Annotated in this window: 48 protein-coding genes and 2 pseudogenes (1 of these 50 only partly in view); 22 read left to right on the plus strand and 28 right to left on the minus strand. The window is 69.5% G+C overall.

Features of this window, described 5'->3' with window-relative positions:
• Positions 1-27 precede the first annotated feature (27 nt).
• A pseudogene (locus AB0915_RS00505) lies at positions 28-567 on the plus strand (DUF1152 domain-containing protein); the annotation flags it as partial.
• Between the two features lie 123 nt (positions 568-690).
• Positions 691-1,227 carry a TerD family protein gene (locus AB0915_RS00510; RefSeq protein WP_366688958.1) on the plus strand — a complete coding sequence of 179 codons (537 nt, stop codon included), beginning with the start codon at positions 691-693 and terminating at the stop codon, positions 1,225-1,227.
• A 99-nt stretch (positions 1,228-1,326) separates the two neighbouring features.
• Here AB0915_RS00510 and AB0915_RS00515 read toward each other — a convergent pair whose 3' ends face one another.
• Both AB0915_RS00515 and nrdR read right to left on the minus strand, forming a co-directional pair.
• Positions 1,327-4,230, minus strand: coding sequence for a vitamin B12-dependent ribonucleotide reductase (locus AB0915_RS00515; protein WP_366688959.1), 2,904 nt, complete (start codon positions 4,228-4,230; stop codon positions 1,327-1,329).
• Between the two features lie 161 nt (positions 4,231-4,391).
• Positions 4,392-4,904, minus strand: a complete 513-nt coding sequence (nrdR, locus tag AB0915_RS00520; protein ID WP_366688960.1) for a transcriptional regulator NrdR — start codon at positions 4,902-4,904, stop codon at positions 4,392-4,394.
• A gap of 553 nt (positions 4,905-5,457) precedes the next feature.
• Here nrdR and lexA point away from each other — a divergent pair.
• A complete protein-coding gene (gene lexA, locus AB0915_RS00525; RefSeq protein WP_266980763.1) occupies positions 5,458-6,252 on the plus strand; it encodes a transcriptional repressor LexA in 795 nt (264 codons plus the stop codon).
• 115 nt (positions 6,253-6,367) lie between these two features.
• On the opposite strand, the gene AB0915_RS00530 is transcribed toward lexA, so the two are convergent.
• From AB0915_RS00530 to AB0915_RS00550, 5 genes are read right to left on the minus strand one after another with little or no spacing between them, the layout of a single operon-like run.
• Positions 6,368-8,338, minus strand: a complete 1,971-nt coding sequence (locus AB0915_RS00530; RefSeq protein ID WP_366688961.1) for an ATP-dependent DNA helicase — start codon at positions 8,336-8,338, stop codon at positions 6,368-6,370.
• 50 nt (positions 8,339-8,388) lie between these two features.
• Positions 8,389-10,248 carry an IucA/IucC family siderophore biosynthesis protein gene (locus AB0915_RS00535; protein WP_366688962.1) on the minus strand — a complete coding sequence of 620 codons (1,860 nt, stop codon included), beginning with the start codon at positions 10,246-10,248 and terminating at the stop codon, positions 8,389-8,391.
• Between the two features lie 60 nt (positions 10,249-10,308).
• Complete coding sequence (locus tag AB0915_RS00540) at positions 10,309-11,043, minus strand: GNAT family N-acetyltransferase (RefSeq protein ID WP_366688963.1); 735 nt, start codon at positions 11,041-11,043, stop codon at positions 10,309-10,311.
• Between the two features lie 52 nt (positions 11,044-11,095).
• Positions 11,096-12,991, minus strand: coding sequence for an IucA/IucC family protein (locus tag AB0915_RS00545; protein WP_366688964.1), 1,896 nt, complete (start codon positions 12,989-12,991; stop codon positions 11,096-11,098).
• A 29-nt stretch (positions 12,992-13,020) separates the two neighbouring features.
• Entirely contained in the window at positions 13,021-14,412 is a 1,392-nt protein-coding gene (locus AB0915_RS00550) for a diaminobutyrate--2-oxoglutarate transaminase family protein (RefSeq protein ID WP_366688965.1), read from the minus strand.
• A 314-nt stretch (positions 14,413-14,726) separates the two neighbouring features.
• Here AB0915_RS00550 and AB0915_RS00555 point away from each other — a divergent pair, with 314 nt between their 5' ends.
• Together AB0915_RS00555 and AB0915_RS00560 are read left to right on the plus strand one after the other, a co-directional pair.
• Entirely contained in the window at positions 14,727-15,950 is a 1,224-nt protein-coding gene (locus AB0915_RS00555; protein WP_366688966.1) for a hypothetical protein, read from the plus strand.
• Positions 15,951-16,171: 221 nt separating this feature from the next.
• The gene (locus tag AB0915_RS00560; protein WP_366688967.1) at positions 16,172-17,341 is read left to right on the plus strand and encodes a hypothetical protein; all 1,170 of its coding nucleotides are present in this window, start codon (positions 16,172-16,174) and stop codon (positions 17,339-17,341) included.
• A 75-nt stretch (positions 17,342-17,416) separates the two neighbouring features.
• Here the strand turns inward: AB0915_RS00560 and hflX are convergent, their stop codons facing one another.
• From hflX to miaA, 6 genes are all read right to left on the minus strand, one after another.
• On the minus strand, positions 17,417-18,937 hold the full coding sequence (gene hflX, locus AB0915_RS00565; protein WP_366688968.1) for a GTPase HflX: 1,521 nt from the start codon (positions 18,935-18,937) through the stop codon (positions 17,417-17,419).
• 144 nt (positions 18,938-19,081) lie between these two features.
• Positions 19,082-20,536, minus strand: a complete 1,455-nt coding sequence (locus AB0915_RS00570) for a M1 family metallopeptidase (protein WP_366688969.1) — start codon at positions 20,534-20,536, stop codon at positions 19,082-19,084.
• A 99-nt stretch (positions 20,537-20,635) separates the two neighbouring features.
• Positions 20,636-22,789, minus strand: a complete 2,154-nt coding sequence (locus AB0915_RS00575) for an HD domain-containing protein (protein WP_366688970.1) — start codon at positions 22,787-22,789, stop codon at positions 20,636-20,638.
• 142 nt (positions 22,790-22,931) lie between these two features.
• Positions 22,932-23,804 (minus strand): diaminopimelate epimerase, encoded by an 873-nt coding sequence (dapF, locus tag AB0915_RS00580; protein ID WP_366688971.1) that lies wholly within the window; start codon positions 23,802-23,804, stop codon positions 22,932-22,934.
• A 98-nt stretch (positions 23,805-23,902) separates the two neighbouring features.
• Positions 23,903-24,340, minus strand: a complete 438-nt coding sequence (locus AB0915_RS00585) for a hypothetical protein (protein WP_366689017.1) — start codon at positions 24,338-24,340, stop codon at positions 23,903-23,905.
• 107 nt (positions 24,341-24,447) lie between these two features.
• On the minus strand, positions 24,448-25,386 hold the full coding sequence (miaA, locus tag AB0915_RS00590) for a tRNA (adenosine(37)-N6)-dimethylallyltransferase MiaA (protein WP_366688972.1): 939 nt from the start codon (positions 25,384-25,386) through the stop codon (positions 24,448-24,450).
• A 234-nt stretch (positions 25,387-25,620) separates the two neighbouring features.
• Here miaA and AB0915_RS00595 point away from each other — a divergent pair, with 234 nt between their 5' ends.
• Positions 25,621-25,857: a hypothetical protein gene (locus AB0915_RS00595; protein WP_366688973.1), complete on the plus strand. Its 237-nt coding sequence runs from the start codon at positions 25,621-25,623 to the stop codon at positions 25,855-25,857.
• Positions 25,858-25,880: 23 nt separating this feature from the next.
• Entirely contained in the window at positions 25,881-26,120 is a 240-nt protein-coding gene (locus tag AB0915_RS00600; RefSeq protein ID WP_366688974.1) for an antitoxin, read from the plus strand.
• 118 nt (positions 26,121-26,238) lie between these two features.
• Here the strand turns inward: AB0915_RS00600 and AB0915_RS00605 are convergent, their stop codons facing one another.
• Positions 26,239-26,958 (minus strand): class III extradiol dioxygenase subunit B-like domain-containing protein, encoded by a 720-nt coding sequence (locus tag AB0915_RS00605; RefSeq protein WP_366688975.1) that lies wholly within the window; start codon positions 26,956-26,958, stop codon positions 26,239-26,241.
• Positions 26,959-27,041: 83 nt separating this feature from the next.
• The gene (gene miaB, locus AB0915_RS00610) at positions 27,042-28,544 is read right to left on the minus strand and encodes a tRNA (N6-isopentenyl adenosine(37)-C2)-methylthiotransferase MiaB (RefSeq protein ID WP_366688976.1); all 1,503 of its coding nucleotides are present in this window, start codon (positions 28,542-28,544) and stop codon (positions 27,042-27,044) included.
• A gap of 98 nt (positions 28,545-28,642) precedes the next feature.
• Between miaB and AB0915_RS00615 the strand changes: the two genes are divergently transcribed.
• On the plus strand, positions 28,643-29,641 hold the full coding sequence (locus AB0915_RS00615) for a TAXI family TRAP transporter solute-binding subunit (RefSeq protein ID WP_366688977.1): 999 nt from the start codon (positions 28,643-28,645) through the stop codon (positions 29,639-29,641).
• A gap of 43 nt (positions 29,642-29,684) precedes the next feature.
• Here the strand turns inward: AB0915_RS00615 and AB0915_RS00620 are convergent, their stop codons facing one another.
• Together AB0915_RS00620 and AB0915_RS00625 are read right to left on the minus strand one after the other, a co-directional pair.
• The gene (locus tag AB0915_RS00620; protein ID WP_366688978.1) at positions 29,685-31,079 is read right to left on the minus strand and encodes a HAMP domain-containing sensor histidine kinase; all 1,395 of its coding nucleotides are present in this window, start codon (positions 31,077-31,079) and stop codon (positions 29,685-29,687) included.
• Positions 31,080-31,094: 15 nt separating this feature from the next.
• On the minus strand, positions 31,095-31,787 hold the full coding sequence (locus tag AB0915_RS00625) for a response regulator transcription factor (RefSeq protein WP_366688979.1): 693 nt from the start codon (positions 31,785-31,787) through the stop codon (positions 31,095-31,097).
• A gap of 340 nt (positions 31,788-32,127) precedes the next feature.
• On the opposite strand from AB0915_RS00625, the gene AB0915_RS00630 reads away from it, so the two are divergent.
• The 8 genes from AB0915_RS00630 (at position 32,128) to AB0915_RS00665 (ending at position 38,406) form a co-directional block, all read left to right on the plus strand.
• Entirely contained in the window at positions 32,128-32,913 is a 786-nt protein-coding gene (locus tag AB0915_RS00630; protein WP_366688980.1) for an amino acid ABC transporter ATP-binding protein, read from the plus strand.
• Positions 32,914-32,972: 59 nt separating this feature from the next.
• Positions 32,973-33,815, plus strand: a complete 843-nt coding sequence (locus AB0915_RS00635) for a glutamate ABC transporter substrate-binding protein (protein WP_366688981.1) — start codon at positions 32,973-32,975, stop codon at positions 33,813-33,815.
• 75 nt (positions 33,816-33,890) lie between these two features.
• On the plus strand, positions 33,891-34,556 hold the full coding sequence (locus tag AB0915_RS00640) for an amino acid ABC transporter permease (protein ID WP_366688982.1): 666 nt from the start codon (positions 33,891-33,893) through the stop codon (positions 34,554-34,556).
• Positions 34,553-35,464, plus strand: coding sequence for an amino acid ABC transporter permease (locus AB0915_RS00645; protein WP_366688983.1), 912 nt, complete (start codon positions 34,553-34,555; stop codon positions 35,462-35,464). Before AB0915_RS00640 ends, AB0915_RS00645 begins: the two co-directional genes overlap by 4 nt.
• Before the next feature lie 176 nt (positions 35,465-35,640).
• On the plus strand, positions 35,641-37,257 hold the full coding sequence (locus tag AB0915_RS00650; RefSeq protein ID WP_366688984.1) for an FAD-dependent monooxygenase: 1,617 nt from the start codon (positions 35,641-35,643) through the stop codon (positions 37,255-37,257).
• 72 nt (positions 37,258-37,329) lie between these two features.
• Positions 37,330-37,377, plus strand: coding sequence for a hypothetical protein (locus tag AB0915_RS00655; protein ID WP_317987190.1), 48 nt, complete (start codon positions 37,330-37,332; stop codon positions 37,375-37,377).
• Positions 37,378-37,450: 73 nt separating this feature from the next.
• Positions 37,451-38,002: a cysteine dioxygenase gene (locus AB0915_RS00660; RefSeq protein ID WP_366688985.1), complete on the plus strand. Its 552-nt coding sequence runs from the start codon at positions 37,451-37,453 to the stop codon at positions 38,000-38,002.
• Positions 37,999-38,406, plus strand: coding sequence for a rhodanese-like domain-containing protein (locus tag AB0915_RS00665; RefSeq protein WP_366688986.1), 408 nt, complete (start codon positions 37,999-38,001; stop codon positions 38,404-38,406). Before AB0915_RS00660 ends, AB0915_RS00665 begins: the two co-directional genes overlap by 4 nt.
• A 61-nt stretch (positions 38,407-38,467) precedes the next feature.
• Here the strand turns inward: AB0915_RS00665 and AB0915_RS00670 are convergent, their stop codons facing one another.
• Positions 38,468-41,041 (minus strand): FtsX-like permease family protein, encoded by a 2,574-nt coding sequence (locus tag AB0915_RS00670; RefSeq protein ID WP_366688987.1) that lies wholly within the window; start codon positions 41,039-41,041, stop codon positions 38,468-38,470.
• On the minus strand, positions 41,038-41,649 hold the full coding sequence (locus tag AB0915_RS00675; RefSeq protein WP_366688988.1) for a helix-turn-helix domain-containing protein: 612 nt from the start codon (positions 41,647-41,649) through the stop codon (positions 41,038-41,040). Before AB0915_RS00675 ends, AB0915_RS00670 begins: the two co-directional genes overlap by 4 nt.
• 252 nt (positions 41,650-41,901) lie before the next feature.
• Here AB0915_RS00675 and AB0915_RS00680 point away from each other — a divergent pair, with 252 nt between their 5' ends.
• Entirely contained in the window at positions 41,902-42,540 is a 639-nt protein-coding gene (locus AB0915_RS00680) for a hypothetical protein (RefSeq protein WP_366688989.1), read from the plus strand.
• A 146-nt stretch (positions 42,541-42,686) separates the two neighbouring features.
• On the opposite strand, the gene recX is transcribed toward AB0915_RS00680, so the two are convergent.
• Together recX and recA are read right to left on the minus strand one after the other, a co-directional pair.
• Positions 42,687-43,415: a recombination regulator RecX gene (recX, locus tag AB0915_RS00685; protein ID WP_366688990.1), complete on the minus strand. Its 729-nt coding sequence runs from the start codon at positions 43,413-43,415 to the stop codon at positions 42,687-42,689.
• 3 nt (positions 43,416-43,418) lie between these two features.
• On the minus strand, positions 43,419-44,549 hold the full coding sequence (recA, locus tag AB0915_RS00690; protein ID WP_366688991.1) for a recombinase RecA: 1,131 nt from the start codon (positions 44,547-44,549) through the stop codon (positions 43,419-43,421).
• A gap of 439 nt (positions 44,550-44,988) precedes the next feature.
• On the opposite strand from recA, the pseudogene AB0915_RS00695 reads away from it, so the two are divergent.
• Positions 44,989-45,273: pseudogene (locus AB0915_RS00695) on the plus strand (short-chain dehydrogenase); the annotation flags it as partial.
• A 95-nt stretch (positions 45,274-45,368) separates the two neighbouring features.
• Here AB0915_RS00695 and AB0915_RS00700 read toward each other — a convergent pair.
• Entirely contained in the window at positions 45,369-46,538 is a 1,170-nt protein-coding gene (locus AB0915_RS00700; RefSeq protein WP_366688992.1) for an AI-2E family transporter, read from the minus strand.
• Positions 46,539-46,721: 183 nt separating this feature from the next.
• On the minus strand, positions 46,722-46,916 hold the full coding sequence (locus tag AB0915_RS00705; RefSeq protein ID WP_366688993.1) for a DUF3046 domain-containing protein: 195 nt from the start codon (positions 46,914-46,916) through the stop codon (positions 46,722-46,724).
• Between the two features lie 79 nt (positions 46,917-46,995).
• Between AB0915_RS00705 and AB0915_RS00710 the strand changes: the two genes are divergently transcribed.
• Positions 46,996-47,910, plus strand: a complete 915-nt coding sequence (locus AB0915_RS00710) for a hypothetical protein (RefSeq protein ID WP_366688994.1) — start codon at positions 46,996-46,998, stop codon at positions 47,908-47,910.
• A gap of 154 nt (positions 47,911-48,064) precedes the next feature.
• On the opposite strand, the gene AB0915_RS00715 is transcribed toward AB0915_RS00710, so the two are convergent.
• Genes AB0915_RS00715 through AB0915_RS00725 form a run of 3 tightly spaced genes read right to left on the minus strand, consistent with a single transcriptional unit; the run spans position 48,065 to position 50,047 of the window.
• Positions 48,065-48,370 (minus strand): AzlD domain-containing protein, encoded by a 306-nt coding sequence (locus AB0915_RS00715; RefSeq protein ID WP_358858896.1) that lies wholly within the window; start codon positions 48,368-48,370, stop codon positions 48,065-48,067.
• Entirely contained in the window at positions 48,367-49,149 is a 783-nt protein-coding gene (locus tag AB0915_RS00720) for an AzlC family ABC transporter permease (RefSeq protein WP_366688995.1), read from the minus strand. Before AB0915_RS00720 ends, AB0915_RS00715 begins: the two co-directional genes overlap by 4 nt.
• Before the next feature lie 10 nt (positions 49,150-49,159).
• Positions 49,160-50,047: an AraC family transcriptional regulator gene (locus tag AB0915_RS00725; protein WP_366688996.1), complete on the minus strand. Its 888-nt coding sequence runs from the start codon at positions 50,045-50,047 to the stop codon at positions 49,160-49,162.
• A 150-nt stretch (positions 50,048-50,197) separates the two neighbouring features.
• Here AB0915_RS00725 and AB0915_RS00730 point away from each other — a divergent pair, with 150 nt between their 5' ends.
• The 3 genes from AB0915_RS00730 to AB0915_RS00740 all read left to right on the plus strand — a co-directional run bounded on the left by AB0915_RS00730 (position 50,198) and on the right by AB0915_RS00740 (position 56,555).
• Entirely contained in the window at positions 50,198-54,865 is a 4,668-nt protein-coding gene (locus tag AB0915_RS00730) for a DEAD/DEAH box helicase (protein ID WP_366688997.1), read from the plus strand.
• 88 nt (positions 54,866-54,953) lie between these two features.
• A complete protein-coding gene (locus tag AB0915_RS00735) occupies positions 54,954-55,754 on the plus strand; it encodes a DNA-formamidopyrimidine glycosylase family protein (RefSeq protein ID WP_366688998.1) in 801 nt (266 codons plus the stop codon).
• Between the two features lie 36 nt (positions 55,755-55,790).
• Entirely contained in the window at positions 55,791-56,555 is a 765-nt protein-coding gene (locus AB0915_RS00740) for an SDR family NAD(P)-dependent oxidoreductase (RefSeq protein ID WP_366688999.1), read from the plus strand.
• Here the strand turns inward: AB0915_RS00740 and AB0915_RS00745 are convergent.
• Together AB0915_RS00745 and AB0915_RS00750 are read right to left on the minus strand one after the other, a co-directional pair.
• On the minus strand, positions 56,503-56,817 hold the full coding sequence (locus AB0915_RS00745) for a hypothetical protein (protein ID WP_366689000.1): 315 nt from the start codon (positions 56,815-56,817) through the stop codon (positions 56,503-56,505). The genes AB0915_RS00740 and AB0915_RS00745 overlap by 53 nt on opposite strands.
• A gap of 480 nt (positions 56,818-57,297) precedes the next feature.
• Positions 57,298-57,671 carry the 3' portion of a helix-turn-helix transcriptional regulator gene (locus tag AB0915_RS00750; protein WP_018105285.1) on the minus strand. 10 nt of this gene lie beyond the right edge of the window, so 374 of the gene's 384 nt are visible here — the last part of the coding sequence; its start codon lies beyond the right edge, outside the window — the gene reads right to left on this strand; it ends in the stop codon at positions 57,298-57,300.

Raw genomic sequence — 57,671 nt, forward strand, 5'->3', positions numbered from 1 at the left:
GTTAACCCGGACCGGAGAATGATCTCCATGACGGCCTTCCACACCGACCCTCTGTTCGCGCGTCTCGAAACGGCCGAGCGCATCCTCGTGGCCGGGGCGGGTGGCGGCTTCGACATCTACGCGGGCCTGCCGGTGGCGCTCCCCCTGCTCCATCAGGGCAAGGACGTCCGGCTCGCCAATCTGTCGTTCAGCGCGCTCGAAGGGCTGCCTCCCGATGCCTGACCGGCACCGGACGTCGCCGTCATCACTCCCGAAACGGCCCTCCACCAGGCGTACTTCCCGGAACGCACCCTCGCCCAGTGGCTCGAGCTGCACCACTACCCGAGCACCGTGCACGCCTTCGCCCGGGTGGGAATGCAGCCGCTGCGCGCGGCCTACCGGGCGCTGATCGAGCGGTACGACATCGATGCGGTCGTCCTTGTCGACGGCGGTACGGACATCCTGATGCGTGGCGACGAAACCGGGCTCGGCACCCCGGAGGAGGACCTGACCAGCGTCGCCGCCCTCGCCGGAATCGACGTACCGGAGCGCCTGGTCGCCTCCGTCGGCTTCGGAATCGACGCGCACTGAATGGCGCCGGGAACAACAATGGCCCGATTCCGCCGCCCGTGCCCAAGCCGGTTGGCTCCGGGGAGAGTTACGGACATGATCGGATGGTACGACCGGCCCAGCGACAAGGAGGGAAGCCCGATGAGCAATCCCAACAAGGACTTCGAAAAGGTCGAGGTCAGGCTCAAGTGGGACCCGAGTCCGCCGGGTGCGCCCGCTCACGACCTCGACATCATCGCGGCGACCTACCCGGCGGACGAACCGTCCGGCAGCCCCTCGTATCTCGTGCACTTCGACAGCCGCTCGCCGGACGGCACCATCACGCTGAACCGCGACAGCAGGACCGGCCAGGGTCTCGGTTTCGACGAGGTGATGACTCTGGAACTGGAGCGGCTGTCGACCGCGTACACCCGGGTCGTGGTCGGAGTGGTCATTCAGCAGCGCGACGGCCGGAAGACGTTCGGCGACATAGCCAATACCGGCATACAGATTCGCGAGGGCTACACGAACCTGGCGGAGGACGACTTCTCCGGGGTCGCCACCGCTACCGCGGCGACCGTGGCCGAGTTCGTCCGGAATGGATCGGGCGTCTGGACGTTCCACGGAACGGTCCGGGGCTTCGACGGCGACCCCGGTTCGTATGCCGCGATCATGGGAAACCACAAGCCGGGCGCCTGACACCTTGAGCCCCGGCAGGACAGACGCCGAGGGCGGTGGAGTCGAGAGACCGACTCCACCGCCCTGACTGGTGCTTCATGCCCCTAACGGGGCTCTGGATCAGCTGCAGCCGCTGGTCGAGCCGCAGCCCTCACAGATGTAGCAGGACCCGGCACGCTGCATCTTCGTACCGCAGGAGAAGCACAGCGGCGCGTCCGCGCTGATGCCCAGCTGCATCTCGACGAGCTCCGCCGAGGTGTGTGCCGTCCTCGGAGCGGGCATCTCCGCCTCCTGCGGAGCGGCCACCGCCTTCAGCGGCTCCGTCCGGAGCGGGGCGGACTGGGCCAGGCCCTCGACATCCAGCTCGTCGTCCTCGAGAGACGGCTCGTACGAACCGGTGTCGAGGTGACGCTGACGCTCCTCGGCCGAGTGGATGCCGAGTGCCGAGCGGGTCTCGAAGGGCAGAAAGTCCAGCGCCAGGCGGCGGAAGATGTAGTCGACGATCGACTGCGCCATCCGCACATCCGGGTCGTCGGTCATGCCGGCCGGCTCGAAGCGCATGTTGGTGAACTTCGAGACGTACGTCTCCAGCGGGACGCCGTACTGCAGACCGACCGAGACGGCGATGGAGAAGGCGTCCATCATGCCGGCGAGGGTGGAACCCTGCTTGGACATCTTCAGGAAGACCTCACCGAGACCGTCGTCCGGGTAGGAATTGGCGGTCATGTAGCCCTCGGCGCCGCCCACCGTGAAGGAGGTGGTGATGCCGGGACGCCCCTTGGGCAGACGCTTGCGGACCGGGCGGTACTCGACGACCTTCTCGACCGCGCTACGGATGGTCTCCTCTGCCTTGGCCGTGACCTCGACCTTCTCCTTCTCCTTGGTCTTCGCGGAGAGGGGCTGGCCGACCTTGCAGTTGTCGCGATAGATGGCGAGCGCCTTGACGCCCATCTTCCACGCCTCGAAGTAGACCTCCTCGACGTCCTCGACGGTGGCCGTCTCCGGCAGGTTCACCGTCTTGGAGAGCGCGCCGGAGATCCACGGCTGGATGGCCGCCATCATGCGCACGTGGCCCATCGCGGAGATGGAACGCTCGCCCATCGCGCAGTCGAAGACCTCGTAGTGCTCGGCCTTCAGGCCGGGGGCGTCGATCACATTGCCGTGCTCGGCGATGTGGGCGACGATCGCCTCGATCTGCTCCTCCTGGTAGCCCAGGCGGCGCAGAGCCTGCGGAACGGTGCCGTTGACGATCTGCATCGAGCCGCCGCCGACCAGCTTCTTGAACTTGACCAGGGCGAGGTCGGGCTCGAGGCCGGTGGTGTCGCAGGACATCGCGAGACCGATGGTGCCGGTGGGCGCGATGACCGAGGCCTGTGCGTTGCGGAAACCGTTCTTCGCACCGAGGCGGATGACGTCCTGCCAGGCCTCCGTGGCGGCGGCCCAGATCGGGCTGTCCAGGTCGTCCATGTGGACGGCCGTGGCGTTGGCGTCGGAGTGCTGCTTCATGACCCGCTGGTGCGGCTCGGCGTTGCGGGCGTAGCCGTCGTACGGGCCGACGACCGCGGCGAGTTCGGCGGAGCGCTTGTACGAGGTGCCGGTCATCAGCGAGGTGATGGCCCCGGCGAGGGCGCGGCCGCCGTCGCTGTCGTACGCGTGGCCGGTCGCCATCAGCAGGGCGCCGAGGTTCGCGTAGCCGATACCCAGCTGACGGAAGGCGCGGGTGTTCTCGCCGATCTTCTGGGTCGGGAAGTCGGCGAAGCAGATGGAGATGTCCATCGCGGTGATGACGAGCTCGACGACCTTGGCGAAGCGCTCGGACTCGAAGGACTGGTTGCCCTTGCCGTCGTCCTTGAGGAACTTCATCAGGTTCAGCGAGGCCAGGTTGCACGACGTGTTGTCCAGGTGCATGTACTCGCTGCACGGGTTCGAGCCGTTGATCCGGCCGGACTCGGGGCAGGTGTGCCACTGGTTGATCGTGTCGTCGTACTGGATACCCGGGTCGGCGCAGGCCCATGCGGCCTCGGCCATCTTGCGGAAGAGCGACTTGGCCTCGACCTCTTCGATGACGTCACCGGTCATCCGGGCGCGCAGCCCGAACTTCCCGCCGGACTCGACGGCCTTCATGAACTCGTCGTTCACGCGGACCGAGTTGTTGGCGTTCTGGTACTGGACGGACGTGATGTCGTCGCCGCCCAGGTCCATGTCGAAGCCCGCGTCACGCAGGGCGCGGATCTTCTCCTCCTCCTTGACCTTGGTCTCGATGAAGTTCTCGATGTCGGGGTGGTCGACATCGAGAATGACCATCTTGGCCGCACGGCGGGTGGCGCCACCGGACTTGATCGTTCCGGCGGACGCGTCGGCGCCACGCATGAAGGAGACAGGACCGGAGGCGTTGCCACCGGAGGACAGCAGCTCCTTGGAGGAGCGGATACGGGAGAGGTTCAGGCCGGCGCCGGAGCCGCCCTTGAAGATCATGCCCTCTTCCTTGTACCAGTCGAGGATCGACTCCATGGAGTCGTCGACGGCCAGGATGAAGCAGGCGGAGACCTGCTGCGGCTGGGGCGTGCCGACGTTGAACCAGACCGGCGAGTTGAAGCTGAAGATCTGGTGCAGGAGGGCGTACGCCAGCTCGTGCTCGAAGATCTCGGCGTCGGCCGGGGAGGCGAAGTAATTGTAGTCCTCGCCCGCCTTCCGGTACGTCTTCACGATCCGGTCGATGAGCTGTCGCAGACCGGTCTCGCGCTGCGGCGTGCCCACAGCACCGCGGAAGTACTTGCTGGTGACGATGTTGACCGCATTCACCGACCAGAAGTCGGGGAACTCGACGCCACGCTGCTCGAAGTTGATCGAGCCGTCGCGCCAGTTGGTCATGACGACGTCACGGCGCTCCCACGCCACCTCGTCGTACGGATGCACGCCGGGGGTGGTGTGGATGCGCTCGATACGCAGGCCCTGCTTCGTCGCAGTCGACTTGGATCCCTTGGCTCGGGAACCTCGTGCCGGGCCGCTCGCCGTCTCTGTCATGCCGCCTCCCATATGTGGGCAAAAACGCCCTGAAGTGCCCAGAACTTCCCGGGGCACAATGTGTGTCTGATGCTTCGGATGCCGCGCACAGCGCCCGGAGCAGGTTCCTGCAGCCGCCCTGCCGCTGATCTCACAGCCCTGTGCCGATCAGCCGATGTCACTCAGTCGGCGGCGACGGCGGGAACGGGAACCTCGAGAGTTCCGCCGGTCCCGCATCCCTCCATGAGAGACCGTCGCTCGCGGAGTTCCACGATCGCGGCCTCGAAGTCTTCAAGTGTGTCGAACGCCCGGTACACGGACGCGAAGCGCAGGTACGCGACGAGGTCGAGTTCCTGCAAGGGGCCAAGAATGGCCAGACCCACGTCGTGAGTGGTCAGCTCGGCGCTTCCGGTGGCGCGCACCGCCTCCTCGACCCGCTGCCCGAGCTTGGCGAGGGCGTCCTCGGTGACCGGCCGCCCCTGGCACGCCTTGCGCACGCCGGAAATGACCTTGGTGCGACTGAAGGGTTCGGTCACCCCGCTGCGCTTCACCACCATCAGCGAGCAGGTCTCCACCGTGGTGAAACGGCGGGAGCAGTCGGGGCACTGACGGCGCCGACGGATCGACGTGCCGTCGTCGGTGGTGCGACTGTCGACGACCCGGCTGTCGGGGTGCCTGCAGAAGGGGCAGTGCATGGCTCCGAACCCTCCTTCACGGCACGACTGAATAGCCTCTCCAGGCCCTGTTGGGGACCTTCGAAGCAGCCACAAGCATAGGCGATGGCCACGGCCGGATCGACCGGCGACCACAACTTCTGGGCTGCTAGAACAATCCAACCACTAGATCTTGGGTTTGGTTGCGCATTTGGCCCTAGTGCGTGTCACGCATCCCGGGCGGCCCGCAGGCAACGTGCGGCCGCCCACGAGGTTACGGGACACTCCCGGGCGCACGGATCGCGGGGCACTCGACGCCTGACCCGAACGGCCGCCGGAAGACCACCCCGCGTGGCAGCGGCACGGCCGCGAAGGCTACCGTAATGCTCCGAATTGCCGGTCGCGCCGGAACGCCGCAAAGCGACCCGGGCCTGGGCCGGAACACCGTCGGAAACCCACCCAAACCTCGCTCATACACCCAGCAGCGAACAGGGCACAGACTTTTATTCCTTTTTCACTCGAACGTGTGTTTGGCGCAACCTTTCGAAAGCTACTACCGTTGTCCAGCTAGGGAGACCATTCGAGAGGGGCCGACGTGACCACCACCGCAGACAGTGCCACCATCACTGCCCAGGACCGCTCCCAGAGCCGACTCCAGCCGGTGCATGCCATGAATGACTCAGTCACGAACACGGAGGGGCCAGAACCGGCACGACCGGCACGCTCGCTCCCCGGCCGACCTCCAGGTATCCGAGCGGACAGCTCGGGGCTCACGGACCGCCAACGGCGCGTGATCGAGGTCATCCGGGATTCCGTGCAACGCCGGGGATACCCGCCATCGATGCGGGAGATCGGTCAGGCGGTGGGCCTGTCCAGCACGTCCTCCGTCGCCCATCAGCTGATGGCCCTGGAGCGCAAGGGCTTCCTGCGCCGCGACCCGCACCGTCCCCGGGCATACGAGGTCCGTGGTTCGGATCAACCCAGTACGCAGCCGACCGATACGACCGGCAAGCCCGCCGCATCGTACGTACCGCTCGTCGGGCGGATCGCAGCCGGCGGCCCGATCCTCGCCGAGGAATCGGTCGAGGACGTCTTTCCGCTCCCCCGCCAGCTGGTCGGGGACGGCGAGCTGTTCGTTCTGAAGGTCGTCGGCGACTCGATGATCGAGGCGGCGATCTGTGACGGCGACTGGGTCACCGTCCGACGTCAGCCCGTAGCGGAGAACGGCGACATCGTGGCCGCGATGCTGGACGGCGAGGCCACCGTCAAGCGCTTCAAGCGCGAGGACGGCCATGTATGGCTGCTCCCGCACAACTCCGCGTACCAGCCGATCCCCGGCGACGAGGCAACCATTCTCGGCAAGGTCGTGGCGGTGCTGCGGCGGGTGTGAAGAGACACCTGTTCCGACAGGGCCCGGGATCCGCTGCACCGGTCCCGGGCCCTGTCGGTGCGGCTGACGCCGCCGACCGCTCACAGATGAGCAGAAGCCCGGACGGGCTTCCGGATCACCGCCCGTCGGCCTTCGCCGCAGCGTCGATCGCCGCGAGTGAGCGGCGGGCCTGGTTGCGGTCCGTCGTGTACCAGAAGTCGGGAAGCGAGGCCCGGAGATAGCTGCCGTACCGGGCATTGGCCAGCCTCGGATCGAGCACCGCGACCACACCCTTGTCGCCCGTGGCTCTGACCAGACGACCGGCCCCCTGGGCCATCAGTAGTGCGGCATGAGTCGCCGCGACAGCCATGAACCCGTTGCCCCCTGCCTCCTCGACAGCCTTCTGGCGCGCGCTCATCAGCGGGTCGTCGGGACGCGGGAACGGGATCCTGTCCATGATCACCAACTGGCAGCTCGCTCCCGGGACATCGACGCCCTGCCAGAGCGAGAGGGTGCCGAAGAGGCAGGTCTCGGGGTCGGCCGCGAAGTTCTTGATCAGCTCACCCAGCGTCTCCTCGCCCTGCAGCAGGATCGGCTTGTCAAGCCGGCCACGCAGTTCCTCTGCGGCGGCCTGGGCCGCCCTCATGGAGGAGAAAAGCCCGAGGGTGCGCCCGCCGGCGGCCTCCACCAGTTCGGCAAGCTCGTCCAGCATGTCGGTGCGCGAACCCTCCCGGCCGGGCGTGGCCAGGTGCTTGGCGACGTACAGGATGCCCTGCTTCGGGTAATCGAAGGGCGAGCCGACGTCGAGCCCCTTCCACTGCGGGCTGTCGTCGCCCTCGGTGCCCTCGGGAGCCAGGCCCAGGGACGCGCCCACACCGTTGAAGTCTCCGCCGAGCTTGAGCGTGGCGGAGGTCAGGACGACGGAACGGTCCGCAAAGAGCTTCTCGCGCAGGAGGCCGGAGACGGAGAGCGGGGCGACGCGCACGGACGCGCCGAAGCGGTCATGGCGCTCGTACCAGACGACGTCGTACTCGGACCCCTGGGTGATGCGCTCGGCGACGCCGTGGACCGTCTCCACGGAGGCCATCGCCTGCTTGCGGACGGCATCCTCGTCCTGGACGGACTTGTCCCGGGTGGAACCCAGAGCCGTGATCACCGTGCGTGCAGCGTCGCGGAGCGCCATCAGCGCGTAGCCGAGGTCCTCCGGGACCTCTTCCAGGCGGCCGGGGAGCGCCAGCTCCATCACCCGCTCGAAGCCCTCCGCCGCGGTCTGCAGGGCATCGGCGGCCTTCTCGTTGACCAGCTTCGCCGCGCGGCGCACGGCCCGGTTCACCTGCCCGGGGGTGAGTTCTCCGGTGGCCACTCCGGTGACCCTGGACACCAGCTCGTGGGCCTCGTCCACGATCAGCACTTCATGCTGCGGGAGCACCGGGGCCCCCTCGATCGCGTCGATGGCGAGGAGGGCGTGGTTGGTGACGACGACATCGGCGAGCTTGGCGCGCTCACGGGCCATCTCCGCGAAGCATTCCGCGCCGTACGCGCACTTGCTGGCACCCAGGCACTCCCGGGAGGAGACGGAGACCTGCGCCCAGGCCCGGTCGGAGACGCCGGGGGTGAGGTCGTCGCGGTCTCCGGTCTCGGTCTCGTCCGACCAGTCCCGCAGCCGCAGCAGATCCTGGCCGAGCTTGCTCGACGGCGCCGCGGCCTCGAACTGGTCGAAGAGTCCCTCTTCCTCTTCCTGCGGGACACCTTCGTGGAGCCGGTGCAGACAGAGATAGTTCGAGCGCCCCTTGAGCATCGCGAACTGGGGTCTACGGCGCAGCAGCGGATGCAGGGCGTCGACCGTACGCGGAAGGTCGCGCTCCACAAGCTGGCGCTGCAGCGCCAGGGTGGCCGTGGCGACCACGACGCGCTCCCCGTGCGCCAGCGCGGGCACCAGGTAACCGAGAGACTTGCCCGTGCCGGTACCGGCCTGGACCAGCAGATGGGAATTGTCGTCGACAGCCTCGGCAACGGCCTCGGCCATGGAAGCCTGACCAGGCCGTTCCGTACCGCCGACGGCGGTCACGGCGGCGTGCAGGAGCTCGGGGAGGGATGGCTTTGTCATAGCGTGACCAGCCTACGGTGCACCACTGACAACGGGGATCACTCCAGGACTCATGCGGAGGGGTGGAGCGGGTTGGGAACTGTGCCGTGGACGGCGGCGTGGGGGCGCTCGGGCCGGTCGCGGTAGCCGTCGCGATACAGGCGGTTGCGGTTGAGACAGAGGCGTTCGATGCGTGGCGTCAGCATGTCGAACATCTCGAAGCGGTTCTTGAGCTCGGGAAAGCGGGCGTGGTGGCGCAGGATCTCGGCTCGGACGAGTGACCAGAATTCGTCCTCCGGGACAGCCAGCTGCTCCTCGCACAGCCTGGACAGGAATCGGAAGACACCGATGAAGAGCCCTGAGTGGATGAACTGGGTGAGGAAGCCTGGCTCCTCGGTGAGGAGGATGCTGCGTACGTCGTCCGGCATGGTCGCGTGTTCCGGCAGCGGCCGGGCGCTGATGTTCACATCGTCGACGAAGTCCTTGATCGCCAGCCGTACTGGCACATCCTGGCCGTCGAAGACCACGATGGCGTTCTCACCGTGTGGGGAGAAGACCGTGCCGTACTGATAGAGGAAGTGCAGCAACGGCGGGAGCAGTGCGGCGAAGAGCCTGGTCAGCCAGGCGGAGGGGGTCAGACCCGAGCGGGCGACGAGCTCGGCCGTGAAGGCGCGGCCGTGCAGATCCGTGTGGAGCAGCGACGCAAGGGTGCGGGCGCGCTCGCCGGGCGCGAGCCGGGGGTGGAGCGGTTCTCGCCAGATCGCGCCGAGGATTTCCTTGAACTGGTACGGGGTCTCGGGGAGATGGTCATAGAGCGGATGCTCGACGGTTACGGAGGCCACCTCTCCGAGCAGGATGACTCCACAGGTGTCACGCAGAAAGGGATCGCGGTCGCGCAGGCCCTGGACCCAGGTGGTGACGGCGGGTGCCGCGAGGGTGCGCTCGGTCGGGAGACCCCGCCAGACCAGCGTGTTGAGGATCGACAGCGGCAGTTTGACGGTGTGCCGGTCGGGGTGTCCGAGGTTGGCGAAGGTACGGATGGACTGCTGCGGCAACCGTAGGTCTTCGTCGGTGTGCAGCGGAACGATGTCACCGTCGGCGATGGCCGGGGCGAACACCGGAACGATCCATTCGTCCCACTGCCAGGGGTGCACAGGAAGAAAGAGGTAGGAGTCCGGGTCGAGGCCGCGGGCGCGGAGCTCGGCGGTGAATGATGCGCGGACCGAGGCGTCGAGTTCCTGCGCATACAGCTGCTCGGGAGTGGCAAGGCGGGTCACACCTCGGTAGCCGGCGATCCGGGTGCTCACGGCGATCCACGGCAGTCTGACCGGTCTGCGGGCCTCGGGCGTGAAGCGGGAGGCGTCGGCGGCGGAGAATCCGAGACGCCCCTTGTTGGCGACGAGCCACGGATGGCCGGTCTGGTGTCCCTCGAGCTCGGCGTAATCGAGCTCGGCCAGCCGGGCGGCGGTGAACGCGGTGTGGTCCAGCCGGGCGTCGGCGGCGAGTGTGGTGGTGATCTCGCGGATCAGGTGGCCGAGAGTGGCGCCGTCGAGTTCGAGGAGACGGTGGGCGCGGGCAAGGAACTGCAGCGGATCGCGGAACGGGATGGTCCCGGTGCTCTCGTCCTGACCGGTACCCGCGGGCGCGTTCCGGTCGCTGACCCGCATCGAGTCGGTGGCGACGTGCCAGCCGCCGTAGACGCCCCGTCCGGCGCGGAAGTTCAGGGTTTCGCCGTCGTCCAGCGCAAGGGTGTAGGTGTCGCTCCCGGCGGCCCTGGGAACCGGGTCGATGACTTCCTCGTAGGCGAACTCTCCGAGCATTTTTGCGAGCAGGCGGGCGGCAGCCCGTTCCCAGACCGTCCGGTTCAGTTCTGGAGTGCTGAGCAGCGCGGGAGACTCCGCTGATTCATGGCTCGCAGGATTGTTCGGCACGGGGACTCCTCGGGACGGAACCGATGGGCTTCGAGCGGTGTAAGTAATGCAACAGGTCGTTCACAGCTGGGCACGGTGGGCTCGGTCGCGGACCATCAGGGCGGCTCGCTTGTCGGGGAGTTCGACTTCCGCGGAGAACCGGAAGCCGGCGCTCAGGAAGGCGGAGACGGAGGGAGTGTTGCGCAAGTCGGGTTCCGCCACGACGCGTGCGCAGAGAGGACGGTTGTCGAGTACGAGGTCGGAGACGGCCCGGAGCAGGGTGGCACCGACGCCGCGCCCGCGGTTGTTCACACCGCCGATGAGGAGGTGGATTCCGGTGTCATGCGGTCGGGCAGGGTAGTGGCGCGCGAGTGGGTCGAGGTCCGCACGATAGATCTCCCAGTAGCTCATGGGAATGCCGGAGAGCACGCCCAGGCAGGGGACGCTGCGTCCGTCACCGTCGAGTTGCGGACGTAGATGGGTGACGGTGACGGCTTCGTCCCCTGCGAGTCCCCAGAAGGTGGCGACCGCGGGGTCGTTCATCCAACGACTGATCACGGCCAGGTCGCGGTCCAGTCGCACCGGGACGAGTTGGAACACGCCGGCGGTCGTGGTGACCGGTCGCCATGCAGCCGGGTTGTCGAGCAGGTCGGAGGTGCCGGACAGGGCGGTGGCCGGTGTTGATGCCGGTGTGTCTTCCCCGAACAGCGCGAGGAACTCGTCGGAGAGCTTCAGGTCCAGGGTGTCCTCGATGCCCGAACCAGCCTGTGAGGCGGGGCCGGTTCCTGCATCAGCGTGCGCATCGTCGGGAGGCACGGTGACGCTCTCCTCTCAGCGGTTCAGTGGTTCAGGCGGTGGTCATGTTCCTTCAGGCGTACAGGGGGTTGCCGATGGTGACATAGACGGACTGAGTGTCGACGGGGCCGACGAGTTCGTCGAGACCGTGGAGCCGGGTCAGCATGTTGGCCTTGCACCGCAGGTGCGGCTTCTGCAGCAGTTGCGCGGGAAGCGGGGAACCGAGGTCGATGACACCGCCGAGGAACCGACGGAGGCCGGCGATGAGCACTCGTTCATCGGCGAGATGCTCGGCGCCGAAGGCCCCGATCAGACCGAAGATGTTGTTGATGCCCAAGTAGTAGGCGAAGCGCTCGTCGGTGACCGCATCGGAGACGAAGGTGTCGCTGAGGGTTCCGATGCCGGGGAGCCTCTGCTCAAGTGCCTGGCGATGCGACTCACGGAAATAATATCCCTGATTGTCCCGATATCGACCCCCGACGGGCCAGCCAGCGGCGTCGAGCAGCACCAGCGTGTTCTGCTGGTGGGCTTCGAGGGCAACGCCTGCTGTGGCATCGAGCCACAACACGGGGCGCACGACCCGGTCGAGGTAGCGCAGGAACCACTCGGCGGCAACCGCTCCCTTGGATCTGCCGGTGGTGGCAGCGAGGCGGAAGACGATGTCGGCGAGGCGCGATTGCATGCCTGGCCGGTCGGACCGGGGGCGCGGGGAAGTCAGCCCGGCGATGCACACCGCATCGTCGCACGGACCGAAGGGGTTGTGGCGCAGCATGACATCGAGGCCGGGGACGGGTTCGCCACCCGGTGCGTCGACGGCGAGCCAGGCCGGGTCGCGAACGATGTCGAAGCCGGGGTGGACAGCGTGCCACTGCGCAGCGAGTCCACTGCGGAGCAGCCGGTGGACCTCCACGCCCCGGTGGAGTTCCTTGCGGAGATTCTCACGACGGGAGTTGGTGATGCGTACGCCGAGGGAGAGCTTGAGCATGACATCGGCACCGGACTGATGGACGGTACGGACGGAGGATGTGGGGTGCCAGGGCTCGCCGTGCGGTCCCAGGTCATGGAGAAGACCGGCTTCGAGCAGGGCCGCGACGTCCGGACGGCTGCCCAGTTCCCGGGCCTGCCAGGGGTGGAGCGGAAGCGGTGCCGCGTTAGCGGGGAGGTGCAGTCCGTCGGCGTGGGAGGCGACGAGGTCTTCGGCGGGGACGGGGCGGCCTCCGTCCGTCCAGGAGGACTCGGTGGCCAGCAGGGAGCGGTCCACAGCCATCCAGTGCAGCGGGAAAGAGCCGTGCAACTCAGGTGAGTAGAGACGGGATTCGGTCTCGGAGATACCTTCGCGGCTCTTGGGGCTGGGGTGCAGGGGGTGACCCAGCAAAAGGGACTGCTCGGCGGTGAGGAAGAGGTCCGCGTCGGCGGGAGGTGCGGGTGTGCGGCGTCGCTCGGCGATGAAACCTGCTGTACGGCGTACGGAGTCGGCGACCCTGGCCACCATGTCGGCACCTTCGTTGCGGTCTGCCTCTCGGCCCAGGAGGGCGGCGACGGTGACGGCATCGGTGGTCGGCGCCTCGTCGGGTGCGTGCTCCAGGTTGGGCGGGCCGAAGCGGTGCCATCCCGTGGCGGACCAATAGAGGACAGGGACGAGCAGGGCGGTGCCGCTGGCGGGAAGCGGGATGCGGAGAGCGTTCCCGTCGGGTCGGGGCAGATCGTTCTCGCGGACCCAGCAGCGCAGCAGGTTCTCGACGCCTGATGCGTCTGCGGCCCGGAGCGGGTCCGGGTGGTCGAGAGGATCGGCCGTTCCTGCGCCGGCAGGGGGTGCCTGCGGACTGCACCGCTCGCCATGGAGGGATGCCATCTGGCGCGGCACCGTCGTCTGCTCGGCTGCCGCTCGGCCGACGAGGACGGACTGGCCTCGTTGCTGGCCGACGGGAGCACCGTCGGCCTCGGGCGCGGGCGCGGGGGTGGGGTTCACGGCGGTCTTCCTTGTGAGGGTGTCCGGGGTCAGTGGGGCGACCCGGTCGTGATTCGGCGATGCGGCGAGCGTTCAGCGGCTGCCAGGGCGTCGGCGAGGCGGTCGACGACCGCCGTTGCCTGTTCGTCGGTGAGTGTGAGGGGAGGGAGCAGGCGTACGACGGTGGAGTGGCGTCCGCCGAGTTCGACGATGAGGCCGCGTCGGAGGCATTCCTGCTGGACAGCGGCGGCGAGGACCGGATCGGGCGATGCCTCGGTGGCGCCTCCGGTGCCGCCGGTGAGCGGGGCGGACTCAGGGTCGACGAGTTCGACCCCGATCATCAGCCCCCGCCCGCGGACGTCTCCGACGCACGGGTGGTCGGTGGCCAGCGTGCGGAGGCGGGCGAGCATACGGGCGCCGAGCGACGCGGCGTGCTCGGCAAGCCGGTTCTCACGCACGTAGGCAAGGGTGGCCGTGCCGGCGGCCATCGCGAGTTGGTTGCCGCGGAATGTGCCGGCGTGGGCGCCCGGTTGCCAGGTGTCCAGCTCGGAGCGGTAAATGATCACTGCAAGCGGGAGGGAACCACCGATGGCCTTCGAGAGCACCATCACATCAGGGGTGATCCCGCTGTGCTCGACTGCCCAGAAAGCACCGGTCCGGCCGACGCCGGTCTGGACCTCGTCGGCGATCAGGGGAATGGATCGGGACGCGGTGATCTCACGCATCCGGCGCATCCAGCCGTCGGGGGCGGGGTTCACACCGCCCTCCCCCTGCACCGGTTCGAGGATCATTCCGGCCGGCGCGGGTGCTCCGCTCTTGGGATCGTCCAGCAAGCTCTCGGTCCACCGGGCGGCGATGTCGGCGCCGCGTTCGCCACCGATGCCGAACGGGCACCGGTACTGCAGCGGGAAGGGAAGTCGGGTCACGCGGACGTCTTCGGCTCCACCCGAGGCCGCAAGGGCTCCCGCCGTCATCCCGTGGTAGGCGCCGGTGAAGGCCAGGAGTCCGCTGCGTCCGGTCGCGGCACGGACCAGCTTGAAGGCCGCCTCGACGGCGTCCGTGCCGGCCGGTCCGCAGAACTGGATGCGGGCGTTGTCGGCGAACTGCCCTGGCAGCGTGGCGAACAGTTCCGTGGTGAACGCGTCCTTGACCGGGGTCGCGAGGTCGAGAACGTGGAGGGGCGCACCCGAGTCGATGACCTTCTTGATCGCCTCCAGAACCACCGGATGGTTGTGTCCGAGCGCCAGCGTGCCGGCTCCGGAGAGACAGTCGAGATAGCGCCGTCCGTCCGCACCTTCGATGGTCAGCCCGCGCGCCCGCACCGGCACGATCGGCAGTGACCGCGCATAGGTGCGAGCGGCCGATTCGCGCAGCGACTGGCGGCGCAGGATTCCCTCGTGCACCGCGGGCGGTGCCAGCGGAGCTGGTTCGGTCACGGCCACGGCTTCTGGTCCTCCCGCTGTAACAGTTGCGTTGCACGTCAGTACGTTTCCGCAAGGACGGACCGCGGCGATGAATGCCGCCCGTAAGTCCCTCGTACGTACCAACGACGCCGGGCGCAGGGGATCACGGGTCATCGGAAGATCCTTGCGGACACGGAACCGTGGACCTGCTGCGTACCGTCACCACCGGCACCGGCATAGTGGGGGCCGTGCCGACACTCCGGGCACCATCACCGGAGCGTGCGGCACGTTCGGAAAAATGCCCAAATGCACTACAGAAGCGTTGAGTTACGAAGTCTCAGGGGGATCACCGCATGCGACCGATTCGACCAGTTCTCACCGCACGTCCGGGGAGGAGCCCACGCCGCACGCCGTCGTCCGTGCTCGCGGTGGCCGCGGTCACCGCCGTTCTCGCGCTCACGGCCACCGCCTGCGGGCCGAGCGAGGACGGTGCGAATGCCGAGCCGAGCAAATCCGCCGGGCTGACCTCGGACAACAAGATCACTATTCCGGATGATCTGCGGGACCGGCTCAAGGAACACGGAGTCGACCTCGACAAGTGGAAGAACGGCGAGTGGAAGAACTGGGACAAGGACAAGTGGCTGCGTGAGGCCAAGGACTTCATCAACCCGATCATCGAGGGCCTCTGGGACCCGGACCGTATGCGGGATGCCGACAAGGCGCCCGAGCAGCCGGTCGACAACGACATCTCGGGTGACAAGGGTGTGACGGACCCGACGCCCGCGCCGGTCCGGGCCGCGAATGTGCAGTCGCCGTACCACGGCAATGCCGCAGAGTCGGGGAAGCTCTTCTTCGACGGCCCCGAGGGGTCCATGGTCTGCTCCGCAACCGTAGTGAAGGACCCGGCCAATCCCGGAAAGTCCAACATGGTGTGGACCGCCGGGCATTGTGTGCACGCGGGCAAGAAGGGCGGCTGGTACCGCAACATCGCCTTCGTGCCGTCGTACAACAACAGCGGCCTTTCGCTCGCCGAGCTGAAGAACGCGCCCAAGGAGAAGATCGCTCCCTATGGCCTGTGGTGGGGGCAGTGGGCACAGACGTCCGACCAGTGGATCGCCGACGGCGGCCCCACCGGTGGCCAGGGAGCCCCGTACGACTTCGCGGTCCTGCATGTGGCCCCGGAGAAGGGATCGACCGGGAAGTCCCTTGAGGAGACGGTCGGTTCGGCCCTGCCTGTCGAGTTCAACGCCCCGGCGGTGCCGAAGATCGACAGCATGACGGCAACCGGCTTCCCGGCAGCTCCGCCGTACGACGGCCAGAAGATGCTGCAGTGCGAGGACAAGCCGGGCCGCCTCTCGCTCACCGAGGCAGACCCGACGATGTACCGCATCGGGTGCTCCATGACCGGCGGCTCCTCCGGCGGCGGCTGGGTCACGGCGGGCCAGGACGGCAAGCCCGCACTGGTGTCGAACACGTCCATCGGCCCGGTGACGGCCGGCTGGCTGGCAGGTCCGCGCCTCGGCAAGGAGGCCAAGGGCGTCTACAACGCGGTCAGCAAGAAGTACGCGGGACAGTAACGCAAACGAACTATGGTCGGCAGCCTTGCCGGTGACGGGTGCTCAGGGGGCCATCGGCGCGACAGTAGTCCGTCGGGGCCCCCTTATGCGCCGGCGCCTCGATGGCGGAGCGCATGCGCCGGACCGTCATAGGGTGGGCCCGCATCTCGGGATGGCCACTGATCCCGGCACCTGCATGACGCGTTCATGGCATTTTCTGAGTATTCAGGGGGAAGTTTTCCATGCGATCCATACGACCACTGCTCGTCGCGACCGGCCTCGTCGCCGCTCTCTCGCTGACGGCCACAGCATGTGGTCCGAGCGAGGACAAGGCGGACGGTAAGCCCGCCGCCGAATCCGCCGGTGGCAACGACACCGGCGGCGGCATATCCGCCGATCTGGCCGAGACGCTCAAGAAGCACGGCGTCGACCCGGAGAAGTGGAGGAACGGCGAGTGGAAGAACTGGGACAAGGACAAGTGGCTGCGTGAGGCCAAGGACTTCGTCAACCCGGTGATCGACGGGCTGTGGAAGCCCGAGCGGATGAAGTCCGCCAAGGACCCGGCGAAGACAACGGCGGCCAGTGACTTCTCCGGCGACCAGGGCGTCACGGACCCGGAGCCCGCGCCGGTCAAGGCAGAGCCCGAGGAACTGCCGTACCACGAGCACGCCGCCCCGGTCGGCAAGGTGTTCTTCGACTCCCCCGAGGGGTCCATGGTCTGCTCGGGCACGGTCGTCAAGGACCCGAAGAACCCGGGCAGGTCCAACCTGGTGTGGACGGCCGGACACTGTGTCCACGCCGGTTCGAAGGGCGGCTGGTACCGCAACATCGTCTTCGTGCCCGCCTACAACGACAAGGGCAAGTCCGCCGCCGCGCTGGAGAACGCCCGGCCCGAGGAGATCGCCCCGTACGGCGCGTTCTGGGCCGACTGGGTCACGACCTCCGGTGAGTGGATCACCCATGGCGGCCCCACCGGTGGCGAGGGCGCTCCGTACGACTACTCCGTGCTGCACGTGAAACCGCAGAACGGCACCAAGTCGCTTGAGGAGACCGTGGGCAACGCCCTGCCCGTCAACTTCGACGCCCCCGAGATCTCGCAGATCAGCGCCATGGGCGCCTGGGGCTACCCCGCCGCCGCCCCGTACGACGGTCTGATCATGCACAAGTGCATCGACCGTCCCGGCCGGCTCTCCATCAGCCCCGGCACCCCGACGATGTACCGCATCGGCTGCACCATGACCGGCGGTTCCTCCGGTGGCGGCTGGTTCAGTGAGGGCTCCGACGGCAAGCTGGCGCTGGTCTCCAACACCTCCATCGGCCCGGTGACTTCGGGCTGGCTCGCAGGACCCCATCTGGGCCAGGGCGCGCAGGAGATCTTCACCATGATGAGCGACAAGTTCGTCGGCCAGTAGTCACGGTCCGGTTCACGCCCGAAGGCCCGCTCCCTCACAAGGGAGCGGGCCTTCGGTCTGTACTGTGTCCTGCTGTCAGTGCGCCACAGGCACGAACGGCGCGAGTTCCGCGGCCAGTTCCTCGTGCACCCGCGCCTTGAGGAGAGTGCCCTCCGAGGTGTGTTCCTCGGAGATCACTTCGCCGTCGGCGTGCGCCCGGGAGATGAGCCCGCCGTGCGTGTACGGGACGAGTGCCTCGATCTCGACCGAAGGCCGGGGCAGTTCGGCATCGATGAGCGCGAGCAGCTCGTCGATTCCGGCCCCGGTCCGCGCCGAGACGGCAATGGCGTACTTCTCGTTCCGCAGCAGACGCTGGAGGACCAGCGGGTCGGTCGCATCCGCCTTGTTGATCACCACGACCTCGGGCACGTCCAGCGCACCCACTTCGCGGATCACTTCGCGCACCGCGGCGAGCTGCTCCTCGGGAACCGGATGCGAGCCGTCCACGACGTGCAGGATCAGGTCGGACTCGCCGACCTCCTCCATGGTGGAGCGGAACGCCTCGACGAGGTGGTGCGGCAGATGCCGAACGAACCCGACGGTGTCGGCCAGGGTGTAGATCCGGCCGCTCGGCGTCTCGGCCCGGCGCACGGTCGGGTCGAGCGTGGCGAAGAGTGCGTTCTCCACCAGGACGCCCGCCCCGGTCAGCCGGTTGAGCAGCGACGACTTGCCTGCGTTGGTGTAACCGGCGATGGCGACCGAGGGCACCTTGTTGCGCTTGCGCTCCTGCCGCTTGATCTCGCGGCCGGTCTTCATCTCCGCGATCTCCCGGCGCATCTTCGCCATCTTCTCGCGGATCCGGCGCCGGTCCGTTTCGATCTTGGTCTCACCGGGACCACGGGTGGCCATGCCGCCACCGCCGCTGGAACCGCCGCCGCCCATCTGACGGGAGAGCGACTGTCCCCAACCGCGCAGGCGCGGCAGCATGTACTGCATCTGTGCCAGCGAGACCTGTGCCTTGCCCTCTCGGGACTTGGCGTGCTGGGCGAAGATGTCGAGGATCAGGGCGGTCCTGTCGACCACCTTGACCTTGACGACGTCTTCCAGATGGATCAGCTGGCCGGGGCTGAGCTCACCGTCGCAGACGACGGTGTCGGCTCCTGATTCGAGGACGATGTCACGCAGCTCCAGCGCCTTGCCCGAGCCGATGTAGGTGGCCGGGTCGGGCTTGTCGCGCCGCTGGAAGACGGCATCCAGCACCTGAGCACCCGCCGTCTCGGCCAGCGCCGCCAGCTCCGCGAGGGAGTTCTCGGCGTCCTGCACGGTCCCCGAGGTCCAGACGCCGACCAGCACCACACGCTCCAGGCGCAGCTGTCGGTACTCGACCTCGGTGACGTCCTCAAGCTCTGTGGAGAGGCCCGCCACACGCCGCAGTGCCGCGCGCTCGGAGCGGTCGAACTGCTCGCCGTCCCGCTCGCCGTCGATCTCGTGGCTCCAGGCGACGTCCTCTTCCATCAGGGCGTTGGCCCGAAGGCTTTCGGTGAGGCTCTCGGTGACGTTCTCCGTGGCACTCTGCGCATTCTGCGCGTCCTGTGGAAGGGAAGAAGAGGAGGTCATTGGATCCTTACGTCGATGGAAGTCCGTTACGTCAGTCACAACGCGTGACCTGTCCGGATGATTCCCGCTCGGGAGAATCTCCGGTCCGGCTGCCGCGGCGACCCGTCGATAGTGGCACGGCCCGGATGGCCCCGTCACCCGGATTTACCGGTGTCCGGCGGGCTGCGTGCTGTGCCAGTCCGGGTGCCCGGGCATCGGCGGGGTCTTCTCGCCGTACAGCCAGCCGTCGAAGAATGCGGTCAGGTCGCGTCCCGCAATCTCTGACGCCAACCGGACGAAGTCCGCCGTGGTCGCGGCGGAGTCACGGTACGTACTCACCCAGCGGCGTTCCAGCCGGTCGAAGGCGCTCTTTCCGATCTCCTGTCGCAGCGCGTAAAGGATCAGCGCGCTGCCGTCGTACACCACGGGCCGGAAAAGGCTGATCTTCTGTCCCGGCGAGGGCGCGGCGGGACGGGCGGGCGGGCCTCCGACTGCGCGCCAGCTGTCGGACCGGGTGTAGGCGTCGCGCATCCGGTTCTCCAGCGACTTCTTGGCGTGCTCCTCCGCGTAGCGGGCCTCGTACCAGCTGGCATGTCCTTCGCTGAGCCAGAGATCGGACCAGGTCTGCGGGGAGACGCTGTCGCCGAACCAGTGGTGGGCCAACTCATGGACCATGATCGAGTCGACGTACCACTGGGGATATGCCGTGTTGGTGAACAGGGTCCGTTCGAAAAGTGTGAGTGTCTGGGTCTCCAGCTCGAAACCGGTCTCCGTGTCGGCGACCAGCAGTCCGTACGTCTCGAAGGGGTACCGGCCGACCTGGCGCTCCATCCATTCCAGCTGTCCGGGCGTCTTCTTGAGCCAGGGCTCCAGGCGGGCGGCGTCCGCGGCCGGCACCACATCACGAACCGGCAGTCCGTGCGGCCCGGTCCGCTTCCGGACGGTCGAGTGCCCGATGGAGACCTGGGCCAGTTCGGTGGCCATGGGGTGCTCGGTCCGGTACGTCCAGGTGGTCGAGGCGCCGTGCCGCACCGTGCCGGCGGGCAGGCCGTTGGCCACCACCGTCAGGTCCTTGGGGGCGGTCACCCGGAAGGTGAAGTAGGCCTTGTCGGCGGGGTGGTCATTGCTGGGGAAGACCCGGTGCGCGGCGTCGGCCTGGTTGGCCATGGCCAGGCCGTCAGAGGTGCGCAGCCAGCCGCCGCTGTCCTGGTCGCCGCTGGGGTCGCTGGTGTGCCGGACGGTGATCCGGAGTGGTGCTCCGGCGGGCAGCGTGCCGGGGGGTTCGACGACAAGGTCCTCGCCCGTGACGGCGAAGTCGGCGTGCAGGCCGTTGACCACGACAGAACGGACAGTGCCGCGGGTGAAGTCGAGGTTGATCCGGTCCAGCGGCTCGGTGGTCCGCGCGTCGATCGTGGTGACGGCGTCCAGGGGTTCGCTGTTGCTGCCGTGGTAGGTGAATCCGATGTCGTACGAGAGGACGTCGTACCCCGGGTTGCCGAGGGTGGGGAAGAGTGAATCTCCGATACCGAGCGGCACGGGTGAGGGCAGGGTGGCGGCAACGAGGGTGGCCGATGCAGTGGCCAGCAGGGCGGCCCGCAGGCGGCGGGGGATGAACGGCATGGACTACGGCTATCAGCGACCCGTACGGGGACGGGCGCGGCACGCGCCACGCCACTCGAACGAGGTCGCCGGGACAGCTGGGCGCCGCGAAGGACTGGTTCAGACGGCGGCGGCCGGGTGCTGGGCCCGGTTCACGTCGTACACCCCCGGTACGTCCCGCATCGAGCGCATCAGTGCGGGCAGTCCGGCGGCGTCCGGGAGCTGCAGGGTGTAGGTGTGCCGAACACGTTGTTCGCTGGGCGGTTCCACGGTGGCGGAGATGATCGCCGCGTCCGCCGACGCGATGGCCTCGGTGAGATCGGCGAGCAGCCCTGGCCGGCCGAAGGACTCGGCAACCAGGGTGACCCGGCACTCCGCCGCGTCGCCCCAGCCCACCGTGACGGGCGTCCGGCCCGCTGCCTGCATCCGGGCCACCCCGGGACACTCTCGCCGGTGCACGGTGACGACGCCGCCGCGCACGGTGAATCCGGTGACGTCGTCGGGCGGTACGGGGGTGCAGCAGCCTGCGAGCCGTACGGTGGCGTCCGACATGCCCACGACGGCGGTCGCCGCGCGGCGTGCGGCCCGGTTGGCTCCGGCGTCCGACAGGTACGCCGGCTGCAGCTCGGGCCTGCGGCCCGCGGGCTGGCTGCCGTACGTCCCCGGGGCACCCTCCGGGTGGACGTCGAGCCACCCGGTGATGGCGATGCGCGCGGCGGGCGTACGGGCGTGGTCGAGCCAGTCCGGTGAGGGGCCGGAGGCGGTGTCCTCGGCGAGCAGCAGCTGCACGGTGTCCCCGTCGCTGAGCACGGTGGAGAGCGTGGCGAGCCGGCCGTTGACCCGGGCCCCGATACAGCTGTGGGCCTCGTCGCCGTACTGCGCGTAGGCGGCGTCGACGCAACTGGCGCCGGCGGGGAGTCCGAGCGTGCCGCCATCGGTGCGGAAGACCGTGATCTCCCGGTCCTCGGCGAGGTCGGCTCGGAGGGTGGTCCAGAAGGTGTCCGGGTCGGGCGCGGACTGCTGCCAGGCGAGGAGCCGGGAGAGCCAGCCGGGCCGGGTCGGGTCGGCGCGCTCGCCGTCCGCGGGTTCGGCCTGCGGCAGCGTGGAGGTGCCGTCCGCGGTGTAGGGGTTGCCGAGGGCGATCACGCCCGCCTCGGCGACCTTGTGCATCCGATGGGTCCGGATGAGGACTTCCGCGACCGCGCCCTCAGCGCCCACGACAGCGGTGTGCAGCGACTGGTACAGGTTGAACTTGGGAGCCGCGATGAAGTCCTTGAACTCGGAGATCACGGGGGTGAAGCAGGTGTGGAGCTCGCCGAGGACGGCATAGCAGTCGGCGTCCTCGCCGACGAGCACGAGCAGCCGCCCGAAGTCGGTGCCGCGCAGCTCTCCGCGTTTGATCCTGACACGGTGCACGGAGACGTAATGGCGGGGCCTGATGAGGACTTCTGCGGGGATGTCGGCGTCCCGCAGCACGGTTCTGACGTTCTCCGCGATGGCGGAGAGGGGGTCGTCGGTGGCGCCCGGGGAGCCGGATTCCGGTGCCGAGGACGCGGCGATCAGTGCCCGGGTGTGCGCGTACTCCTCGGGATGGAGGATCGCGAAGACAAGATCCTCCAGCTCGGTCTTGAGTGCCTGCACCCCGAGCCGTTCGGCGAGCGGGATCAGCACGTCACGGGTGACCCTGGCGATCCTCGCCTGTTTCTCCGGGCGCATCACGCCGAGGGTGCGCATGTTGTGCAGCCGGTCGGCGAGCTTGATCGACATGACCCGGACGTCGTCCCCGGTGGCGACCAGCATCTTGCGGAACGTTTCGGGTTCGGCGGCCGCCCCGTAGTCGACCTTCTCCAGTTTGGTGACGCCGTCGACGAGATAGCAGACCTCGTCGCCGAATTGTTCCCGCACCTGATCGAGGGTCACCTCGGTGTCCTCGACCGTGTCGTGGAGCAGCGAAGCAGTCAGTGTCGTGGTCTCGGCCCCGAGCTCGGCGAGGATCAGCGTGACCGCGAGCGGATGCGTGATGTAGGGCTCGCCGCTCTTGCGCATCTGCCCCCGGTGGGAGGACTCTGCCAGGACGTAGGCCTTGCGGAGGACGCTGAGGTCGGCGTCCGGGTAGTGGGCCCGGTGGGCCTCGGCGACGTGGCCGATCGCGTCGGGCAGCCGGTCACGGGAGACCGGTCCGAGCACGGCGACGCGGCCGAGCCGACGGAGATCGATCCGGGGACGGCCTCGTCTGCGGATGGGAGCACCTGGGTTGGTGGCCTCTGCGCTCATGGGGGCACCTCCGGCAAACGTCGACCGGCGGTGGGGAAGTGCGGACGCGCCTCCGGGCCGGTGCTTGATGCTACCGACCCCACCACGTGGCGGAGTGCCGCTCTCGCTCAGCGTGAAACGGATCACCCATTCGAGCGAAGCTCTAGCCGGTCACCGTTTCGAGCCAGGCCGGATCGATCTTGCCCTCGGCGACGATGACAGCGGCTCCGGTCATCTCGATCTCGCCGTCCGGCCGCTCGGTGATCACGAGGGTGCCACCCGGCAGATCGACGGTGTACGTGACCGGGGTGCCGGTCTCGGCGGGGTCCGCGCCGTCCCTGCGGGCGGCGGCGACGGCCACGGCGCAGGCGCCGGTGCCACAGGAGCGGGTCTCGCCGGAACCGCGTTCGTGGACCCGCATCGCCACATGGCGCGGTCCGCGGTCCACGACGAACTCGATGTTGACGCCGTCGGGGTAGACGGCGGCAGGGCTGAACGGCGGTACGGAGAACAGCTTGCCCGCGTGTGCCAGGTCGTCGACGAAGGCCACCGCGTGCGGGTTGCCCATGTTCACGTTGCGGGCGTCCCAGCTGCGGCCGTCCACGGTGACCGTGACGCCGTCCTCGGGGAGCTGGGCGCGCCCCATGGAGACCGTGATGTCGCCGCCCTTGGCGAGGTGGACCTTCTTCACGCCGCCGCGGGTCGCGACCGCGAGGTCGCCCTCCTCGACAAGTCCGGCGCGTTGCAGATAGTGGGCGAAGACCCGCACGCCGTTGCCGCACATCTCGGCGATCGAGCCGTCGGCATTGCGGTAGTCCATGAACCACTCGGCGTCGGCCGCCATGGTCCGCGCCTCGGGGTGTGCGGCGGACCGCACGACGTGCAGCAGCCCGTCACCGCCGATACCGGCCCGTCGGTCGCAGAGCCGGGCGACGACGGATGCGGGCAGGTCGACGGCGTTGTCCGGGTCGGGAACGATCACGAAGTCGTTCTCGGTGCCGTGACCCTTGAGGAAGGGGATCTCCGAGGTGCTCACAGGGCAACTGTACGAGGCCGCGCCGAGAGCGGACGAAGCCGGGCCGAACGATGGACGGGCGCGGCTGTGGACAGATGACGGGGGATGCGAGCCCGGACTCAGCGCAGTCGCGCCACGCGCCAGATGGCCAGCGCGACCAGTGCGCCGCACACGGCCACGTACAGGGCGATCACCCGCCAGTCGGGGCGCTCCCCCGAGCCCCGGGCCGGCAGGCCCGGCCAGGTGTGGCCGACACGGCGGGCGGCCATCATCCCCCAGCCCGCGGCGCAGCAGCTGATCAGCAGACCGAGCATGGCGACGACCGCACCCCCGTCGCCGAACTCGAAGGCGAGCGGGAAGGCGAACATCAGAGAACCGACCGCGGCAAGCATGACGATCGGAGCGAGCTGCCAGATCCTCAGACGGCGCGCGGGCCGCAGTTCGACCTCGACCTCAGGGGTCACCTGGGGCTCATCGGGCCCATCAGGGCTCAGGCGTCCCGCCTCGTGCTGCGTGTCCGGTGCGTCTTGTTCTGTGTCGCGAGGGCCGGCCTCCATCGCCACGCGCCCTCCCAACTCGGACTCCACTGGTCGATCGATGCTCGATGATGGCACGCTCCCGGTCGCCTTAATGACGGGCAGGGCTTCCCGATGCCATCACGTGATCAGGCTGTAACCGCTCGTTCGACCAACGCCAGCGCCCGGTGCGGGAGTTCCCCGCGGTGCTCCTCGGCGCCGCTCAGCCAGTGGACGCGGGGGTCGCGGCGGAACCAGGAGTCCTGACGGCGCGCGAAGCGTTTGGTGGCACGGATCGTCTCGGCGCGCGCCTCGTCCTCCGTGCACTCCTTGGCCAGTGCGCCGAGCACCTGCTGGTAGCCGAGCGCACGGGAGGCGGTGCGCCCCTCACGCAGACCGCGGGCCTCCAGTGTGCGCACCTCGTCCACGAGCCCTGCCTCCCACATCCGGTCGACCCGGAGGGCGATGCGTTCGTCGAGTTCGGGGCGGGCCACGTCGACGCCGATCTGGACCGCGTCGTAGACCGCTTCGTTACCCGGGAGGTTGGCCGTGAAGGGCTTCCCGGTGATCTCGATGACTTCGAGGGCCCGGACGATGCGGCGGCCGTTGCTCGGCAGGATGGCCCGGCCCGCCTCGGGGTCGGCGGCGGCCAGCCGGCCGTGCAACGCCCCTGAACCGTGCTCCGCCAGTTCCTGTTCCAGCCTGGCGCGTACCCCGGGGTCCGTGCCGGGGAATTCCAGTGCGTCGATCGCACCCTTCACGTACAGCCCCGAGCCGCCGACCAGAACCGGGGTCCGGCCCTCGGCGAGCAGCCGGTCGATCTCGGCTCGGGCCAGCCGCTGGTACTCGGCGACGCTGGCCGTCTCGGTGACGTCCCAGATGTCCAGCAGTCGGTGGGGTACGGACCCGCGCTCGGCGAGCGTCAGCTTCGCGGTGCCGATATCCATCCCCCGGTAGAGCTGCATGGAGTCGGCGTTGACCACTTCGCCACCGAGCTGCTGGGCCAGGAATACCCCCAGATCGGACTTTCCGGCTGCAGTGGGACCGACGACGGCGATGACCCGCGGTGCGGGAGATGGACTACTCACTGCCCCAGTCTCGCAAATGTCCAGCCCTCTCCCCGAATGGGCTACGTGACGGCACGGAGCCGGAGTCGTTTGCTGTTCCGAGGTGTCGCGCGCCGGTTCGGACCGACCCCCGCCCGCCAGGCGGCCGGATGGCCGTAGGCCCGACGAGGGCTGACGGACGAGAGCCCGAGTGGCGCAATGGGCCGCTCCAGGCGGCGCGGAATGTCGATCACACGAGTAAAATATGGAGAAAATATGGGCGTTTTTTCATGGTTTCGCCGTTCGTCCTCCGGGGCGGTCGAGACGTCGGCCGAGGAAGCCGCAGCACCGGCGGACGAGGCGTCCGAGGTCGCCGCGTCGGCGTCCGGGGCGACGGTGGACGAGTCGGTGACATCCACCGGGTCGGAGTCCTCCGAGGGCGTGGAAATCCCGAAGCAGCAGTCGGCCGACGAAGCGGCGGACAACGCGGCCGGAGACAACGCCCACACATAGTCCCCCAGCAGGGAAGGTGTCCGATGGGCTTCATGGACAGTCTGAAGGCCAAGCTGAGTCCGGCGAAGGGCAAGGTCGGCGACCTCGCGCAGAAGCATGGGGACAAGATCGACCATGGGATCGACAAGGCAGCACGGACGGTCGATCAAAAGACAAAGGGCAAGTACAGCGACAAGATCGATTCCGGCTCGCAGAAGGCCAAGCATGCCATTGACCGTCTGTCCCACATGGGCGAGGCCGGTACGCCGCCACCGGCTTCCTGACCTCGGCACCTCGACCTGATCACCGTGGACGGCCGTGGAGCGGCATCGCTCCGCGGCCGTCACGTGCGTGCCCGGCCCGGAACCCTCCGACCCGGTCCGAGAGCAGCCGGATCCGGCCTCAGGACCAGGTGGCGACCATGTATCCGACGCCGTACGGAGCGTCCTCGTAGAGCAGCCGCCCGCTCAGCCCGGCCCCTTCCGCCGCACCCGCCAGCACCTGCCACGGCGCCCGGCCCGCCGCCTTCAGTTCGTACGCCAGTGACTCGTCCAGCGCACTCAGCACGGCGAGGTCCGCGGCGCCCAGGGCCCGTGACACCTCCATGTCGAACGAGAGGGCGCGCTCGTCCAGATAGCCGGGGGCCTTGACTGTGCGGCAGGCACTGCCGTCCCCCATCACCAGCATGGCCACGCGGTGGGCCCTGGCCGCCAGCTCCCGTCCGGTGCTCGCGCAGCGCCCGGCTTCGAGCGACTCCCCCACGCCCAGGCCCTCGATCGGCGCGTCCGCCCACTTCGCACGGGCAAGCAGCCACGCGGCGACGGAGAGGGACGGCGGAAGCGGGCGCACCGCCGCAGCGCCCGGGTCTCCTCCGAGCCCGAGCCGGACGTCGAGATCGACGCCGAAGCCCTTGAAGGATCCCGGGGCCCCCTCGGGATGCGGCCCGCGGCCATCGGGATCCGCGGGCCCGATCACGATCAGCAGGTCGGGGCGGGCCGCGGCGAGCACGCCCAGGGCATCGATGCACGCGGTCCTCGCGGCCAGGAGCTCTGGCGCGGCTCCTGCGGCGACCTCGGGTACCAGCACGGGCGGACAGGGGCAGACAGCTGCGGCGACAAGCATGCTGGGCAGCGTACTGCGTCAGCCGATTCCCGCCGTTTCCCCGTCCGTTCCGGCCGCGGGTCCGTGCCCCTTCCCCTACGAGGTCAGTCGCACCCGCAGCCGGGAGCCGCCGCGGGCGGCAACGGCGCCGGGGCGCCGATGCCGGGCAGCCCGAGCATCACTCCGGCCGGCTTGGTGGCCTCGGCGACGGTGCGCTTCTCCCAGGCGTCCCCGGACCGGGTTCGCCTCACACCGAGCGGCGCGCCCTCGGCGAGCAGGTGGTGCGGGGCGGCGTAGGTGATCTCGACCGTCACCACATCGCCGGGGCGCACCTCCTCGTCCGGCTTGGTGAAATGGACCAGGCGGTTGTCGGGAGCACGGCCGGAGAGACGGTGTGTGGCGCCGTCCTTACGGCCCTCGCCCTCAGCGACCATGATCTCCAGGGTGCGGCCGACCTGCTTCTTGTTCTCGTCCCAGGAGATCTCCTCCTGGAGGGCGGCCAGGCGCATGTACCGCTCCTGGACAACCTCCTTCGGGATCTGCCCCTCCATGTCGGCAGCCGGGGTTCCGGGGCGCTTGGAGTACTGGAAGGTGAAGGCGTTGGCAAAGCGCGCCTGACGGACCGCGTGCATGGTCTGCTCGAAGTCCTCCTCCGTCTCGCCGGGGAAGCCCACGATGATGTCGGTGGAGATGGCGGCGTCCGGCATCGCGGCGCGCACCTTCTCGATGATGCCGAGGAACCGCTCCTGCCGGTACGAGCGCCGCATCGCCTTCAGGATCGTGTCCGAACCCGACTGCATCGGCATGTGCAGCTGCGGCATGACGTTCGGCGTCTCGGCCATCGCCGCGATCACGTCGTCGGTGAAGTCGCGGGGGTGCGGCGAGGTGAAGCGGACCCGCTCCAGGCCCTCGATCTTCCCGCAGGCGCGCAGCAGCTTGGAGAAGGCCTCGCGGTCGCCGATGTCGGAGCCGTACGCGTTCACGTTCTGGCCGAGCAGGGTGATCTCGGAGACTCCCTCGGCGACCAGCGCCTCGATCTCGGCCAAAATGTCGCCGGTGCGGCGGTCCTTCTCCTTGCCGCGCAGCGCCGGGACGATGCAGAAGGTGCAGGTGTTGTTGCAGCCGACGGAGATGGAGACCCACGCGGCGTAGGCGGACTCGCGGCGGGTGGGGAGGGTGGAGGGGAAGGCCTCCAGGGATTCGGCGATCTCGATCTGCGCCTCCTCCTGAATACGGGCGCGCTCCAGAAGCACCGGGAGCTTGCCGATGTTGTGCGTTCCGAAGACGACGTCGACCCATGGGGCCCGCTGGACGATCGTGTCGCGGTCCTTCTGCGCCAGACAGCCGCCGACCGCGATCTGCATCCCGGGCCGCTTCGTCTTCATCGGGGCAAGCCGGCCGAGATTGCCGTAGAGCTTGTTGTCCGCGTTCTCCCGCACCGCGCAGGTGTTGAAGACGACGACATCGGCGTCACCGTCGGCGCCCTCGGGCGCACGTACGTACCCCGCGCCCTCCAGCAGCCCCGACAGCCGCTCGGAGTCGTGGACGTTCATCTGGCACCCGTAGGTGCGCACCTCGTACGTTTTCAAACCCTCTACCTCGCTCATCTCGTCCACCAGGGTACGAGGTCGTACGGACACCCAGGGCCTCTCTTCCACAGGACCGGCCCTGGCCATCACGAGGAGTGAACTGGCAGGATCGCGCCATGCTCCACGCACTGTCCCGTATCGGCCGCCGACGCACCCTTCAGGGGGGCGCCGTCGTTGCCGTCGTTCTCGGGCTGATGCTGTGGTGGGTGCTGCCGCTCGGGGATCCGCCGCCGAGCGGATCTCTGACCTTCAGCACAGGGGTACGCAGCGGGGTCTACCAGCGCTACGGCGAGCGCCTCGAGGGAGCCCTCGCCAAGGACCTGCCCAAGGTCTCGATTCGGCTGCAGACCAGCGAGGGCTCCCAGCAGAACATCGAGCGGGTGGCGACCGGGAAGGCCGACTTCACCATCGCCACGACCGATGCCCTCGCCACGTATCTGCGGGACGGCAAGGCAGGGGCCGACCGGCTGCGCGGCTGTGTCCGGCTGTACGACGACTACATCCAGCTGGTGGTGCCCTGGGACTCGGACGTGCAGACGGTCTCGGATCTCGCCGGCAAGCGGGTCGGGGTGGGGCAGGAGGGTTCGGGCGTGCGGCTGGTCGCCGACCGGCTGATGACCGCCGCGGGTCTTGATCCGACGCACGGCATCACTCCGGTCCCGGCCGGGATCGACACGATGCCGACGCAGTTGCAGAACGGTCTTATCGATGCCTTCTTCTGGTCCGGCGGGCTGCCTACCACCGCTGTGCAGGAGCTGTCGGACCGCTTCCCGATCAGGCTCGTACCCCTGGAGGCATCGCTGATCAAGCGGCTGCGGGCCGGTGGCGGCCCCACTCGCTACTACCGCTCGGCCGTGATGCCCGCCGACGCGTACCGCAGCGCCCAGCAGGGATCGCCCATCACGACGGTGGCCGTCGCCAACGTTCTGGTCACCACGGACCGCACCGATCCGGCGATGACCGAGGCGTTCACCCGGACGGTGATCGACAGCCGGGACCGCATCGGAAGCGAGGTGCATGCGGCGCAGTTGGTGGACCTGCGGACAGCGATCTACACCGATCCGCTGCAGCTGCACGACGGGGCCAGACGCTACTACCGGTCCGTCAAGCCCTGAAGCACTCCGGCGGGGCGCGCCGTCGTGGCACCCGGTACCGGAGTCAGTCGCTCGGACCGTTGCGCGGAACCGCCACCGTCACCCGCAGTCCGTGCGGCTCGTGCGGGGCGTAGGAGAGAGAGCCGCCGCCCGCGGCAAGCAGTGCGTGGGAGATGGATAGCCCGAGACCGGACCCCTGCACGTTCTGGTGCTGGGCGCTGCGCCAGAACCGGTCGCCGATCCGCTCCAGCTCCTCATGGGTCAGCCCCGGGCCGCGGTCGGCGACGGCCACGGTGACGGTGTCGCGGCCGGCGGCGACGGTGACACGGACCTCTTCACCGGCGGGGGTGAACTTGCACGCGTTGTCGATGACGGCGTCGAGGGCGCTGGAGAGCGCGATGGGGTCCGCCCAGGCTGTCACGGCGGACGCCCCGTCGGCTGTCAGCCGTACACCGTTCTCCTCCGCGAACGGGCGCCAGGAAGCCACCCGTTCCGCGGTGAGCGCGCCGATGTCGGTGAGCTGGAGGTCGGCCGCGGCATGCTCGGCCAGCGCCAGGTCCAGCAGGTCGTCCAGGACCTGCCCGAGGCGCTTTCCCTCCGTGCGGACGGAGGCGATCTCCTCGTTCCCCTCGGGGAGTTCAAGGGCGAGGAGTTCGATGCGCAGCAGCAGCGCGGCGAGAGGGTTGCGCAGTTGGTGCGAAGCGTCGGCGACGAAAGCGCGCTGCTGCTCCAGCACTTCCTCGACGTTGTCGGCCATCTCGTTGAACGAACGGGCCAGGCGTCTGAGCTCCGGCGGACCTCCCGATGCCGCCACCCGGGACCGCATCCGGCCGCTGGCGATGTCGTGGGTCGCCGCGTCCAGGGTCTGGACGGGCAGCAGGACCCAGCCGGTGAGCCGGATCGCGGCACCGACGGCCACCAGCATCGCGACCACTTCGCCGGCTGCGATCAACAGCCAGCCGCGCAGCGTGTGGGTGCGCATCCCACCGGTGGGCGAGTCGAGGACGACGACGGCGACCACATCGCCGTCCCGTACGACGGGCGAGGCGACGACGACCCGGCCGCGCTGCCAGGGCCAGACCTGCGGCGGATCATGACTGCGGCGCCCGAGGAGCGCCTCCCTGAACGCCTCGCGGCCCGCCCCCTCGACAGGGAGCTGCCAGTCGGCCGGTGCCTTCGCCATGGCGGTGTCGTCGCGGTAGAAGACGCCGGCCCGGATTCCGTACACCGAGTCGTACGTCTCCAGCTCCGACTGGAGCACGCGGCGCCGTTCGTCGTTGCTCCCGGTCGGTTCCGTGACGAACTGGGCCAGTGCGGCGAAGCGCGCCGTGTCGTCGATGCGATCGATCACGACGCCCTGCTGCTGGGCGGCGGCCACGCTGACGGCCAACGGAAAGCCGAGCGCGAGCAGCACGGCTGCCATGAGGATGATGAGCAGGGGGAGGAGACGGGTACGCACCGGGGCCGTACGCCTTTACGCGGACGGGGCGACGAGGCGGTAGCCGACCCCGCGCACGGTCTCGATCAGTGCGGGCAGCCGCAGTTTGGAACGCAGGGACGCGACATGCACTTCGAGCGTGCGTCCCGTTCCCTCCCAACTCGTGCGCCACACCTCGCTGATGATCTGCTCCCGGCGGAACACCACGCCGGGGCGCTGGGCGAGGAGTGCGAGCAGATCGAACTCCTTGCGGGTGAGCTGAACTTCGGCGCCGTCGACACTGACCCTGCGGGTCGGCAGCTCGATGTGGACATGCCCCAGGCGCAGCTCCGCGACGGGCGTCGGCACCGTGTCCTCGCCGGCCGAGTTGCGCCTGCTGACCGCGTGGATACGCGCGAGGAGTTCACCGGTGTCGTACGGCTTGACCACGTAGTCGTCCGCCCCGAGGTTCAGACCATGGATCCTCGACCGGACATCGGCCCGCGCGGTCACCATGATCACGGGAATGGAACAGCGCTTGCGGATCTTCCCGCAGACCTCGTAACCGTCCTGGTCGGGCAGCCCGAGGTCGAGGAGCACGACGCCGAAGGGCTCCGTGTCCGCCGGCAGCAGGGCCTTCAGGGCCTCGTCGCCGCTGCGCGCGTGCACGACCTGGAAACCGTGCCGGGCGAGCACCGCGGACAGGGCGGCCGCCACATGGTTGTCGTCCTCGACGAGCAGCAGTCTCATGGCCCCCCTTCCTCTCCGCTGTTGTTTCGGGGCGCGGTCTTCCCGCACTCCCCGGCGCCTGTCCATCTTCCCGGCACTTCCCCGTACCGAGGCGTTTCACGTCATCACGTACCAGGGCATCCACTCCGATGACCAGTACGCCAGTCAAGGCCCTTCCTGTTACATCAGGGTTTCCGTTATGCACCCGGTACGCCCCCGGTACCCCTCCCACCGTCCCGTTCACGCGGAGTGTCCGGTTGCCGCCGGATCGTTATGCTCAATTTCCGCTCAGATGTGATGACGGTGGTCGCACTCCGTCACTAGGGTCCTTTCCAACCGAGGAGGACGGAGCAAGAAGCCGATGAGCGGAGTTTCAGTGAGCAAGGCCGCCGAGGATGCCGTACCCACGGCGAACGACCTTGTCGTACTGAGCAACGTCAACAAGCACTTCGGCGCGCTGCATGTGCTCCAGGACATCGACCTGACCATCGCGCGCGGCGAGGTCGTGGTCGTGATCGGGCCTTCCGGGTCCGGAAAGTCCACGCTGTGCCGCACGATCAACCGCTTGGAGACGATCGACTCGGGCGCGATATCGATCGACGGCAAGCCGTTGCCCCAGGAGGGCAAGGAGCTGGCCAGGCTGCGTGCCGATGTCGGCATGGTCTTCCAGTCGTTCAATCTCTTCGCGCACAAGACGGTGCTCGAGAACGTGATGCTGGGGCAGCTCAAGGTCCGCAAGGCGGACAAGACGGCCGCCGAGGAGAAGGCCCGTTCGCTGCTCGACCGGGTGGGCGTGGCGACGCAGGCCGACAAGTACCCCTCGCAGCTCTCCGGAGGCCAGCAGCAACGCGTGGCCATCGCGCGGGCGTTGGCGATGGACCCCAAGGTCATGCTCTTCGACGAGCCGACGTCCGCGCTCGACCCGGAGATGATCAATGAGGTGCTGGAAGTCATGCAGCAGCTCGCCCGGGACGGCATGACCATGGTCGTCGTCACCCACGAGATGGGCTTCGCGCGCTCGGCGGCCAACCGTGTCGTCTTCATGGCGGACGGGAAGATCGTCGAAGAGGCGACGCCCGACCAGTTCTTCAGCAACCCGCGCAGTGACCGGGCCAAGGACTTCCTCTCGAAGATCCTGCACCACTGATTTCCGGATCAGCTGTTCACTCTCATCACGTCATCGCTTCAACTCTAGGGAAGTTCACCATGCAGCTTCGTAAGGTCACCGCCGCATCGGCCGCCGTGCTCGCGCTCGCCCTCACCGCCACCGCCTGTGGCTCCTCCGACGACAAGGGTGGCGACTCGGCGGGCGGCGGCAAGAAGATCACCATCGGCATCAAGATCGACCAGCCCGGTATCGGTCTGAAGACGCCTGACGGCAAGTACACCGGCTTCGACGTCGACGTCGCCACGTACATCGCCAAGGAACTTGGTTACGACGCCAAGGACATCACCTTCAAGGAGACCAAGAGCGCCGACCGCGAGACGGCGATCGAGCGCGGGGACGTCAAGTTCATCGCTGCCTCCTACTCGATCAACGACGAGCGTCTGCAGAAGGTCGACTTCGCGGGCCCGTACCTGCTGGCGCACCAGGACATCCTGGTCCGTGCGGACGACGACTCGTTCAAGTCCCCGGCCGACCTGAACAGCAAGAAGCTGTGCTCGGTCACCGGCTCGACCTCGGCGCAGAACGTCCACGACAAGCTGGCCCCCAAGGCTCAGCTGCAGGAGTACGGCGGCTACTCCGAGTGCCTCACCGGCCTGGAGAACAAGGCTGTCGACGCACTGACCACCGACGACAGCATCCTGGCCGGTTTCGCCTCGCAGAAGGACTTCCAGGGGAAGTTCAAGCTGGCCGGCTTCAAGATGAGCAACGAGAACTACGGCATCGGCCTGAAGAAGGGCGACGCCGACCTCAAGAAGAAGATCAACGACGCGCTCACCAAGATGGTCTCGGACGGTTCCTGGGACAAGGCGGTGAAGGCCAACTTCGGTCCGGCGAACTACAAGAACGAGCAGGCCCCGAAGATCGGCAACATCGTCAAGTGAAGCAGGGCTGACCCGGCGCGCCGTCCGTGAACGGCGGCGCGCCATGCCCTCCTACACGCGGAAGCGCGGGAGATCGTGTTCGACTTTCTTGAAGGTTACGACCTGTTGGGGGCTTTCTGGGTGACGGTGCAGCTCGCCGTCTACTCCGCCCTCGGCTCCCTCATATGGGGAACGCTGCTGGCCGGCATGAAGGTCAGCCCGGTCCCCCTGATGCGCGGTTTCGCCACCGCCTATGTGAACGTCGTCCGGAACGTTCCGCTGACCGTCATCATCGTCTTCTCGTCGCTGGGTCTCTTCCAGACGCTCAACATCAGCCTCGGGGCCAGCGATTTCAAGGACATCAACTTCCGGCTCGCGGTGCTCGCGCTGATCGCCTACACCTCCGCGTTCGTCTGTGAGGCGCTCCGGTCGGGCATCAACACCGTGCCGGTCGGCCAGGCGGAGGCGGCCCGCGCCCTCGGACTGAGCTTCACCCAGGTACTGCGGCTGATCATCCTCCCGCAGGCCTTCCGCTCGGTCGTCAACCCGCTGGCCAATGTGCTGATCGCGCTCACGAAGAACACCACGGTCGCCGCCGCCATCGGTGTGGCCGAGGCCGCCTACCTGATGAAGGGCATGATCGAGGCCGAAGCGCAGCTGATCCTGATCTCCGCGGTCTTTGCGTTCGGATTCATCTGTCTGACCCTCCCGACCGGCCTGATCCTCGGCTGGGTGAGCAAGAAGGTGGCGGTGAAGCGATGACTTCCGTCCTCTATGACGCCCAGGGGCCGCGCGCCAAGCAGCGCAACATCGTCTACACGGTCCTGTTCCTGCTCGTCGCCGCTGCCGCCGTGTGGTGGGTCTACGACAGTCTGGCCTCCAAGCACCAGCTCGACTGGATCAAGTGGAAGCCGTTCTTCACCAGCTCCCAGCCCTGGCAGACCTACATCTGGCCGGGCCTGCAGAACACCCTGAAGGCAGCTGCTTTCGCCCTGGTCATCGCGCTGCCGCTGGGTGCCCTGTTCGGTATCGGCCGGCTCTCGGACCACCGGTGGGTGCGGATGCCGGCCGGCGTCGTCGTGGAGTTCTTCCGCGCCATCCCGGTGCTGATCCTGATGATCACCGCGAACGCGGCGTACTCCGAGTACACGACCATCAGCAGCGAGTCCCGCCCCCTGTACGCCGTGGTCACGGGTCTGGTGCTGTACAACGCCTCGGTGCTCGCCGAGATCGTTCGGGCCGGGATCCAGTCCCTGCCCAACGGACAGACGGACGCGGCCAAGGCGATCGGCATGCGCAAGAGCCAGACCATGCTGTACGTGCTGCTTCCGCAGTCGGTGACGGCCATGCTGCCCGCGATCGTCAGCCAGATCGTCGTCATCGTGAAGGACACCGCCCTCGGCGGCGCGGTGCTGACCTTCCCCGAGCTGCTGGCCTCGGTGCGTCCGATGAGCGCGAACTACGGTGCGAACACCATCGCGTGCTTCACGATCGTCGCCGTGCTCTACGTCGTGGTGAACTTCGCGCTCACCTCGTTCGCGAGCTGGCTGGAGAGAAGGCTGCGGCGCGGCAAGAAGAGCACGGGCGCCGTGGCCGGTGCCGCACCTGGCGGCGGTCTGGAGACCATCGGTGCGCCGGCGCTCATTGTCGATGACGGACGCGCCGTCTGACGGTTCGTCGGCAATCTGTGCGCAGGGGCGCCGGTGCATGCACCGGCGCCCCTCGCCGCGCCCGGTTGTCACTTGACGCAAGCACCGGCAGTGGGTTGCATACGTTCTGTGACCGCCGACCGAGCCCCCGCTTCCGCTTCCACTCCTCCGACCGCACGGGCCCAGGGAGTCGCGCCGTGGACCCGGTGATTGTCGTCGGCGCCGGGCCCGTCGGCCTGACGCTGTCGCTCGCCCTCGCCGCGCAGGGCGTTCCCTCCGTCGTCCTCGACGAGGATCCGGGGAGGGACGAGACCCGTCCCGCCCGGACGGTGGTGCTGCGCGAGGACACCGCGGCCCTGGTGGAGCGGCTCGGGTGCAAGGCGCTCCGGAACGAGGGTGCCCGCTGGACGGGCTGGCGCTCCATGCGTCGCAAGCAGTTGGTCCGCGAACTGCGCCTCGGCGAGGACTCCCCGTACGGTGATCCGCTCCCGGCCCCGCTCCATCTGCCCCAGCACGCCCTGATGCGCGGGCTGCGGGCCGCGGTCGCCGGGCAGGAGCTGGTACATATGGCGCCGCTCAGCCGGATCGACACCCTGGAGCAGGATCCGGCCGGGGTCACGGTGCACACCAGGGAACCCGATTCGACCTGGTGGCGCGGGAGTTACCTGGTCGGCTGCGACGGCGCCAGATCCACCGTCCGCAAGCTCCTGGACGTCCGGTTCCCGGGGCGCACAGCAGTGGAGCGGCACGCCGTCGCCGCACTGCGCACCGAACTGCCCTGGCCGGGCAAGGCCGTGCTGCACCGGCTGCCGCCGTGGCGCACCGGGGGTGCCGAGGTCACCGCGCGCCCGCTGCCGGACGGTGCGTGGCGGCTGGACTGGCTGCTCCCGCCACGCGGCGAGCTCGTCACCCCCGACGCGTTGATCACCCGGGTGCGGGACACTCTCGCGGGCTGGTGCGGCGGCGAGACCCCGCCGTACGAACTGCTGGACACGGGCGTGTACACGCTGCATCACCGACTGGCCAGGCGCTGGCGGGTCCAGCGGGCCTTCCTTGCCGGGGACGCCGCCCATCTGCTCGGTGCACTCGGTACGCAGGGACTCGACGAAGGGCTGCGGGACGCCGAGAACCTGGCCTGGAAGCTGGCGCAGGCCTGGCATCACGGCGCCTCCGACGTGCTGCTCGACAGCTACCAGGCGGAGCGCCGGGCCGCGGTCGCCTCCCGTCTGCGCGCGGCGGACCAGTCGCTGCCGATACTGCGGGGCGGCGGAGGGCTACGGAGCATCGTCCCCGGGAGCGCACGGGGGCACGATTCACTGCTCGCCGACGGTCACCTGGGGTGCGGCCCACTGGGTGCGCCCCCCTCGTACTCGCACTCCCCCCTTGCGCCTGCGTACGCCGAGGCGCACACGTCAGTGGGCACGCCCCCGGGCGCGCCGGTCGACGATGTACGGGTGACGGCGCCCGACGGCACGACCGTACGGCTGCGCGAGCGGCTGGGGCGAGGCCGTCTGCTGGTCGTGCTGGTCGCTCCGGGGACCGGGGTGTGGGACCGGCGCCACTGGTTGACCGCGGGGGTGATGCCCCGGCTCGTCGAGTCGGTCGACGCCCTGCCGGTGACGGGGGAACTGCTGGTTGCCGAGGCCTACCCGGGTGCCCCGGCCCATACCGTGCTGCTGATCAGGCCGGACGGACATCTGGTGGCATCGTTCGGCGGGGTCCGGCCCGCGGAACTTTTCGCTGCGGCGGAGGCGGTGCGCGGCGGCGCGCCACGTGCCTCCGTACACTCCGACCAGACCGCAGACATCAATTGACCCCCACGGGCAGCACATGGTGTACTCCGAAATGTGACCGACACCGATGTGCGCCTGTGGCGGAGGGTCCATATGGACCTCGTCCGCTATGCGGGCTGTGTGTGTCACCCGTCCTGCTGAACCGCCTCTCCCTGCCGCGGCGTGCGCTCTGCCGCACGCCGGGCATCACGCGCGAACTCTCAGGACGGTCCCTGTGTCTGCCTCTCCCCCGCCTTCTGTACGCACGCCTTCTTCCGGCCCGGACTCCGGTGCTGATCCCACGGCTGCGGAACTGCTCGACTTCGTCCGTCGTACGGCGGCGGACCCCGGTCTGATCGCCTCGCTCCCCCTCGATCCCGAGGGCCGCACCTGGATCCGGCTCGACGGACCCGGCGGCAGCGAGGCCTGGCTGATCGGCTGGCCGCCGCGCACCGGCACCGGCTGGCACGACCACGCCGACTCGATCGGCGCTTTCACCGCCGCGGCCGGCACGCTCACGGAGCATTCGCTCGCGGCCAGGCTGCCCGCCGACGGCTGGAAAACCCTCGAACTGGCCGAAGGCGTCGACCGGTCCCGGCAGTTGGCGACCGGCCGGGGCAGGGCATTCGGCCGGCACCATGTGCACGAGGTGCTGAACGAATCCGGCACCGAGCATGCGGTCTCGGTCCACGCGTACTATCCGCCGCTGCCGCAGATCCGGCGCTACAGCCGTACCGGTGCGCTACTCCGTCTTGAGCAGATCGAACGCCCGGAGGACTGGCAGTGAGCGACGAGCGCGACAACGGTGCGGAGCGGGTAGGGATCGACGAACTGCTGGAGCGGGTTCGGGCCGGATACGACCGCATCGGTCCGCACGAGGCGATCGCCGCCGCAGCGGACGGCGCCCTGCTGGTGGACATACGCTACGCGGCGCTGCGCGAGCGGGACGGGCTGATTCCGGGGGCGCTGGTCGTCGAGCGCAACGAGCTGGAGTGGCGGCTCGACCCGCAGGGCAGCCATCGCGCGCCGGAGGCGGTCAGCCACGATCTGCGGGTGGTGGTGGTCTGCAATGAGGGGTACGCGTCGAGTCTCGCGGTCGCGTCCCTGAGGCAGTTGGGGCTGCGCCGGGCGACCGATCTGATCGGCGGGTTCCAGGCGTGGCGGGCGGCGGGGCTGCCGGTCGGCGCCTGACCGGTGGCGGGCCCGGCCGCGCTGCTCCCTGGGCTGTTCCGCCCGCCACCGGCCCGCGGTGTCACTGCTTGGACGTCGCCACCTCCACCGGGCTGACCTTGAGTGCCAGTCGGCCGGGCAGCGTCGAGGCGACGAGTGCCAGCAGTGCGGCTGCGCCCACCACTGTCGCGTACACCGACGGCAGGACGGTGGGCGCCGCACTGTCGGTCATGCCGATGCTGAAGGCGGTCAGCACGGCGAGAGCGATGCCGGTGCCGAGGACGGCGGCGATCAGCAGAACCGACAGGGCTTCGATGCGGAGCATCCGCAGGACCTGGCGGCGAGTGGCACCGGCCAGCCGGAGCATGGCGAACTCCCGGATCCGCTCGGACACCGACATGGCGAGGGTGTTGACGACCGCGATCGCGGTGAAGGCGAGAACCAGGCCCATGGCCAGATAGTTGACCTCTGCGTTCTGCTGCTGCCGGTCCGCCTGGAGCCGGTCGGCGGTGGCAGGGGCGAGCACGGCGATGCCGGGGAACTTCCGCACAGCGGCAACGAGCCGGCTGCGGTCGCTGTCTCCCGCGACCAGGACCGTGGCGGCGAGGGGGTTGTCCATGTGACGGGCGATCAGGTCGTGGGGCAGGGTCAGATCGCCGAAACCGAGGCCGCGGGTGTAGACCGCGGCGACCGTGAGGGTGGTGGGTGTGCCGTCGCCGAGGTGCACAGTCAGCTCACTGCCGGCGTGCAGCCCCAGCTGTTCGGCGGCGAGTTCACTGATCGCGGCGGTATCGGGACGGGCGGCGAAACCGGCGAGCGAGCCGCTGGTCACCTCGGGGTCCCAGGTGTGGGTGAGACCGGCCTGGGTGACGCCCTGAGCCGTGAACTTCTCGAGGCCGACCCTGACCGTGGTCCGTACGACCTCGGTGGCGGCCGTCACACCCTGTGTCCTGCGCACGGTCTCGGCTGCGGCGGACGGGACCCCGGGCCCCTGGGAGGAGAGGACCCAGGTGGCACGGGTTCCTTCGCGGGCCTGGGCGCGGGCGGCGTCACCGAGGGTCGGCTGGACGAAGAGAACCGTGCAGGTCATCGCGATGAGCAGGGTGAGCGGGGTGACGACGGCGGCCATCCGGATCGAGTTTCCACGGATGTTCGCGGTGGCGAGAGTGCCCCCGGAACCGGTCAGCCGGAGCGGGCCCTCGAGCAGTGTCGCCGTCACCTTGACGAGCAGCGGTCCGAGCAGCGACACGGCCGTGGCCAGCACCACGACGGCCAGAAAGGTGACGGGGGTCGAGGCCGCCTCGGTGCGCAGGCTGCCGAGTACGGCGACGAGCGCTCCGCCGCCCGCGAGCAGCACCAGACCTGCGGCGATCCGGACCGTGGCCGGGCGCTCGCGCTCGACCGTGGACTCGGCCATGGCCTCGCCGGGGCGGATACGGGCGATCCTGCGGCCGGAGATCCTGGCGGCTGCCCAGGCGCCGAGGAGCGTGACGGCGAGGGCGGCGAAAACCGGGAAGACGCCCGTGGTGCGCTCCAGCGACGGCGGGATCGCACCCATATCGATGAATCGACTGTGGAGCCAGCCGGCGAGCGGCAGTCCGGCGAGCGATCCGAGCACACCGGCCACGGCCCCGACGGCCAGCGCCTCACGGCCAAGAAGACGGCGGACCTGGCGCGGTGTGGCGGCGATGGCGCGCAGCAGGGCCAGTTCACGGTGGCGCTGCTGGATGGAGAGCGCAAAGGTGCCGACGACCACGAGGATCGCGACGAGGAGTGAGGTGCCACCCATCGCACCGCCCATGGAAACGAGCTTGATCCGGGCGCCCGCGGCATCCAGGAACTCGACGGGGCCGCGGTCGTCGCCTGTGGACACCTGCGCGGTGGTGCCCCTGAGCGCCTGCTCCACCTGCTGCTTCAGCCGGTCGAGGTCCGTGCCCGGCGCGGGCACCACACCGAGGGCGGTGACCTGGCCGGGACGGGCGGAAAGGCGGGCAGCCTCGGCGCCGGAGAAGAAGAGGGAGGTCTGCTGCCGGAGGTCGCCGCGGTGGGCCGGGGCCGCGACACCGCTGATGCGGTACGGGCGGGGAGCGCCGGTGGACTGCACGGTGAGCCGGTCTCCGGGCTTCAGGCCGGTCCGCTCGGCGAGACCGCGGTCGATCACCACGTCGTCGGCGGAGACGGGGGAACGGCCTGCGGTGAGAGCGAAGGGCGTGAGAGAAGCGGAGGCCCAGGAGTGTCCGTAGGAAGGCGTGGAAGATGGAGTGGTCTTGCCGGCAGGCTTGCCGGCGGACTGGGCAACGGGCACGGCGAGGAAGGTGAGTTCGGGGACCACCTTGCGTACGCCGTCCATGTTCCGGATCCGGTCCGCGGTGGCCGCGGGGAGCCAGGCACGCTCAGCGACGGGTTTCGCCTTGTGCTTGACCTTCGTCTTCCCGTTGCCCTTGTGCTTGACGGTGGTCCGGTGGACATTCTGGTCGGCGGAGACGATGAGCGGAGCGGCGGCATAGCGCTCGGTCGCGATCCGTCCGCGCAGGCCGGTCTCCAGGAGCGTGCCGCAGGCGGTGACAAGGGCAGCGGCGCACATCAGGGCCAGCAGGGCGCCGAGGAACCCGCCCTTGCGGTCTCGGATCGTCTGCAATGCGTAGCGCAGCATCATGATGCGTCCGTCTCTCTCGTGAGGTTGTCGGCCGCAAGGGGCGGGGCCGGGAAGGCGAGCAGCCGGGTGTGGACCGTGCGGGCGCCCGGCGGAGTGTCGGCATCGGACCGCTTGTAGCGGTTCATGAGGGCGATGTACTCCTCGAAGAACGCGCGGAGTTCGGGGAGCGTGAGCCGGATGGTGCCGCGCGAGTACGGGAACGCGTCGGCCCACTCGCCCCGTTCACCGCCGTCGCGCTGAAGCTGATCGAAGAGGGCGAGGTCGGCGGCGTATGCATGGCGGTTCAGCTCGTCCATGGCGAGCCGTACCTCGGGGCTCTGGCGGGACCGGGGCGGGAAGCGCCGGTCGCCGGGAACGGCCCGCCACCACCTCGCCCGACGCCCGTCCGGCTCCTCGGCCGGGATGTCCTCCACGAAGCCGTACCTGGCCAGTTCGCGCAGGTGGTAGCTGGTGGCCCCGGTGTTCAGCCCGAGGGCGCGGGCAAGGATCGCGGACGTCGCGGGACCGTGCAGGGTGAGGTGCTGAAGGATCTGCTGCCGCCTCGGCTGTGCGAGCGCTCGGAGAGCGGCCAGCTCTGTGATGTCGGTGCCACCGGACTTCTCTGCCATGCGTCACACAGTGCTCTGTGCACAGGTACCTGTGCACTGGAGCACGTCGGCGTCTTCGTGCGGGGGTTTTCCCCCGGCAGCCGCTGTCCCGCCTTCCCCCGGAACCGCTCCGGAACCGACCCAAGACCGACCCGGGACCGACCAGGATCCGACCCGACACGCACCCGAATGGCTCACTCCGGTGGAGCACATTCACCACAAGGCAGACATTCACCTCATACAAGGAACCGATATGACGGAGATGCCACACAGATGCCGACCACCGCCCTCACCCCCGACCAGCTCGACCGTCAGGCCGCCCGCCTCCACGACACGGAGGCCTGGCAGCAGATCGTCACGGGCTGGGACATCACCGTCCCCGAACCGGTGCGTTCCGCCTCACCCGGCTCCGTGCCACACCCGGCGGACCGGCATCCGGCCGACTGGCACGATCTGCTGTCCGTGACCGTCGATCAGCTGATCGCCGACTCGGTCCGCTCCGTGCCCCCGGCCGCCCCACGCGAGCGCCCCCTCCCCGGGCGCCTCGGCGCGATCCTCCCCGATCGGTTCCACAGCTGGCGCCGCATCGGGCAACCCGAACTGCGGCCCTCCACCCACCTCGCCTACGCGCGGCAGATCCTGATTGAGTGGGGATGGCAGAACGCCCCGTACCGGCTGCGGAACGCCCGCGGCGCCCGATGCGTCTGCGGCGCTCTCCTCACCGCACACCGCCTGGGCTACGGCTCCCTCGGCACCGTGGACCGGGCCGGCGCCTGGATCGTCGCCGAGCTTCGCTCGCAGGGCTGGACCGACCTGATCGGCCCCTGGAACCGGCACCCGGGCCGCACCGCGGCGGATGCTGTGGCCCTGCTGGACGCCACCATCCGCCGCGCCTCACATGCCGGACAGTGACCGCCGCGCCTCCCCCGACCCGCAGCAACCCCCGGCGTGCATACTGCCACCGGGCACGCCCACTGCGCCCAACGCTCGCGCCGTGTACATCTGCTGCGTACATGCCCCCTGCGTAAGCAGCCCTGCACATCCCGATAGCAACGCCGTCAGAACGGCTCGTCCAGGCCTTCCGTGTCCTCGCCCTCTGCTTCGAGTGCCTGGCGCACCACACGCAGGGCCATCCCCTCCCCGTACCCCTTGCGCGCGAGCATGCCCGCAAGGCGACGCAGCCGCTTGTCGCGGTCCAGTCCGCGAGTGGAGCGGAGTTTGCGCGCGACGAGTTCGCGGGCCGTCTCCTCCTCCTGCTCGGAGTCGAGCTGCCCGACGGCCTCGTCGATCACCGCCGAGTCCACCCCCTTGGTCCGCAGCTCCCGGACGAGAGCGCGGCGGGCCAGCCCCCGGCCGTGGTGCCGGGACTCCACCCAAGCGTCCGCGAACGCCGCGTCGTCGATCAGCCCGACGTCCTCGAAACGCGACAGCACCTCTTCGGCTGCCTCGTCCGGGATCTCCCGTTTACGCAACGCATCCGCAAGCTGCTTGCGGGTGCGCGGGGTCCCGGTGAGCAGCCGCAGACAAATATTGCGCGCCTGCTCGACCGGGTCTCGCGGCTCCCCCTCCCCGGCCCTCGACGAGGCAGGGGAGCCGCTGTTCCTGGAGCGGGAGCGGGCACGACTGTCCGCCCCCTCGCCGAATCGCCCGCCCGAGCCGGTTCCGTGACCGGGACCGGCCTCCGGCCCGTATGCGGACTCGGACGCGGAATCGGCCGTGCGCCCGGCGGCTCCTGGGCCGGGACGGGCGCCGACAGCGCTGTCCGGCCACTCCGTACGACGCGTCACGGTCTAGCTCTTGACCGCCGCAGCCTTGGCCGGCTTGGCCTTGCCGGCCGAAGCGGGCACCGACTTCGCGCCGTCGGCCGGAGCCGCAGCGCCGCCCGCCGCGTCCGCACCGGGCTCGACGCCCAGAGCCGCGTCCGCCCTGACACCGATGCCCAGCTTTTCGAGAATCTTCTTCTCGATCTCGTTGGCGAGGTCGGGGTTGTCCTTGAGGAAGTTACGGGCGTTCTCCTTGCCCTGGCCGAGCTGGTCACCCTCGTACGTGTACCAGGCGCCCGCCTTGCGCACGAAGCCGTGCTCCACGCCCATGTCGATCAGACCACCCTCGCGGCTGATGCCCTGGCCGTAGAGGATGTCGAACTCGGCCTGCTTGAACGGCGGCGCGACCTTGTTCTTGACGACCTTGACGCGGGTGCGGTTGCCGACCGCGTCGGTGCCGTCCTTCAGCGTCTCGATGCGGCGGATGTCAAGGCGCACCGATGCGTAGAACTTCAGCGCCCGGCCACCGGTCGTGGTCTCCGGGGAGCCGAACATCACACCGATCTTCTCGCGGAGCTGGTTGATGAAGATCGCGGTGGTCTTGGACTGGTTGAGCGCGCTGGTGATCTTGCGGAGCGCCTGGCTCATCAGACGGGCCTGCAGACCCACGTGCGAGTCGCCCATCTCACCCTCGATCTCCGCGCGCGGCACGAGCGCCGCGACGGAGTCGATGACGATCAGGTCGAGAGCACCCGAACGGACCAGCATGTCCACGATCTCGAGCGCCTGCTCACCATTGTCCGGCTGGGACAGGATGAGGCTGTCGATGTCGACGCCGAGCTTCTTCGCGTACTCGGGGTCGAGGGCGTGCTCCGCGTCGATGAAGGCCACCGAGCCGCCGAGCCGCTGCGCATTCGCCACCGCGTGCAGCGTCAGTGTCGTCTTGCCGGAGGACTCCGGCCCGTAGACCTCCACCACACGGCCGCGCGGCAGTCCGCCGACGCCGAGGGCGACGTCGAGTGCGGTCGACCCGGTGGGGATCACCTCGATGGGCTCGTTCGGCCGCTCACCGAGGCGCATCACCGCGCCCTTGCCGAATTGCCGTTCAATCTGTGCGAGTGCGGCGTCCAGCGCCTTCTCGCGGTCGGTTCCTGCCATGGGTTCCACCCGATTTGCTTGAGTCGATCGCTTCACGTCAAAGACGCTAACCCCTGCCACTGACAATGGGCCTCGACGTCCTCCCGGCCTGTGGACAACTCCACGGTCGGGCCCGGGAAAACCCGGCCGGAATCCCATGAGAATGGATGTTCGATTTCAGTGTCAAGCGCACCGCACCGGACCGGCCCGCCCTCAGAGTAGCGCGCTAGCATCACACGCTCAGGGAGTCAAGAAAACATGATCAATCTCATGCTGGATTCTGGCCATATGGGAACATCGCCGGCAAAAAGGGCGGCCCTGGTCGCCGGCGCCACGCGCGGTGCGGGCCGAGGCATCGCCGTTCAGCTGGGAGCGGTTTCGGAGCGACTGTCCACGTGACCGGGCGGACGACCGGGACCCAACGGTCGGAAATGAGTCGGAGATGAACCGTCCGCAGACCATCGATCACAGCGCGGACGGCGTCGCCAAGGCGAACCGGCGCGACACGATCGCACACGCGCCGCATTTCGCCCTCTCCGAGAGTCCCGCATTCGTCGGCCGGGCAGTGGCCGCGCTCGCGCAGGACCCGGAGGTCGCATGCTGGAACGGGCAGTTTCTGTCCAGCGGGCAGTTGGCGCAGGCCCACGGCTTCACCGACCTCAACAGCAGGCGCCCCGACGCCTGGTGGTACGTCCCCGAGGTCCAGGACGCGAGCCTGTCGGCCGACGTGACGGGCTGTCGCTGAGCCCGCCCGCGGACCGCACCCCCACGCCCCGCAACCTGCGCTCCTGCACCGCGCGCGACGCAACCTGCCGGGCCACCTGCCGTCCGGTTGTCGTTTCAGGCCCGCGGATCCGGGACGCTCGACCGCTCGGCATCCGTGTCACCGTCGCCCCCCGGAGCCTGGGTCGCCACGCCCCGCAGCCGTGGGAGCACCGACTCGCCGCGCCGCCACAGATGCCGTCCGTGCACCCGTGGGTCGTCCGTCACGTCGTAGCGCTTCACATAGGCGCCGAGGAATGCCTGCAGCGTGGCGACGGCCGGGATCGCGATGAGCGCGCCCACGGCGCCCAGCAGAGCCGTACCGGCGATGACCGAGCCGAAGGCGACCGCCGGATGGATGTCCACGGTTTTCGAGGTGAGCTTGGGCTGCAGCCCATAGTTCTCGAACTGCTGGTAGATCACGACGAATCCGAGCACCCACAGGGCGTACCAGGGGTCGACGGTGAACGCGATCAGCATCGGCAGGGCGCCCGCCAGATACGTACCGATCGTCGGAATGAACTGCGAGACGAGGCCGACCCAGACCGCGAGCGCCGGGGCGTACGGCACACCGAGGATCACCAGCAGGATGTAGTGCGCGATCCCGGAGATGAGCGCCATCAGTCCACGCGAGTAGAGAAAGCCGCCGGTCTTGTCGACCGCGATCTCCCAGGCCCTCAGCACTTCGGCCTGCCGGGCGGGCGGCAGCATGGAGCACAGGGCGCGGCGCAGCCGGGGACCGTCGGCCGCGAAGTAGAACGAGAACAGGAAGATCGTCAGCAGCCGGAAGAGCCCGCTCAGCACGGTGGTCGAGACGTCGAGCACACCGGTCGCGCTGTTCTGGACGTACTTCTGCAGCCAGTCGGAGTGCAGCAGGCTGTCCTGAACCTCGACCCGGGAGAGATCGGTGTGGAAATTCTGGTTGATCCAGTTGATCACCGAGTCGAGGTACTTGGGGAACTCCTCGACCATGTCGACGATCTGGCCCGCGAGCATCGAGCCGAGCAGCGCGACGAACCCGGCCACGGCGATCAGCACCACGAGGAAGACCAGGAAGGTGGCCAGACCGCGACGCATACCCCGCGCCGACATCCGGCTCACCGCAGGCTCTATGGCGAGCGCCAGGAAGAAGGCGATCAGGATATTGATCAACAGCCCGATGAGCTGGTCGAACGCCCAACTGCCGAGCCGGAAGCAGGCGTAGAGCGCAAGGGCGAGAACCATGGCACGCGGCAGCCAGGGGGGCATTCGGGCCGACCCGCTGCCGGAAGGCGGGGTCGATGGCGCGGCCGGCGGGACGGGCCGGGTCAAGGGCGGCTGGGTCTGGGCTGTCTCGTCTGTCGGTGCCACGGATCCAGTCTCGCCTACGGCTGTGGCAGCCGGCCGCCCGCCCCCGGAACAGCTGAGGTCCAGCGGTGGGTGGGCACGGCGTCAGCGTCTGTCGGCGGGGATGCCGACCGCCGTGCAGACCCCGCGCCAGACGTCCTTCGCTTCCCAGCCGTCGGCCAGCGCCTGGTGCACCGTACGCCCGCCGAGCTCGGCCATCACATGGTCGCGCGCAAAGGAGTCGGCGTACCCCGCACCGAAGTGGTCCGCCATCCGTTCCCAGAAAATCGTCAACCGCATGACTTCAGTATCCCGCTCCTGAGAGTGCAGCCGCGCGGCTACGCATTGTCGAGAGCGCTTACCGGCCTACGGTCGGTCCATGGCCGGAACAGGAGCAAGCCCCCTCAAGCGTGCCGAACAGTTCGTCTGGCTCACGGCCCGCGTCCTCGAGCAGCGGCGGTTCGCCCATCACTTCCTGGGAGGGGGCGCGGACGCGGTGGAGACCGCGCTCGCCGCCTATCTCAATGAGGACGGCGGATACGGTCACGCACTCGAACCGGATCTGCGGGGCCCTGTCAGCCAGCCGCTGCACACGGCCCATGCGCTCAGCGTTCTGGACTCCATCGGGCGCTGCAGCGGCCTGCGGGTGGAGCGGATCTGCCGCTTCCTGACCGATGTGTCGACCAAGCAGGGGGCGCTGCCCGCACTTCTCCCCTCGCAGCGCGGCTATCCGGCCGCACCGTTCATCCCGATCGTCGACGACCCTCCGGCCCAGTTGCTGGCCACCGGCCCCGTCGTCGGACTGCTGCACCGCAACGCGGTGTGGCACGCCTGGCTGTTCCGGGCCACCGATTTCTGCTGGGCGGCGGTCGACGCGCTGGAGAAGTCGCATCCGTACGAGATCGAGGCCGCGGTCGCCTTCCTCGACGGCGCTCCGGACCAGGCACGGGCGGAGGCGGCGGCGGACCGCCTCGGGCGGCTGGTACGGGAACAGCGACTGGCCGTACTGGATCCGGAGCGGCGTGCGGAGTACCCGGTGGCGGCCGGGTACGCACCGGGCGAGCAGCATTTCCCGTACGACTACGCCCGCACCCCCGAATCGCTCGCCCGCCGCTGGTTCACCGACGAGGAGCTGGAACGCTCGCTCGACCATCTGGCGGCGGAGCAGCAGGCGGACGGCGGCTGGCCGGTGAACTGGCGGCAGTGGGCACCGGGCACCGCCCTGGAGGGCCGCCCCCTGGTCACGCTCAAGGCGCTGCTGACGCTGCGGGCCTACGGCCGCAGCCTCCACTGAGAGCGGGCGGCGCGGTTCGCTTCCGACGCCGTCGCCCTGGGGCGGCGTACGCGCCGTCGATCCCCGGGGCGGGGCAGAGCAGCAGGGCAGCGACCCGGTGGCTGCTGGGACCGGGGCGCGACGGACGCACACGCTGCCTGTCCGGTCAGGTTGGCTATCCGAGCGCGCGTACCCCCGCCGTGACGACGACGGCAGCTCCCACGACCACCAGGAAGGGTGCGCGCAGCACCAGGGCGAGTGCGGCGGCGGCGAGCCCCGCACCCCGGGCGTCGAGCACCAGCTGCTGTCCGTTCCCGAAGGTCTGCTGCGCCGTGAGGGCCGCCAGGAGTGCCACCGGCAGGAGTGCGGCAAGACGCTGTACGAGTGGGCGTTCCAGTGCTCCCGCGGGGACCAGCAGCCCCAGCAGCTTGGCGAGGTAGCAGCCGGCGGCGGTGAGGGCGATCGCTATCCATACGTTCATCGGGCGTCCTCCGTCGTGGTCGCGTCCTTGGCCGGGCTGTTCGTGGCCGATGCCTTCCTGCGTCCCATCAGGAAGAGGACAGCGGGTGCGGCAAGCGCGGCAAGCAGCACGGGCACGCCCGCGGGCAGCATGGGCAGCGCCCCCAGGGCGAGCAGGACGGCGAGAGCGGCCGTGACGCGCTCCGTGGTGCTCTTCAGCATCGGAGCGAGCAGGGCGAGGAAGACGGCGGGGCTTGCCGCGTCCAGCCCCCAGGTGTCGGTGTCGCCGAGCGCCTCGGCGCCCAGCGCCCCCAGCAGCGTAGTCAGGTTCCACAGCACGTACAGGGTGAGTCCGGTGACGGTGAAGCCGATCCGTGCGGCCCGCCGGGTGGGCTGCGGCAGCGTCACCGCGGTCGTCTCGTCGATGACCCAGTGGGCGGCGAGCGGTCGCACGGCGCGCGGGAGGGCGAGCAGCTGTGACAGCCGCAGACCGTAGAAGGCGTTGCGTACGCCGAGGAAGAACGCGCCGGCGGCGGCGGTGTACGGGTTTCCGCCTGCGGCAAGGGCGCCCACCAGCGCGAACTGCGAGGCGCCGGTGAAGACGAGGAGGCTGAGCGCGCAGGTCTGGATCAGGCTGAGACCGGAGCCCGCCGAGGTGACACCGAAGGCGAAGCCCGAGAGGCCCACCGCGATACCGACACCGAGGGCGTCGCGGATGACGGCCGCGTCCGGCTTCGCCTCGCCGACGGCGGTCTCGGCTGTCTCGCCGAGTCTCTTTGAGGATGCTGTCTGTTCTGGCACGGCGGGAACGCTACGCGGACGAAGCTGGACCGGTCTTGTACGTTTTTGCGCGTTCGCGCTGGTACGCGCCGGGCGGCACCCCCACGATCCGGGTGAAATGACGGTTGAGGTGCGGCTGATCGGTGAAGCCGACCCCTGCCGCCGCGTCCGCCGGCGCGATGCCCGCGTCGAGCATCCGCCGTGCACGCCGCACCCGGGCATCGGTGAGCCAGGTGTGCGGCGGCATCCCGTACTGCTTCTTGAACGCACGCAGCAGGGCGAAGGGGCTGGTGCCGAGCTCGGCGGCCAACGCCTCCAGTGTCGGCGGCTCGGCCATGCGGCTCTCCAGCACCGCACGTGCCCGCTCCGCGTCCTGGGCGCCGGCCGACCGGGGAGCACGGGCGGGCAGCACGGTGCCGTGGCGGCTGAGCAGCCGCGCGACCATGATCCGCAGCATGCTGTCGGCGGCGAGCGCATTGCCCTCCTCTGCCGCCCGGTGCACCTCGCCGATGAGCCGGGCCGCCTCCGGGTCCAGGACGCTGGTCTCGGCGAAGCCGACCGTGCCGCGCAGCCGCGTCGTATCGGCCGCGATGTCGTTGATCACCTGCGCGGACGGGTACAGCGTGGCGTACACCCAGCCCTCGGGGGCCCCGGCCCGGGCGGTGTGCGGCACCTCCGGATTGATCATGACGACGGTTCCGGGACCCGCGTGCACGGTGCCGCCGGGCAGCCCGACGTCCTCGACGCCCCGGGTGATGGTGCCGAAGACATAGCCCTCGTGGCTGTGGCGCGGGAAGGTGTGGCGGACGTACCGGGCGCGCAGAAGATCGAGGTCGGGCAGTTCCGCGTACTGCCAGTACCGAGCCCACTCCCCCGCGGCCGAATCCGGGGCCGGCCCTGGGACCGATGGTGCCGCCATAGCCGGAATTCTCGCAGGTACCGGCCGTGGTCAGCGTCCGGTACCGGCCATCCTCACCGTCCGGTACCGGCCCTCGTCACCTTGGGGTACCGACCCTTGTCACCCCCCGGCATCAGTCCGTTGTCAGTGGTCGGGTGCACGATGGGGAACATGGTCGGCTCTGCTCTCGATGCGTTCTCCCCCGCCACCCGCAGCTGGTTCGCGGGTGCCTTCAGCGCACCGACGTCCGCGCAGGAGGGCGCCTGGCGGGCGATCGGCGAGGGCTCGGACGTGCTGGTCGTCGCGCCCACCGGATCGGGCAAGACGCTCGCCGCGTTTCTCGCCGCGCTGGACCGGCTGGCAGCCGTTCCGCCGCCCGCCGAGGCGAAGAAGCGCTGCCGCGTGCTGTACGTGTCGCCGCTCAAGGCCCTCGCGGTCGATGTGGAGCGCAACCTCCGCTCGCCGCTGACCGGCATCCGCCAGGAATCGGTGCGCCTCGGGCTGCCCGAGCCCGATGTGCGGGTGGGCATCCGGTCGGGCGACACCCCGCCCGCTGAGCGCCGGTCCATGGCGACCCGCCCGCCGGACATCGTGATCACCACCCCCGAGTCGCTGTTCCTGATGCTGACGTCGTCGGCGCGCGAGGCCCTGTCGGGGATCGAGACGGTGATTCTGGACGAGGTGCACGCCGTCGCCGGTACGAAGCGGGGCGCCCATCTCGCCGTATCGCTGGAGCGCCTCGACGAGCTGCTGCCGCGTCCCGCGCGGCGGATCGGTCTGTCGGCGACGGTCCGTCCGGTCGATGAGGTGGCGCGGTTCCTCTCCCCTCAGCGGAAGGTGGAGATCGTCCAGCCGCCGTCCACCAAGCAGTTCGATCTGTCGGTGGTCGTGCCGGTGGAGGATCTGGGCGAGCTCGGCGGATCTCCCGCCACGGACCCGGACCAGGCGGGCCAGGCGGACAAGCCGTCGATCTGGCCCCATGTCGAGGAGCGGATCGCCGATCTCGTCCAGGCGCACCGCTCCACCATCGTCTTCGCCAACTCCCGCCGTCTCGCGGAGCGGTTGTGCAACCGGCTCAACGAGATCGCGTACGAGCGGGTAACCGGCGAGACGATGCCGGAGGCCCACTCCCCCGCCGGGATCATGGCCGAGTCCGGTGCGGCGAAGGGCGCCCCCGCGCTGCTCGCCCGCGCCCACCACGGTTCGGTCTCCAAGGAGCAGCGCGCCCAGGTCGAGGAGGACCTCAAGGCGGGTCGGCTGCCCGCCGTGGTCGCCACCTCCAGCCTGGAGCTGGGCATCGACATGGGCGCGGTCGATCTGGTGATCCAGGTGGAGTCGCCGCCGTCGGTCGCCTCCGGGCTGCAGCGGGTCGGCCGGGCCGGCCACCAGGTCGGCGCGGTCTCCGCCGGAGTGGTGTTCCCGAAGTACCGGGGGGACCTGGTGCAGTCTGCGGTGGTCACCGAGCGTATGCGCACGGGCTCGATCGAGGCGCTCCGGATCCCGTCGAACCCTCTGGACGTGCTGGCCCAGCAGCTGGTCGCCATGGTAGCCCTGGACACCTGGCAGGTGGACGACCTGCTGGCCGTGACCCGCCGCGCGGCCCCCTTCGCCTCGCTCCCGGAGTCGGCGTTCACGGCCGTGCTGGACATGCTGGCGGGCCGCTATCCGTCCGATGCCTTCGCCGAGCTGCGTCCGCGCGTGGTGTGGGACCGCGTCGCCGGTACTGTCACGGGCCGCCCCGGCGCCCAGCGGCTCGCCGTGACCTCCGGTGGCACGATCCCCGACCGCGGGCTCTTCGGGGTCTTCCTCGCCGGGGCCGACCCCAAGAAGGGCGGCGGCCGGGTCGGCGAGCTGGACGAGGAGATGGTGTACGAGTCCCGGGTCGGCGATGTTTTCACCCTGGGCACCACGTCTTGGCGGATCGAGGACATCACCCGCGACCGGGTCCTGGTGTCGCCCGCCCCGGGCGTTCCGGGACGGCTGCCGTTCTGGAAAGGCGACCAGCTGGGCCGCCCGCTGGAGCTCGGTCGCGCGCTGGGCACGTTCCTCCGCGAGATCGGCGGACTGTCGCCCGAGGACGCCAGGTCGCGGCTGCTCGCCGCCGGTCTCGACGCCTGGGCCGCCGACAACGTCCTGTCGTACATCGACGAGCAGCGCGCCGCCTGCGGCCATGTCCCCGACGACCGGACCATCCTCGTCGAGCGCTTCCGCGACGAGCTGGGCGACTGGCGGGTCGTCGTGCACTCCCCCTTCGGCGCGCAAGTCCACGCCCCCTGGGCGCTGGCTCTGAGCGCGCGCCTCGCCGAGCGGTACGGCATGGATGCCCAGGTGATGCATGCCGACGACGGCATCGTGCTGCGGCTCCCCGACGCCGACATGATGGGCCTGGACCTCCTGGATTTCGATCCGTCCTTCGATCCGTCCGGGAACCCGGTCCGGGAACCGGCTGCCCCGTTGGCCGCGGCATACGACAACGACCAGGCTCCGGTCGGCGCTGCGGACGTCGCCTTCGACCAGGGCGAGATCAATCAGATCGTCACCGACCAGGTCGGCGGATCGGCCCTGTTCGCCTCCCGCTTCCGCGAGTGCGCGGCGCGCGCCCTGCTGCTCCCCCGTCGCAGCCCCGGCAAGCGCACCCCGCTCTGGCAGCAGCGCCAGCGTGCCGCCCAGCTCCTCCAGGTGGCCTCCGAGTTCGGCTCCTTCCCGATCGTTCTCGAAGCGGTCCGCGAATGCCTTCAGGACGTCTTCGACGTTCCCGGGCTCGTGGAACTGATGGGCGACCTCGAAGCGCGCCGCGTCCGTCTGGTCGAGGTGACCACCCAGGAGCCCTCGCCCTTCGCCCGCTCGCTCCTCTTCGGTTACGTCGCGCAGTTCCTGTACGAGGGCGACTCGCCGCTGGCCGAGCGGCGGGCGGCCGCGCTCTCGCTGGACTCCCATCTCCTCGCCGAGCTTCTCGGCCAGGCGGAACTGCGCGAGCTGCTCGACGCCGAGGTACTGGGCGAGCTGCAGCAGGAACTCCAGTGGCTCACCGAGGACCGCCGGATCAAGGACATCGAAGGCGTCGCCGATCTGCTGCGCGTCCTCGGCCCGCTCACCGAGGCCGAGTTGGCTGAGCGCGGCGCCGAGCAGCCCTGGGCCGCGGAGCTGGCCTCGGCCCGCCGGGCCATCCGGGTCCGGATCGGCGGAGCCGACCACTGGGCGGCGATCGAGGACGCCGGCCGGCTGCGGGACGCGCTGGGCACGGCCCTCCCGGTCGGCGTCCCGGAGGCGTTCACCGAGCCGGTGAAGGACCCGCTCGGCGATCTCCTTGCCCGCTATGCCCGCACGCACGGCCCGTTCACCTCCACCCAGGCGGCTGCCCGCTTCGGCCTCGGCACCGCCGTCACGGACGGCGCGCTGCAGCGGCTCGCCGCCTCGGGCCGGATTGTGCAGGGCGAGTTCCACCCCGCGGGCATCGGCCAGGAGTGGTGTGACGCCACGGTGCTGCGCCGGCTCCGCCGCCGCTCGCTCGCCGCCCTGCGCCAGGAGCTGGAGCCGGTCCCGCCCGCAGTCCTCGCCGGCTTCCTTCCCCAGTGGCAGCATCTCGGGAACAACAGCCTGCGAGGAATCGACGGACTGGCCCGCGCCATCGAGCAGTTGCAGGGCGCTCCCGTCCCCGCGTCGGCGCTGGAAAAGCTGATCCTGCCCGGACGCATCACGGGATACACCCCGGCCCTGCTCGACGAACTCACCACCACCGGCGAGGTGATCTGGGCCGGTGCGGGTGCCCTTCCCGGCAAGGACGGCTGGCTGTCCCTCTATCTCGCCGACAGCGCACCCTTGCTCCTCCCGCCCCCGCACCCTCTCGAACTCAGTGCGCTGCACGAATCCGTCCTCACCGCACTGACCGGCGGATACGGGCTGTTCTTCCGGCAGATCGCCGATCAGGTGCGCGCCACCACACACCCGGACTGCACCGACCCCCAACTCGCCGATGCCCTCTGGGACCTGACCTGGTCCGGCCGGCTGACCAACGACACGCTGGCTCCGCTGCGCTCGCTTCTCGGCTCCGGACGCACGGCGGGATCGACGGCCCACCGCGCCAAGCGCAGCGTCCCGCGCGGCCGTTACGGCTCGCTCACCGCCACGGCCCGCCCCGCATCTCGCACCGGTCCGCCCACCGTCTCGGGCCGTTGGTCCCTGCTGCCCGGAACCGAGCCCGATCCCACGCACCGCGCCCACGCCCTGGCCCGCACCCTCCTCGACCGGCACGGTGTGGTGACCCGTGGCGCAGTCCAGGCCGAAGGCGTCGAGGGCGGCTTTGCCGCGACGTATCGGATCCTTGCCGCCTTCGAGGACAACGGGCAGGCTCGCCGCGGCTACGTCGTCGAGGGTCTGGGGGCGGCCCAGTTCGCGATGGACGGCGCGGTCGACCGGCTCCGTGCGGTCTCCACCGCCCGCGACCGTGCGGAACCGGGCTCGGCGCCCCGCGCCATGGTTCTCGCGGCCGCCGACCCGGCCAATGCGTACGGCGCGGCCCTGTCCTGGCCCGAACCGCCGGACGGCGCCGGACACAGACCGGGGCGCAAGGCAGGTGCCCTGGTCGTCCTGGTCGACGGCGAACTGACGCTGTACATGGAGCGCGGCGGCAAGACGCTGCTCGCTTGGCCGGCCGACCCGGAGGACCCTGCGCTCCGGGCGGCGGCCGAGGCGCTGGCCGGTGCAGCGCGCGCCGGGGCACTCGGCACGGTCACGGTGGAGCGCACCAACGGCGCCTCGTCCCTGACCTCGCCGCTGGGCCGCACGCTGGAGACGGCCGGATTCCACGCCACCCCAAGAGGCCTCCGCCTGCGCGCGTGACCCCGCACCGCACCTCAGCCCGCGCACCGCCGCACAGATCCACCGATACCCGCCCGCATACCCACCCCGCACCACGCATCATGGAGGTATGCCCGAAGGAGATACCGTCCTGCAGACCGCTCAGCGGCTGCACATCGCGCTGGCCGGTCAGATCCTCACCCACTCCGACCTGCGCGTTCCCCGCTTCGCCACCGCGGACCTCACGGGCCGGACCGTTCTCGGCGTCACCCCGCGCGGCAAGCATCTCCTCACCCGGATCGAGGGCGGCCTCACCCTGCACAGCCATCTCGGGATGGACGGCGCCTGGCGCCTCTACAGTCCGCGCGAGCGCTGGCGCGGTGGCCCGGGCCACCAGATCCGCGCAGTCCTTTCCACCGCCCACCACACCGCGGTCGGCTACCGGCTCCCCGTTCTCGAACTCCTCCGCACAGCCGACGAGGAGAAGGCGGTCGGCCACCTCGGGCCCGATCTGCTGGGCCCCGGCTGGGACCCCGACACCGCACTGCGCAACCTGCTGGCAGACCCTGCCCGCCCCCTCGGCGAAGCCCTCCTCGACCAGCGCAACCTGGCCGGTATCGGCAACATCTACAAGGCCGAGCTCTGCTTCCTCGCGCGTGCCACCCCCTGGCTCCCCGTCGGTGAGCTGCCCGCCTCCACCGCCGCCCGTCTGGTCACCACGGCCAAGCAGCTCCTCGAAGCCAACCGCAACCGCACGATCCGCACGACCACCCGAGCGCAGCCCGACGGCTACGGCCCCCGTGAGCGTCTCTGGGTCTACGGCAGGACACACCGCCCCTGTCTGCGCTGCGGCACCCCTATCCGCGTGGCGGAGCAGAACACCCGCCCCGCCTACTGGTGCCCACGTTGCCAATCAGGCCCCACACCATAGTTGACGCACCGTCAGATCCAGTCGTACGGTCCGGACATGCCTCTCACCGCGTACGACCTCACCGGCCGATCCGCGTTCATCACCGGAGCGGCCGGCGGCATCGGCCGAGCCTGTGCCGTCCTGCTCGCGGAGGCGGGAGCCACCGTCCACTGCGCGGACCTCGACGAGAAGGGCCTGCTGGAGACCCGGGAAATGATCACTGCGGCGGGTGGCGAAGCCCACGCCCATCCCCTCGATGTCACCGACCGCCGTCAGCTCAGGAGCGCGGTCACCACTGCGGGTGAGGTCGGCATCCTGGCCGCCGTCGCCGGAATCATGCATACGAGCAGCGTTCTGGAGACGGCTGACGAGGACCTCGACCGGGTCATGGCCGTCAATTTCAAGGGGGTTCTGTATGCCTGCCAGGAGGTCGCCCGCAGCATGATCGCGCGCGGCGCACCCGGCTCGATGGTCACCATGGCCTCGGGCGCGGTCGACGCCTCAAGTCCGGGCCTGCTCTGCTACAGCGCGGCCAAGGCGGCGGTCGTCCAGTTGACCAGGACCCTGGCGACCGAGCTGGGCCCTCAGGGCATCCGCGTCAACGCCGTCGCCCCCGGCTGGATCCGTACGCCGATGACCGCCCGCCACGACGCAGAGCAGCAGCACCGGGCCGAGGGCACGATGGTACGGATATCCCCGCTCGGCCGGGTGGGTGAGGCCGAGGACGTCGCCCACACGGTCCTGCATCTCGCATCCGATGCTTCGGCCTTCATGACGGGTCAGATTCTCCGTCCGAACGGTGGCGTCGCCATGCCCTGGTAGTACGCCAGGCCGTCTCGACACCGCGCACCCCTGCCATGCACCACGCGCCCGTGGCGGCACCGATCGCCTCCGCACGGGCCCTGAGCGTTCCCGTGGGCCGGACGCTCGCGGCCACATGGACGGGCAGGAGGCTGAGCCCCCACCCGCCCGCCGTCACCGCGCCCTCGACCACCCCGGCATGTTCCGGCTGAAGGATCAGCCGGAGCACAGCCCACCACCACACGCCGCCGAGAGCGAGCGCGGGCACCCATCTCCGTACCATGGCTGCCTCCTCCGGCCGAACCTAGTCCGGCCCGATCGCCCAGCGGGAGGGCGTACCGGCGCAGTACCGGCGCGCATGTCCGGGGCGGACACCGTTACGCGCTCTCCGTCTGGCTCGTCCAGGCGTGCTGCCGCAGGTTCACGGCCCGAGCTGCGTATGGAACAGCGCTCCGGAACCGATACCGCTCAGGCACTGCGATCTCGGTGACCGTGGTGTTCCTCTCTGCAGTCTCGCCCGGGACCACCGGAGCCGCATCCAGAACCTCCGGTGCGGTCGTCGAAGGGCAGCTACTTCTACGCAGTGCGTTGAGCTGAAGCGGTGCTCCGGATGCGGGGCGTCCGGAGGACACAAGCTTCGTTGACCGGCGCACGCATCCGGAACGGCGCGCGAGTCCTGACGGCGGCGTCCGCACACACCAGGGCCCCGGCCACCCCTGCGAAGGGGCTGGCCGGGGCTCTGGTTCACACCGGACCGCGCGGGTCAGGCGGCGACGACATCCACCGCTTCCGCGGGTGCCTTGATCGTCACCCTTCCCGTCGGCACACCTGCCACCGACGTCACGGAGACGGAATTGAGCATTGGGCGTACCGGCACTGGCACCGGATCGCTGGCTGCTGCCGACTCGGCCAGCTCAGCCAGCGACAGCTCATCGCTCACTTCACGCATGAGCTCGGACATCCGTACGTCAAGCGCGTCGCAAATGGCGGAGAGCAGCTCGGAGGATGCCTCCTTCTGCCCCCGCTCCACCTCGGAGAGATAGCCGAGCGAGACTCGGGCGGACGAGGAGACTTCGCGCAGAGTACGGCCTTGGCGCTGGCGCTGCCGACGCAGCACGTCACCAAGCAGGCGACGGA

The sequence above is a fragment of the Streptomyces sp. NPDC048411 genome, from assembly GCF_040704695.1.
GTDB lineage: Bacteria > Actinomycetota > Actinomycetes > Streptomycetales > Streptomycetaceae > Streptomyces.

Excerpts from the sequence above, each read along its gene's own strand:
- AB0915_RS00510 (WP_366688958.1), top strand. The coding sequence starts at position 691 with ATGAGCAATCCCAACAAGGACTTCGAAAAGGTCGAGGTCAGGCTCAAG.
- AB0915_RS00515 (WP_366688959.1), bottom strand. The coding sequence starts at position 4,230 with ATGACAGAGACGGCGAGCGGCCCGGCACGAGGTTCCCGAGCCAAGGGA.
- nrdR (WP_366688960.1), bottom strand. The coding sequence starts at position 4,904 with ATGCACTGCCCCTTCTGCAGGCACCCCGACAGCCGGGTCGTCGACAGT.
- AB0915_RS00530 (WP_366688961.1), bottom strand. The coding sequence starts at position 8,338 with ATGACAAAGCCATCCCTCCCCGAGCTCCTGCACGCCGCCGTGACCGCC.
- AB0915_RS00555 (WP_366688966.1), top strand. The coding sequence starts at position 14,727 with ATGCGACCGATTCGACCAGTTCTCACCGCACGTCCGGGGAGGAGCCCA.
- AB0915_RS00560 (WP_366688967.1), top strand. The coding sequence starts at position 16,172 with ATGCGATCCATACGACCACTGCTCGTCGCGACCGGCCTCGTCGCCGCT.
- hflX (WP_366688968.1), bottom strand. The coding sequence starts at position 18,937 with ATGACCTCCTCTTCTTCCCTTCCACAGGACGCGCAGAATGCGCAGAGT.
- AB0915_RS00570 (WP_366688969.1), bottom strand. The coding sequence starts at position 20,536 with ATGCCGTTCATCCCCCGCCGCCTGCGGGCCGCCCTGCTGGCCACTGCA.
- AB0915_RS00575 (WP_366688970.1), bottom strand. The coding sequence starts at position 22,789 with ATGAGCGCAGAGGCCACCAACCCAGGTGCTCCCATCCGCAGACGAGGC.
- AB0915_RS00585 (WP_366689017.1), bottom strand. The coding sequence starts at position 24,340 with ATGGAGGCCGGCCCTCGCGACACAGAACAAGACGCACCGGACACGCAG.
- AB0915_RS00595 (WP_366688973.1), top strand. The coding sequence starts at position 25,621 with ATGGGCGTTTTTTCATGGTTTCGCCGTTCGTCCTCCGGGGCGGTCGAG.
- AB0915_RS00600 (WP_366688974.1), top strand. The coding sequence starts at position 25,881 with ATGGGCTTCATGGACAGTCTGAAGGCCAAGCTGAGTCCGGCGAAGGGC.
- AB0915_RS00605 (WP_366688975.1), bottom strand. The coding sequence starts at position 26,958 with ATGCTTGTCGCCGCAGCTGTCTGCCCCTGTCCGCCCGTGCTGGTACCC.
- miaB (WP_366688976.1), bottom strand. The coding sequence starts at position 28,544 with ATGAGCGAGGTAGAGGGTTTGAAAACGTACGAGGTGCGCACCTACGGG.
- AB0915_RS00615 (WP_366688977.1), top strand. The coding sequence starts at position 28,643 with ATGCTCCACGCACTGTCCCGTATCGGCCGCCGACGCACCCTTCAGGGG.
- AB0915_RS00625 (WP_366688979.1), bottom strand. The coding sequence starts at position 31,787 with ATGAGACTGCTGCTCGTCGAGGACGACAACCATGTGGCGGCCGCCCTG.
- AB0915_RS00630 (WP_366688980.1), top strand. The coding sequence starts at position 32,128 with ATGAGCGGAGTTTCAGTGAGCAAGGCCGCCGAGGATGCCGTACCCACG.
- AB0915_RS00635 (WP_366688981.1), top strand. The coding sequence starts at position 32,973 with ATGCAGCTTCGTAAGGTCACCGCCGCATCGGCCGCCGTGCTCGCGCTC.
- AB0915_RS00645 (WP_366688983.1), top strand. The coding sequence starts at position 34,553 with ATGACTTCCGTCCTCTATGACGCCCAGGGGCCGCGCGCCAAGCAGCGC.
- AB0915_RS00670 (WP_366688987.1), bottom strand. The coding sequence starts at position 41,041 with ATGATGCTGCGCTACGCATTGCAGACGATCCGAGACCGCAAGGGCGGG.
- AB0915_RS00675 (WP_366688988.1), bottom strand. The coding sequence starts at position 41,649 with ATGGCAGAGAAGTCCGGTGGCACCGACATCACAGAGCTGGCCGCTCTC.
- AB0915_RS00680 (WP_366688989.1), top strand. The coding sequence starts at position 41,902 with ATGCCGACCACCGCCCTCACCCCCGACCAGCTCGACCGTCAGGCCGCC.
- recA (WP_366688991.1), bottom strand. The coding sequence starts at position 44,549 with ATGGCAGGAACCGACCGCGAGAAGGCGCTGGACGCCGCACTCGCACAG.
- AB0915_RS00700 (WP_366688992.1), bottom strand. The coding sequence starts at position 46,538 with ATGCCCCCCTGGCTGCCGCGTGCCATGGTTCTCGCCCTTGCGCTCTAC.
- AB0915_RS00705 (WP_366688993.1), bottom strand. The coding sequence starts at position 46,916 with ATGCGGTTGACGATTTTCTGGGAACGGATGGCGGACCACTTCGGTGCG.
- AB0915_RS00710 (WP_366688994.1), top strand. The coding sequence starts at position 46,996 with ATGGCCGGAACAGGAGCAAGCCCCCTCAAGCGTGCCGAACAGTTCGTC.
- AB0915_RS00715 (WP_358858896.1), bottom strand. The coding sequence starts at position 48,370 with ATGAACGTATGGATAGCGATCGCCCTCACCGCCGCCGGCTGCTACCTC.
- AB0915_RS00725 (WP_366688996.1), bottom strand. The coding sequence starts at position 50,047 with ATGGCGGCACCATCGGTCCCAGGGCCGGCCCCGGATTCGGCCGCGGGG.
- AB0915_RS00730 (WP_366688997.1), top strand. The coding sequence starts at position 50,198 with ATGGTCGGCTCTGCTCTCGATGCGTTCTCCCCCGCCACCCGCAGCTGG.
- AB0915_RS00735 (WP_366688998.1), top strand. The coding sequence starts at position 54,954 with ATGCCCGAAGGAGATACCGTCCTGCAGACCGCTCAGCGGCTGCACATC.
- AB0915_RS00740 (WP_366688999.1), top strand. The coding sequence starts at position 55,791 with ATGCCTCTCACCGCGTACGACCTCACCGGCCGATCCGCGTTCATCACC.
- AB0915_RS00745 (WP_366689000.1), bottom strand. The coding sequence starts at position 56,817 with ATGGTACGGAGATGGGTGCCCGCGCTCGCTCTCGGCGGCGTGTGGTGG.